The sequence below is a fragment of the Reichenbachiella sp. MSK19-1 genome (assembly GCF_003590315.1).
GTDB lineage: Bacteria > Bacteroidota > Bacteroidia > Cytophagales > Cyclobacteriaceae > Reichenbachiella > Reichenbachiella agariperforans.
On sequence record NZ_MIER01000002.1, the window covers coordinates 519,045 to 576,715 of the forward strand.

At 44.1% G+C, this 57,671-nt stretch carries 49 protein-coding genes and 3 tRNA genes (2 of these 52 cut by a window edge); 19 read left to right on the forward strand and 33 right to left on the reverse strand.

Translation table 11 applies throughout. From position 1 onward, the window contains the following. Positions 1-1,305, forward strand: the 3' portion of a protein-coding gene (gene guaA, locus BGP76_RS02350) for a glutamine-hydrolyzing GMP synthase (RefSeq protein WP_119843461.1). 225 nt of this gene lie to the left of the window's left edge; only the last 1,305 of its 1,530 coding nucleotides appear in the window; its start codon lies off the left edge, out of view; it ends in the stop codon at positions 1,303-1,305. Positions 1,306-1,308: 3 nt separating this feature from the next. On the opposite strand, the gene BGP76_RS02355 is transcribed toward guaA, so the two are convergent. Then, on the reverse strand, positions 1,309-1,677 hold the full coding sequence (locus BGP76_RS02355; RefSeq protein ID WP_073119640.1) for an Hpt domain-containing protein: 369 nt from the start codon (positions 1,675-1,677) through the stop codon (positions 1,309-1,311). Between the two features lie 312 nt (positions 1,678-1,989). On the opposite strand from BGP76_RS02355, the gene BGP76_RS02360 reads away from it, so the two are divergent. Beyond that, complete coding sequence (locus BGP76_RS02360; protein ID WP_073119639.1) at positions 1,990-2,472, forward strand: dCMP deaminase family protein; 483 nt, start codon at positions 1,990-1,992, stop codon at positions 2,470-2,472. Between the two features lie 116 nt (positions 2,473-2,588). Here BGP76_RS02360 and BGP76_RS02365 read toward each other — a convergent pair whose 3' ends face one another. Further along, positions 2,589-3,290 (reverse strand): LytTR family DNA-binding domain-containing protein, encoded by a 702-nt coding sequence (locus BGP76_RS02365; RefSeq protein ID WP_073119637.1) that lies wholly within the window; start codon positions 3,288-3,290, stop codon positions 2,589-2,591. A gap of 34 nt (positions 3,291-3,324) precedes the next feature. Beyond that, entirely contained in the window at positions 3,325-3,912 is a 588-nt protein-coding gene (locus BGP76_RS02370) for a riboflavin synthase (protein WP_073119635.1), read from the reverse strand. Positions 3,913-4,044: 132 nt separating this feature from the next. Here BGP76_RS02370 and BGP76_RS02375 point away from each other — a divergent pair, with 132 nt between their 5' ends. Genes BGP76_RS02375 through BGP76_RS02385 form a run of 3 tightly spaced genes read left to right on the forward strand, consistent with a single transcriptional unit; the run spans position 4,045 to position 5,708 of the window. Then, on the forward strand, positions 4,045-4,671 hold the full coding sequence (locus BGP76_RS02375; protein ID WP_255416036.1) for a protein-L-isoaspartate(D-aspartate) O-methyltransferase: 627 nt from the start codon (positions 4,045-4,047) through the stop codon (positions 4,669-4,671). Between the two features lies 1 nt (position 4,672). Beyond that, positions 4,673-5,197, forward strand: a complete 525-nt coding sequence (locus BGP76_RS02380; RefSeq protein ID WP_255416037.1) for an acyl-CoA thioesterase — start codon at positions 4,673-4,675, stop codon at positions 5,195-5,197. Beyond that, positions 5,190-5,708 (forward strand): hypothetical protein, encoded by a 519-nt coding sequence (locus BGP76_RS02385; RefSeq protein WP_119843463.1) that lies wholly within the window; start codon positions 5,190-5,192, stop codon positions 5,706-5,708. Before BGP76_RS02380 ends, BGP76_RS02385 begins: the two co-directional genes overlap by 8 nt. A gap of 12 nt (positions 5,709-5,720) precedes the next feature. Here BGP76_RS02385 and BGP76_RS02390 read toward each other — a convergent pair whose 3' ends face one another. From BGP76_RS02390 to alaS, 3 genes are read right to left on the reverse strand one after another with little or no spacing between them, the layout of a single operon-like run. Continuing rightward, positions 5,721-6,824 carry a peroxiredoxin gene (locus BGP76_RS02390; RefSeq protein WP_119843464.1) on the reverse strand — a complete coding sequence of 368 codons (1,104 nt, stop codon included), beginning with the start codon at positions 6,822-6,824 and terminating at the stop codon, positions 5,721-5,723. A gap of 46 nt (positions 6,825-6,870) precedes the next feature. Further along, positions 6,871-8,322, reverse strand: a complete 1,452-nt coding sequence (gene gatB, locus BGP76_RS02395) for an Asp-tRNA(Asn)/Glu-tRNA(Gln) amidotransferase subunit GatB (RefSeq protein WP_119843465.1) — start codon at positions 8,320-8,322, stop codon at positions 6,871-6,873. Between the two features lie 3 nt (positions 8,323-8,325). Then, on the reverse strand, positions 8,326-10,965 hold the full coding sequence (alaS, locus tag BGP76_RS02400) for an alanine--tRNA ligase (protein WP_119843466.1): 2,640 nt from the start codon (positions 10,963-10,965) through the stop codon (positions 8,326-8,328). 157 nt (positions 10,966-11,122) lie between these two features. Between alaS and BGP76_RS02405 the strand changes: the two genes are divergently transcribed. The 4 genes from BGP76_RS02405 to dprA all read left to right on the forward strand — a co-directional run bounded on the left by BGP76_RS02405 (position 11,123) and on the right by dprA (position 14,982). Further along, entirely contained in the window at positions 11,123-12,106 is a 984-nt protein-coding gene (locus BGP76_RS02405; protein ID WP_119843467.1) for a M23 family metallopeptidase, read from the forward strand. Between the two features lie 123 nt (positions 12,107-12,229). Beyond that, on the forward strand, positions 12,230-13,420 hold the full coding sequence (locus tag BGP76_RS02410) for a CapA family protein (protein WP_073119622.1): 1,191 nt from the start codon (positions 12,230-12,232) through the stop codon (positions 13,418-13,420). Positions 13,421-13,425: 5 nt separating this feature from the next. Further along, the gene (locus BGP76_RS02415) at positions 13,426-13,770 is read left to right on the forward strand and encodes a MerR family transcriptional regulator (RefSeq protein ID WP_073119620.1); all 345 of its coding nucleotides are present in this window, start codon (positions 13,426-13,428) and stop codon (positions 13,768-13,770) included. A 102-nt stretch (positions 13,771-13,872) separates the two neighbouring features. Then, positions 13,873-14,982 carry a DNA-processing protein DprA gene (dprA, locus tag BGP76_RS02420; RefSeq protein WP_119843468.1) on the forward strand — a complete coding sequence of 370 codons (1,110 nt, stop codon included), beginning with the start codon at positions 13,873-13,875 and terminating at the stop codon, positions 14,980-14,982. Here the strand turns inward: dprA and BGP76_RS02425 are convergent, their stop codons facing one another. From BGP76_RS02425 to BGP76_RS02435, 3 genes are all read right to left on the reverse strand, one after another. Continuing rightward, positions 14,983-15,834 (reverse strand): hydroxymethylglutaryl-CoA lyase, encoded by an 852-nt coding sequence (locus BGP76_RS02425; RefSeq protein WP_119843469.1) that lies wholly within the window; start codon positions 15,832-15,834, stop codon positions 14,983-14,985. It lies immediately after the preceding gene. 1,096 nt (positions 15,835-16,930) lie between these two features. After that, complete coding sequence (locus BGP76_RS02430) at positions 16,931-18,322, reverse strand: sodium-dependent transporter (protein WP_119843470.1); 1,392 nt, start codon at positions 18,320-18,322, stop codon at positions 16,931-16,933. 85 nt (positions 18,323-18,407) lie between these two features. Next, the gene (locus BGP76_RS02435; protein ID WP_119843471.1) at positions 18,408-19,805 is read right to left on the reverse strand and encodes a TonB-dependent receptor; all 1,398 of its coding nucleotides are present in this window, start codon (positions 19,803-19,805) and stop codon (positions 18,408-18,410) included. A 162-nt stretch (positions 19,806-19,967) separates the two neighbouring features. On the opposite strand from BGP76_RS02435, the gene BGP76_RS02440 reads away from it, so the two are divergent. After that, complete coding sequence (locus BGP76_RS02440; RefSeq protein WP_073119612.1) at positions 19,968-20,513, forward strand: hypothetical protein; 546 nt, start codon at positions 19,968-19,970, stop codon at positions 20,511-20,513. A gap of 79 nt (positions 20,514-20,592) precedes the next feature. On the opposite strand, the gene BGP76_RS02445 is transcribed toward BGP76_RS02440, so the two are convergent. The 4 genes from BGP76_RS02445 to BGP76_RS02460 all read right to left on the reverse strand — a co-directional run bounded on the left by BGP76_RS02445 (position 20,593) and on the right by BGP76_RS02460 (position 23,071). Continuing rightward, positions 20,593-21,477 carry a hypothetical protein gene (locus BGP76_RS02445; protein ID WP_147407349.1) on the reverse strand — a complete coding sequence of 295 codons (885 nt, stop codon included), beginning with the start codon at positions 21,475-21,477 and terminating at the stop codon, positions 20,593-20,595. Between the two features lie 102 nt (positions 21,478-21,579). After that, positions 21,580-22,014, reverse strand: coding sequence for a peptidylprolyl isomerase (locus BGP76_RS02450; protein WP_073119608.1), 435 nt, complete (start codon positions 22,012-22,014; stop codon positions 21,580-21,582). Positions 22,015-22,111: 97 nt separating this feature from the next. After that, positions 22,112-22,816 carry a 16S rRNA (uracil(1498)-N(3))-methyltransferase gene (locus BGP76_RS02455; protein ID WP_119843473.1) on the reverse strand — a complete coding sequence of 235 codons (705 nt, stop codon included), beginning with the start codon at positions 22,814-22,816 and terminating at the stop codon, positions 22,112-22,114. Between the two features lie 168 nt (positions 22,817-22,984). Further along, positions 22,985-23,071: transfer RNA gene (locus BGP76_RS02460), tRNA-Leu, on the reverse strand. A 263-nt stretch (positions 23,072-23,334) separates the two neighbouring features. Between BGP76_RS02460 and BGP76_RS02465 the strand changes: the two genes are divergently transcribed. Together BGP76_RS02465 and uxuA are read left to right on the forward strand one after the other, a co-directional pair. Next, entirely contained in the window at positions 23,335-25,479 is a 2,145-nt protein-coding gene (locus tag BGP76_RS02465; RefSeq protein WP_119843474.1) for an alpha-glucuronidase family glycosyl hydrolase, read from the forward strand. A 21-nt stretch (positions 25,480-25,500) separates the two neighbouring features. Next, positions 25,501-26,658, forward strand: a complete 1,158-nt coding sequence (uxuA, locus tag BGP76_RS02470) for a mannonate dehydratase (RefSeq protein ID WP_216010664.1) — start codon at positions 25,501-25,503, stop codon at positions 26,656-26,658. A gap of 656 nt (positions 26,659-27,314) precedes the next feature. Here uxuA and BGP76_RS20460 read toward each other — a convergent pair. From BGP76_RS20460 to BGP76_RS02485, 3 genes are all read right to left on the reverse strand, one after another. Then, on the reverse strand, positions 27,315-29,066 hold the full coding sequence (locus tag BGP76_RS20460) for a serine hydrolase (protein ID WP_119844309.1): 1,752 nt from the start codon (positions 29,064-29,066) through the stop codon (positions 27,315-27,317). 222 nt (positions 29,067-29,288) lie between these two features. Next, positions 29,289-32,072, reverse strand: a complete 2,784-nt coding sequence (gene leuS / locus BGP76_RS02480) for a leucine--tRNA ligase (protein ID WP_119843476.1) — start codon at positions 32,070-32,072, stop codon at positions 29,289-29,291. 184 nt (positions 32,073-32,256) lie between these two features. Beyond that, positions 32,257-32,330 (reverse strand) — tRNA-Met (locus BGP76_RS02485). A 113-nt stretch (positions 32,331-32,443) separates the two neighbouring features. Between BGP76_RS02485 and BGP76_RS02490 the strand changes: the two genes are divergently transcribed. Then, entirely contained in the window at positions 32,444-32,827 is a 384-nt protein-coding gene (locus BGP76_RS02490) for an START-like domain-containing protein (protein WP_073119600.1), read from the forward strand. On the opposite strand, the gene BGP76_RS20205 is transcribed toward BGP76_RS02490, so the two are convergent. Next, positions 32,828-32,989, reverse strand: a complete 162-nt coding sequence (locus tag BGP76_RS20205) for a hypothetical protein (protein WP_158584011.1) — start codon at positions 32,987-32,989, stop codon at positions 32,828-32,830. It lies immediately after the preceding gene. 140 nt (positions 32,990-33,129) lie between these two features. On the opposite strand from BGP76_RS20205, the gene BGP76_RS02495 reads away from it, so the two are divergent. Continuing rightward, positions 33,130-33,681, forward strand: a complete 552-nt coding sequence (locus tag BGP76_RS02495) for a DUF255 domain-containing protein (protein WP_252737116.1) — start codon at positions 33,130-33,132, stop codon at positions 33,679-33,681. A gap of 34 nt (positions 33,682-33,715) precedes the next feature. Here the strand turns inward: BGP76_RS02495 and BGP76_RS02500 are convergent, their stop codons facing one another. The 6 genes from BGP76_RS02500 to BGP76_RS02525 form a co-directional block, all read right to left on the reverse strand. Beyond that, a complete protein-coding gene (locus BGP76_RS02500) occupies positions 33,716-34,933 on the reverse strand; it encodes an MFS transporter (RefSeq protein WP_158584013.1) in 1,218 nt (405 codons plus the stop codon). Between the two features lie 89 nt (positions 34,934-35,022). Beyond that, entirely contained in the window at positions 35,023-36,336 is a 1,314-nt protein-coding gene (locus tag BGP76_RS02505) for a TolC family protein (protein ID WP_221409838.1), read from the reverse strand. After that, positions 36,329-39,484 carry an efflux RND transporter permease subunit gene (locus BGP76_RS02510; RefSeq protein WP_119843479.1) on the reverse strand — a complete coding sequence of 1,052 codons (3,156 nt, stop codon included), beginning with the start codon at positions 39,482-39,484 and terminating at the stop codon, positions 36,329-36,331. The genes BGP76_RS02505 and BGP76_RS02510 overlap by 8 nt, the downstream gene beginning before the upstream one ends. 3 nt (positions 39,485-39,487) lie before the next feature. Beyond that, positions 39,488-40,606, reverse strand: coding sequence for an efflux RND transporter periplasmic adaptor subunit (locus tag BGP76_RS02515; protein ID WP_119843480.1), 1,119 nt, complete (start codon positions 40,604-40,606; stop codon positions 39,488-39,490). A gap of 3 nt (positions 40,607-40,609) precedes the next feature. Continuing rightward, positions 40,610-41,080 (reverse strand): MarR family winged helix-turn-helix transcriptional regulator, encoded by a 471-nt coding sequence (locus tag BGP76_RS02520; protein WP_119843481.1) that lies wholly within the window; start codon positions 41,078-41,080, stop codon positions 40,610-40,612. 90 nt (positions 41,081-41,170) lie between these two features. Beyond that, on the reverse strand, positions 41,171-42,553 hold the full coding sequence (locus BGP76_RS02525; protein WP_147407350.1) for a D-alanyl-D-alanine carboxypeptidase: 1,383 nt from the start codon (positions 42,551-42,553) through the stop codon (positions 41,171-41,173). A gap of 85 nt (positions 42,554-42,638) precedes the next feature. Between BGP76_RS02525 and BGP76_RS02530 the strand changes: the two genes are divergently transcribed. Beyond that, on the forward strand, positions 42,639-43,670 hold the full coding sequence (locus BGP76_RS02530) for a zinc dependent phospholipase C family protein (RefSeq protein ID WP_245816787.1): 1,032 nt from the start codon (positions 42,639-42,641) through the stop codon (positions 43,668-43,670). Between the two features lie 31 nt (positions 43,671-43,701). Here the strand turns inward: BGP76_RS02530 and ettA are convergent, their stop codons facing one another. Then, positions 43,702-45,381, reverse strand: a complete 1,680-nt coding sequence (ettA, locus tag BGP76_RS02535; protein WP_073119583.1) for an energy-dependent translational throttle protein EttA — start codon at positions 45,379-45,381, stop codon at positions 43,702-43,704. A gap of 93 nt (positions 45,382-45,474) precedes the next feature. Between ettA and BGP76_RS02540 the strand changes: the two genes are divergently transcribed. Continuing rightward, complete coding sequence (locus BGP76_RS02540) at positions 45,475-46,746, forward strand: DUF349 domain-containing protein (protein WP_119843483.1); 1,272 nt, start codon at positions 45,475-45,477, stop codon at positions 46,744-46,746. 169 nt (positions 46,747-46,915) lie between these two features. Continuing rightward, positions 46,916-47,137, forward strand: a complete 222-nt coding sequence (locus BGP76_RS02545; RefSeq protein ID WP_073119581.1) for a DUF2795 domain-containing protein — start codon at positions 46,916-46,918, stop codon at positions 47,135-47,137. A 55-nt stretch (positions 47,138-47,192) separates the two neighbouring features. Here the strand turns inward: BGP76_RS02545 and BGP76_RS02550 are convergent, their stop codons facing one another. The 9 genes from BGP76_RS02550 to BGP76_RS02590 all read right to left on the reverse strand — a co-directional run bounded on the left by BGP76_RS02550 (position 47,193) and on the right by BGP76_RS02590 (position 56,655). Continuing rightward, on the reverse strand, positions 47,193-47,873 hold the full coding sequence (locus BGP76_RS02550) for a 2-C-methyl-D-erythritol 4-phosphate cytidylyltransferase (RefSeq protein ID WP_119843484.1): 681 nt from the start codon (positions 47,871-47,873) through the stop codon (positions 47,193-47,195). Between the two features lie 69 nt (positions 47,874-47,942). Continuing rightward, positions 47,943-48,989 carry a tRNA preQ1(34) S-adenosylmethionine ribosyltransferase-isomerase QueA gene (gene queA / locus BGP76_RS02555; protein ID WP_073119579.1) on the reverse strand — a complete coding sequence of 349 codons (1,047 nt, stop codon included), beginning with the start codon at positions 48,987-48,989 and terminating at the stop codon, positions 47,943-47,945. A 241-nt stretch (positions 48,990-49,230) separates the two neighbouring features. Next, positions 49,231-49,461 (reverse strand): hypothetical protein, encoded by a 231-nt coding sequence (locus tag BGP76_RS02560; protein ID WP_139280886.1) that lies wholly within the window; start codon positions 49,459-49,461, stop codon positions 49,231-49,233. A 130-nt stretch (positions 49,462-49,591) separates the two neighbouring features. Then, the gene (gene pth, locus BGP76_RS02565; RefSeq protein ID WP_073119577.1) at positions 49,592-50,152 is read right to left on the reverse strand and encodes an aminoacyl-tRNA hydrolase; all 561 of its coding nucleotides are present in this window, start codon (positions 50,150-50,152) and stop codon (positions 49,592-49,594) included. A 109-nt stretch (positions 50,153-50,261) separates the two neighbouring features. After that, entirely contained in the window at positions 50,262-50,873 is a 612-nt protein-coding gene (locus BGP76_RS02570; RefSeq protein ID WP_073119576.1) for a 50S ribosomal protein L25/general stress protein Ctc, read from the reverse strand. 10 nt (positions 50,874-50,883) lie between these two features. Next, the gene (locus BGP76_RS02575; protein ID WP_073119575.1) at positions 50,884-51,816 is read right to left on the reverse strand and encodes a ribose-phosphate pyrophosphokinase; all 933 of its coding nucleotides are present in this window, start codon (positions 51,814-51,816) and stop codon (positions 50,884-50,886) included. A gap of 53 nt (positions 51,817-51,869) precedes the next feature. Next, positions 51,870-51,942 (reverse strand) — tRNA-Gln (locus BGP76_RS02580). A gap of 95 nt (positions 51,943-52,037) precedes the next feature. Next, positions 52,038-55,706: a phosphoribosylformylglycinamidine synthase gene (purL, locus tag BGP76_RS02585; protein WP_119843485.1), complete on the reverse strand. Its 3,669-nt coding sequence runs from the start codon at positions 55,704-55,706 to the stop codon at positions 52,038-52,040. A gap of 103 nt (positions 55,707-55,809) precedes the next feature. After that, positions 55,810-56,655, reverse strand: a complete 846-nt coding sequence (locus BGP76_RS02590; protein ID WP_119843486.1) for an alpha/beta fold hydrolase — start codon at positions 56,653-56,655, stop codon at positions 55,810-55,812. A 111-nt stretch (positions 56,656-56,766) separates the two neighbouring features. Here BGP76_RS02590 and BGP76_RS02595 point away from each other — a divergent pair, with 111 nt between their 5' ends. Together BGP76_RS02595 and BGP76_RS02600 are read left to right on the forward strand one after the other, a co-directional pair. After that, a complete protein-coding gene (locus BGP76_RS02595) occupies positions 56,767-57,387 on the forward strand; it encodes a TetR/AcrR family transcriptional regulator (RefSeq protein ID WP_084190330.1) in 621 nt (206 codons plus the stop codon). Continuing rightward, on the forward strand, positions 57,380-57,671 hold the start of the coding sequence (locus tag BGP76_RS02600; RefSeq protein ID WP_119843487.1) for a TolC family protein. Its footprint extends 1,058 nt past the window's final position; 292 of the gene's 1,350 nt are visible here — the first part of the coding sequence; the start codon lies at positions 57,380-57,382; its stop codon lies beyond the right edge, outside the window. The genes BGP76_RS02595 and BGP76_RS02600 overlap by 8 nt, the downstream gene beginning before the upstream one ends.

A 57,671-nucleotide genomic window follows, 5' to 3' on the forward strand; every position in this document is an offset into this window, starting at 1 on the left:
TTAGGTGTATGCTATGGTGCACAACTCATTGCACATAAGTTAGGGGGAGAGATTTTACCCTCGGAAATTAGAGAATACGGACGTGCTAACCTATCGCAAGTGGATCAACACAGTGAGTTGATGAAAGAAGTAAACATCGGTTCGCAGGTGTGGATGTCTCACGGCGATACCATTTTAGAAGTGCCAGCAGGATTAAAGGTGATCGCTAGTACAGATTCTGTCCGAGTTGCTGCCTTCCAGAGTACTGAACACCCGATGTGGGGGATACAGTTTCATCCCGAAGTGACGCATTCGGATGATGGAAAGAAACTTTTAAGGAATTTTGTGGTTCACATCTGTGAATGTAGTCAGGACTGGACACCAGACATCTTTGTAGAGGCGACAGTCGAGGGGTTGAAAGAGAGACTAGGAGATGATCAGGTCGTGTTAGGTCTTTCTGGAGGTGTTGATTCATCTGTAGCAGCCATGCTCATCCATAAGGCCATCGGCAAGAACCTTCACTGTATTTTCGTCGACAATGGTCTACTCAGAAAGAACGAATATGAAGATGTCTTAGAATCCTACAAAGGGATGGGACTCAATGTCAAAGGCGTCAATGCTTCTCAGGAGTTTTACGCGGCACTTGCTGGGCTGACTGATCCAGAGGACAAAAGAAAAGCAATAGGTCGTGTGTTTATCGAGGTGTTCGATAAGGAGGCACATGCGATTCAGAATGTAAAATGGCTAGGTCAAGGAACGATCTATCCAGATGTGATCGAGTCGGTATCTGTTAATGGGCCTTCTGTTACGATCAAGTCTCACCACAACGTCGGTGGTCTGCCTGAGAAAATGAAAATGAAAGTGGTAGAGCCACTTAATACCCTCTTCAAGGACGAGGTAAGACGAGTAGGTAGAACCTTGGAAATAGACGAGAGCATTTTAGGGCGTCATCCTTTCCCAGGACCAGGTCTTGGTATTAGAATTCTGGGAGATGTCACTGCAGAGAAAGTAAGAGTGCTGCAAGAGGTAGATCATTTCTTTATCAAGGGATTGAAAGACGCAGGGTTGTACGATGATGTGTGGCAAGCAGGAGCGATGTTGCTACCTGTGCAGTCAGTAGGCGTGATGGGCGATGAGAGGACTTACGAAAGTGTAGTTGCACTCAGAGCAGTTGCTAGTGTGGATGGTATGACAGCAGACTGGTGTCACCTGCCTTATGATTTCTTAGCCAAAGTGTCTAATGATATCATCAACCGTGTCAAGGGAGTGAACAGAGTGGTCTACGATATCAGTTCGAAACCACCTGCTACTATCGAGTGGGAATAAAAATTAATAATCGTCCGAAGCGATGTCTTTCTTGATTTCGGATACCAACAGATCGCAGAATTCCTTGAGTTCTGCGATCTGTTTTTTTATGGTTGCTGGGGCTGCTTGTGATTTAGCGTTGCTTTCCAGTGACTTGACCAAGTCTGTCAAGGAAGCAATGTTTAGCAATAGAAGCGAAGGCTTTAGTTTGTGCACTGAGCGTGCTAGTTCGTTCCATTTTTGACCTTGTTCTGCTGCACCGATTTCGTCCAGATTTCCAGGGGTGTTTTTTACAATTGTGTCCAACATGTCTTTTATGAAATCTCGGTCATTGTCACTGATTTCATACAGGTATGAGTAGTCTATAGGGAGTGGTATGCTGATATCGCTCATGGGATATTTATGAAGTTTTGAGATGATTAATCTGAGGCAAATTAGTACTTTATTCTCATTTATTAAAACAACTTTCTCTCGATAGATTTAGTATAATTTCTCTGATAGATAAAATTGATATAGCTGTTTTAATTTATTTTAACTCAGTTGTTTGCAGTCGGTAATGTAAAGTGATACTATTAATTGGTTAAGTACAATTTGAATTGTTGGAACGATGGAGTTTGTTTCATTTAATATAGATACCCTTTTACGAATAGGTCATGGATAATGCCGTGGGTTCATTAATTTAGCCATGGGTAAAAGAATAGAGAAATGGATAAGCCGGCTTTTGAGGATATTTTTATGGAATTGGCAGTGAATCTAGCCAAGCGATCTCATTGTATCAAACGTCATGTTGGTGCAGTATTGGTCAAGGATACACGGATCATTTCTATAGGTTACAATGGGCCTCCATCGGGTACGCACAACTGTGATGAAGAGTTCGCAGGAGAAGGGTGTGCCAGAGACTCGAAAGGCAGCTGCTCGCTGGCGATTCATGCCGAACAAAATGCCATTCTGTATGCTGTAAAAAATAAGGCTTCCGTAGAAGGGTCTACACTTTACGTGACGCTGTCTCCATGTCTCTCATGTGCCCGCATTATTTTTTCTATGGGGATCAAAGAAGTCATTTATCTTAAATCTTATGCGGAATATAAAGGTTTAACTAGTGACGAAGGTGTTGACTTTTTGGAGACTTTTGGCGTTAAGTGCAGCAAGTACAGTGGTGACATAGCACATGTCACTGAGATGATATAGGGTCGAGCTAGGGATCAGGATAGTTGTATTAAAACGATCACTAATTTTCCCAAAGTTGTTTTCTAGCTAAGGAGATAAAAGATAAACTTTGGAAAAGCTGCAACCCATTGTCGTGCTTATAGCATGTTTAGCCGATCGAATACTTTTTCACGATAGGAGACTCCCACTGGGATGTACTTGTCGTTGATCACTACATTCATGTCTTCAAAGTATTCGACCTTGTCAAAGTTAATGATGTAGGATCGGTGCACGCGCCCAAACATACTGCCGGGCAGTTTTTTCTCGATACCTTTCATCGTATGGTGAACGATATGTTTGCCCTTGACCGTATTGAAGATGACGTAGTCTGCCATGGCTTCTATGAAGAGGATGTTTTCCAACCAGATTTTGTAGATTCTAGAGTCAGATTTAACATAGAGTTCATGAAACGTCTCTGCTTTTTTGCGTTGATTTTCGAGTGTTTCGTTGGCTTTGACGGCCGCTTTGAGGAAACGACCGTAGCTGAACGGTTTGACCAGATAATCGGTAGCATTTTTTTCGAACGCACGAACGGCATATTTTTCAGCCGAAGTAATCATGATTACTTGATAGTCTGAGGTCAGTGATTCCATCAGTTCTATTCCTGACATTTCAGGCATTTCCACGTCTAAGAAGATGATGTCTACATCAGGGTTGTCCTTTTGCAACAGGATGTTGGATGCTTCGATACCACTGGATAACTCATGCGTTAGCTCTAAGAAATCAGTCTTCTCCACATACTTTCGAATCATTAGTCTTGCTAACTCATCATCATCAACTACCATGCACTTTAATGCCATTCTACTTAGGGGTTAGATTTACCAAACAGTTAATTTAGCGGTTATTTAAAAGTTTAGAAACATATTTTCCAATTATATCGAACTCTAGGTTTACTTCATCGCCTGATTCGAGTTGTTTAAAGTCTGTGTGCTCCATCGTGTAGGGAATAATGGTCACTGAAAAGGTGTTTGTTCCTGATTTAAAACAGGTTAAACTCACACCATTGATACATATCGAACCTTTTTCTACCGTTACATTTCCTAGGGCTGCATCATACTCAAAGTCAAAAATCCAGCTGCCATCTAGTGTTGTTTTTGCTGTGCAAACAGCGGTTTGGTCTACGTGTCCTTGAACTACATGACCGTCGAATCGACCATTGGCGATCATGCACCTTTCGAGGTTGACTTCATGTCCTATTTCTAACTGCTTCAGGTTAGTTTTTTTTAACGTTTCATCTACTGCAGTGACCGTGTGCGTACCGTTGCCCATTTTAACGACTGTCAGGCAGACACCATTGTGAGCTACACTTTGATCGATTTTGAGTTCGTGGCTCAGCGGACTTTCCAGTGTGAAGTGTAGGTTGCTACCTTCTTTTTCGATCGCTATGACCTTACCAAGGGTTTCGATTATTCCTGTAAACATGAGGCTTGACGCTTAGTTTTTTGAGATTGTAATGTTAGCAAAAATATGTTTTGCTGAGGGGATCAGTTGTTAAATATTGCTCTATTTTTGAAATTCAATATGGGGGTAAAGGATAGTTATAAACATAAAGGAATGCGTCGCTCTCTCGTGAGAATATTACGAGAAAAGGGAATCGTGAATGAAGGAGTTTTAGAGGCCATAGGGACAGTGCCTCGTCATGTTTTCTTCGATGAGATATTTGATAGTCATGCCTACCAAGACAAGGCATTTCCTATCGCTGAAGGACAGACCATTTCTCAGCCTTATACCGTCGCATTTCAGAGTGATTTGTTAGATGTCAAACCTGGGTCTAAGATATTAGAGGTAGGAACAGGCTCGGGGTATCAGTGTTGTATTCTGCTAGAATTGGGAGCAGATGTAGTGACGATCGAGTACAAAGAAAAGCTCTCTATGCTTGCCAAGCAGATGCTTGGGAAAATGGGGTATCATGCACATTTTTTGGTGGGAGATGGGTCCAATGGCTATCCCCAATTAGGTCCCTACGATGGAATTATTGTTACGGCTGGAGCACCTATACAGGCGATTGACCCTTTGGTAAAGCAGCTCAAAGTAGGCGGTAAATTGATTATCCCTGTAGGGGATTTGAAATCCCAAAAGATGCTTCGTATATCTAAAATCAGTGAACAGCAGATAGTACAGGAAGAATTCAATAATTTCGCATTTGTCCCGCTACTTGGTGACAATGGATGGAAAAATTAAAATGACAACAGCAACCCACAAAACACCCAACGAATCGGAGGTCGTAATGACCGAACTCGTACTACCTAACGACACCAATACCCTAAATAATCTGATGGGAGGTAGACTCCTGCACATGATGGATATTGCATCTGCAGTATGTGCGCAGCGTCATTCTCGTAGTATTGTAGTGACTGCTTCGGTGGATAATGTGTCTTTCGCTCAGCCCATCGCACTGGGTGAGGTAGTGACACTCAAGGCCAAAGTGACACGTGCATTTAACTCGTCGATGGAGGTTTTTATCGAAGTAACTGCTGAGGATATTCCGAATGGAAAACTGAAGCAGAGTAACTCTGCCTACTACACCTTCGTGGCGGTGGATGATGCTGGGAAACCGAGGCGTGTGCCAGAAGTGACGCCAGAAACTGCGGTGGAAAAATTACATTATGAAGGAGCATTGCGCAGACGACAAATGAGACTGGTGCTAGCCAATCGTATGAAACCACAAGAAGCTAACGAACTAAAAGCTATATTTTTCGATGAGTGAAAGTCAGGAATTTTTAAAATATCTGATCAATGAGACCTTGTATCAGATTGATCCTGTGGAGATGTCTTCTGCCGTGAATGAAGTAGCAGCGACCAAATCCCCTATTCAGCAGCCATCTGCTTCTAAAGTAGAAGCAGTACCACAGGTCAGTGATCCCAAACTTACCTATCAAGCACCAATCAATAAGGTGCTGATCCTGTTTGAAAACCCAAATGGGGAGGAAATGCTCGCAGTGCAAAAGGACTATTTGACCAAAATATTAGGGGCAGTTAAACTGACATGGGATGGAGTCGATAGTAGAAATGTACGAACGTTTCCTCTGGAGCAGCCCCCGGTACATCAGTATGTGATTGCTTTTACAGCGGCACATGAATTGGGTGTATTGTCTCCTTATCAAATGGGAGTAAAGGGAAACCAAAAAGTGGTGATGGCGCATGATTTATCAACCATAGCTGCCTCCGTAGAATATAGGAAACAGCTATGGTCTGCTTTGCAGCAAATGTTCTTGTAAGCGCTGCCTAACTTATCCGAAGATTTCTTTCAGCTTGGCTTCTAGTGCTGGCCCTCGTAGGTTTTTAGCTACTATTTTTCCATCAGGTCCTATCAAAAAGGTGGCTGGTATGGCGTTGATTTGGTAGGTAGCTGCAGCTTCTGACTGAAAGTATTTCAGATCCGAAACGTGTGCCCAAGGCAATTGATCTTTTTCTATGGCTTCTACCCAAGCATCTTTTTTTCTATCCAGAGAAACACCTAGGATTTCAAACCCTTTGTCATGATAGGTGTTGTACATTCTGAGTACATTAGGGTTTTCCATTCTACAAGGTCTACACCATGCAGCCCAAAAGTCTATCATGACGTAGTTGCCTCTAAAAGAGCTCAACTTAACAATGTCTCCATCTGGATTTGGTAGGCTTATTTCAGGTGCTTCTGACCCGATAGCCAAGTTTCTCATGTCATTGACGCGATTTTGTAGGCTGATGGTATAGCTCGAGTTAGGCAGTTGTTCGTTGTATTTTTTCGCTAGGCTATCTAGGAAGCTAAACTCATTTTCCTCGTCCAAGAAAGAGGTTGCTAGGAGTCCAGCGATCGAGTTGTCCATCTTCCATATTTCTTTTTTGATATCTTGCGTGCTGGCTGCTTGCATTTCCATGAATTCAGCCTTGATAGCTTCTAGTGCTTCTATGTCATTTTCGTTGCGAGCAGTCATGAATTCCTCATTGAGACCTTGGATTTTATTTTCAAAATCCTTTTTCAAGTCGGTGAGGACGTAGATGTAGTCAGTATCTTTTGATCCTTTGATTCGGTAGGGTTGATCTATGTCATCTTCCGATTTGAGGAGGGTTACTTCGTCATCATTGTCTAGCACCATATTCACGATGTGCTTGTTGTAGAAGTTTAAACGCAAAAATGAGGGCTCATCTAAGAGGACAGTACTAGAGAATTTTCCAGATTTATCTATGTAGAATGAATCTATAACGGCTAATTCATTGTTTTTGATAAGTTCCAATTTGACTAATTCATCAGTAATCGGATTTTCGTAAGTGCCAGAGATGCTGGCACCCTCTTTCTTCTCCGAACATGAAAATATGACTAGGCTGATGAGTACTGTATAAAACGTGTTTTTCATTGTGTGTTTTTTTACTTTCACAACGTAGTGATGTGAAAAGGGTTTGTTACTTGCTGAGCGTTTCGTTGAGTAGTTTAGTTGTGATCTGTGGATTGGCTTTGCCACGAGACTTTTTCATGACTTCTCCTACGAATAGCCCCATCAGTCCTTTTTTACCTTTCTTGAATGCTGCGACCTTGTCGGGCATACCCTCAAGTACTTCATCCACTATTTTTTGAAGTCCAGACTCGTCATTGTCCTGAAAGAGCGCTAGGTCTTTGGCAGTTTCGCTGGCCGATTTGTCAGGATTGGCAATCATATCTAGAAAAACCTTGGTAGAGGCCGTGCTGTAGTTCAGTTTCCCACTTTCTACCAAATCGATCAAGTCGTGGAGTTTTTCAGGAGTAATACTGAATTGGGCTAAACTCTGGTTGTGTTCTGCTAAGTAGTTGTGGATAGGGCCTATCATCCAGTTCGCGATCTTTTTGTAATGAGAACAGATTTTGGCAGTATGAAAGAAATAGTCCGCACGATCTTCGCTCTCTGCGATGATGTCAGCATCATACTCTGTTAGATTAAATTTTTCTTGCAGTTCTTTGACGATCTCAGCGGGGAGTTTTGGCATCATAGCCTTGATCTCTGTGAGATAGCTATCAGATATCTTGATAGGTAGTAGGTCGGGACATGGGAAGTAGCGGTAGTCATTTGCTTCTTCCTTGCTACGTTGTGAGGTAGTTTTGCCCGTCGCATCGTCAAACCCTCTGGTCTCTTGTTTGATCGTTTTTCCCTGATCCAAAAGGTGCGATTGTCTCGTGACCTCATGCTGGATGGCTCTCTGTACGTTTCGGATAGAATTCATGTTCTTGATTTCTACTTTCTGTCCTAGCGTTTGCGTTCCTTTTGGTCGGAGAGAAATGTTGGCATCACATCTGAGTGATCCTTCTTCCATATTGCCATCTCCAACGCCTAAGAATCTGACTATTCTTCGGATTTCGGTGATGAGGTTGCCAGCCTCTTCGGCTGTACTGATGACGGGCTCTGTGACCATTTCTATGAGTGGCGTTCCAGCACGATTGTAATCCAACAGCGTGCCTTGGTGCGCTGCATCATGCATTGATTTGCCTGCGTCCTCTTCTACATGTATCCTGTTGAAGTCAATGCGTCTCATGCTTTCACCGCTTTTTACATCCAAGTAGCCACCGATACAGATGGGCTGGTTGTCCTGAGTGGTTTGATAGCCTTTAGGTAGGTCTGGATAGAAGTAGTTTTTGCGATCAAAACTAGTCACCTTGGCAATCTCGCAATTGCAGGCCAGCCCCATTTTGATAGCGTACTCTATGGCTTTTTTATTAGGTTTTGGGAGCGTACCAGGATGAGCCAATGTAATTGGACTCACGTTGGTGTTGGGAGCATCCCCAAAACTGTTTTTGTCCGAAGCGAACAGCTTGCTTTCTGTGGCGAGTTGTACGTGTACTTCTAGACCTACTACTAATTCGTATTTAGATGATTTTTCTTTCAAACCTTATGAATGACTGGTCATACTTTCGATTAATTCTTTTGCTTTGGTCACAGCCTGTGGCAGCCCATTGATTTCCTTGCCACCAGCAGTTGCGAAAAATGGCTGACCACCACCACCGCCTTTGATTTCCTTGGCAAGCTCTCTCACCATATTGCCTGCATGAAGTGCATGCTCCTTGACGAGATTGTCCGAAATCATCACGGCTATCTGCGGCTTGCCCGCAATATTAGCAGCAATAACCATGATAAGGTTCTCTACTTCATTTTTAAATTCGAAAGCTAATTTTTTCAGTGCATCTGCATTGGGTAGCTCCGTTTGTTCTATGAGAAGGTTGAATCCATTGACAGCCTGAACTTTTTGCTGTAGTAGAATTTTCTGCTGTTTGCCTTTTTCAAGGTTGACTTCTTCGATCTCTTTGGTCAGTTCGAGTTTCTCTTTTACCAATGCCTCGATTGCCTTGACGGTGTCTTTAGGATTGTTGAGTAGTTCGTTGACTTGTTGTAATACTTCGTTTTGCTTGAGTTGGTAGTTTTCAGCAGCTTCTGCAGTGAGTGCTTCGATACGGCGTACACCAGCAGCTACGGATCCTTCAGAGATGATCTTGAATTGCCCAATGTTGCCCGTGGCAGGCACATGTGTACCCCCGCAGAGTTCTACGGAGTAGTTTTTGTCAAATGTAATGACACGAACAAAATCCCCATATTTCTCTCCAAAGAGCGCCATTGCACCGAGGTTTTTGGCTTCCTCAATTGGTACGTTGCGTTGCTCATTGAGCTGAATATTTTCTCTGATTTTTTGGTTCACGATTTTCTCTACTTCGAGGATTTCTTCATCTGTCATTTTAGAGAAATGCGAGAAATCAAATCGCAAGGTTTTGTCATTGACCAAAGACCCTTTTTGTTGTACATGTGTGCCCAATACCTGTCTCAGTGCAGCATGTAGTAGGTGGGTTGCGCTGTGGTTGTTTTCGGTCAATTGACGTTTGCTTACGTTGACTACTGCTTCGAAATTCGCTTCGAGGTTTTTGGGTAGCTCCTTCGCAAAGTGGATGATCAAATTGTTTTCTTTTTTTGTGTCTATGATGGTCGTCTTTTGGTTGCCATCTGCTAGATATCCTGTATCACCTACTTGTCCGCCACTCTCAGCATAGAATGGTGTTTGGTCTAGTACGATGTGGTAGAGTGTTTTGCCTTTCTCTTCTACTTCTCTGTACTTTGATATCTGAGCGGAAGAGGTCACAGCGTCATATCCTAGGAAGGTCACCTCATCTATGTGTTTTACTTCTATCCAGTCACCTTTTGCAGTAGCAGCGTCTTTTTTAGAGCGGCTCTTCTGTACCTGCATTTCGTTTTTGAATCCTTCTTCGTCCACACTCAGTCCATTCTCTCTGGCGATCAGGGAGGTAAGGTCAAATGGAAACCCATAGGTGTCGTATAGTTCGAAAACTATTTTCCCTTCTATAATCTTGCTGCCTGATTCCGCTTGTTTTGTGATGACGTCTAGCTTAGTGAGCCCCTTGTCCAGCGTTCGGAGGAAAGAAGTTTCTTCTTCTCTAATCACCTTAGCAATGAAATCCTGCTGAGAGATTAACTCAGGAAACACACCATCGAACTGACCTGCCAGTACAGGGAGCAATTGATATAGGAACGGTTCTTTGAAGTCCAAGAAGGTATAACCATAACGTACGGCTCTTCTTAATATACGTCGGATAACATATCCAGCTTTGTTGTTAGAGGGGAGTTGGCCATCTGCTATTGTGAAGGCAATCGCACGAATGTGATCCGAAATCACGCGTAGCGCGATGTCTGTTTTTTCGTCTTTGCCATAGTCTACACTTGCTTTGTTTGCGATGAAATTGATCAGCGGAGAGAAGACATCTGTGTCATAGTTGGAGGTCTTTTTTTGGATGGCCATTGCGAGACGCTCAAAACCCATTCCTGTATCGACATGTTGTGCAGGTAGTTTGACCAGCGACCCATTGGCCATGCGGTTAAACTGCATAAAGACCAGATTCCATATTTCTACCACCTGAGGGTGATCCATATTGACCAAGTCTTTTCCAGGGATTTTTTCCACTTCTGTTTCAGGACGTAAGTCAATGTGAATTTCGGAACAAGGACCACAAGGTCCTGTTTCTCCCATTTCCCAGAAGTTGTCTTTTTTGTTGCCGTAGACAATTCGGTCTTCAGGGATGATGCTTTTCCAGAGGTTTAAGGCATCTTGATCCAAAGGCATATTGTCTCCTTCGTCTCCTCCAAATACTGATGCATAGAGTCGGTCTTTCGGGAGCTGAAACTCTTCTGTCAATAATTCCCATGCCCATTCGATTGCTTCTTTTTTGAAGTAGTCACCAAAAGACCAGTTACCCAGCATCTCGAACATTGTATGATGATAGGTGTCGAGTCCTACTTCTTCGAGATCATTATGTTTGCCAGAGACACGCAGACATTTTTGGGTGTCTGCGATACGTTTTGAGGAGGGGTCTGCATTGCCCAAAAAGAAATCTTTGAACTGATTCATCCCCGCATTGGTAAACATCAAGGTAGGGTCATTGTGTATGACTAGGGGGGCAGAGGCAACTATTTCATGTTGTTTTCTCTTAAAAAATTCTAAAAAACGCTGTCTAATCTCTTTCGACTCCATCTATACTTTTCCTCGATCAGACCTTGTAAAGGCTGATTTTCTTTTAGTTTTAAAATTGTATTAAATTGCGGTTATATTTACGAATCATTTAAGCCGTAAGCGAAAATATTGACTACCAATCAAAAACGAAGCACAAAGTTAGATATTCTGATTTAATATGGCTAGAATAAAATACTATTACGACACGGAATCATGCAAATATGAACGTGTCAAGGTGTCCACCTGGGATATCATATTAAATGCGCTAGGATTTTTATCACTTTCGGTGATGTTGTCCGTAGGGATGTTTATTGTCTACAATAAGTATTTTAAATCCCCTGTAGTAGCACAGTTAGAGAAGGAGAACGAGGAGTTGGCCTATTACTATGAGCGCTTGCAGGACGAGATGGCAGATGCGTCACAAATGCTGACCTCCTTACAAGAGCGTGATGATAACGTTTATCGTGTGATTTTCGAGGCTGAGCCGATTCCTTCTTCTATCCGAAATGCGGGTGTGGGTGGAACTGATCGATACAAAGAAGTTTCGGAAAAGGGGCTAGAGAGAGAAGATTTATTGTTGGAGGCGTATACCAAAATAGATAAGCTCAAAAAACAGATGTACATCCAGACCAAGTCTTACGATGAACTCATAGAAATGGCTAGTAACAAGGAAGCATTCTTTGCTTCGCTACCAGCGATACAACCTGTGTCAAATAAAGAATTAAAGCGTTTTTCATCAGGTTTTGGGTATAGAACCGATCCTATATTGAAAACGAGAAAGATGCACTGGGGAGTGGATTTTTCAGCACCCAAAGGGACTCCTATTTATACGACTGGTGATGGAGTGGTAAGCCGAGTGCATTCTAGTTTTGGTGGGTATGGGAAGCAAATAGAGATCGATCATGGATATGGTTATGTGACTAAATATGCACACATGAGCAAATTCAATGTAGAGAAAGGACAGAAAGTTAAAAGAGGTGAGTGTATAGGTTATGTGGGAGATTCAGGAAAATCTACTGCGCCACACTTGCACTATGAAGTGAGTAAAGATGGAAAGAAGATTAATCCAGTTCACTTCTTTTATAAGGATTTGAATGCTGCAGAATACGAAGAGATTCTCCGGTTAGCTGCGATAGAGAACCAAGCTTTGGGTTCTTATTAAGCGTTGTATGATTCAAGTTATTGAACCCTGGTGCTGTAAGTGTCAGGGTTTTTTATTGGCTATTGTGGAAAACTTGACCGTTGACATGTCGACTCTTTTCGAATTGCGGTATAATTTTGAATCATGAAGAAAATCTTGGTGGTAGGTGTTTTGGCGATGTGGCTCGCAGGGTGTAAGACTCAGCGTCATATGCCACAGTCGGACATGACTGTACCTCAAGATACCGTAGTGATGGATACGGTGGTTCAAGAACCCGTTTATTACATCACCGCGCAGCAAGATACCCTTATGTCATTAGACGAAGAGGTTGATGTTGAAATCCATCGTGTACTGAAGGATACGTTGACGATCATAGGTGTAGGGGATATTATGATGGGGACTAATTTTCCAGAGAAGGGCTATCTACCACCGAATAACGGTAGAGATCTATGGTCTGAAGTGTCTGACACCTTGCAGCAAGCTGACGTGACTTTTGGTAATTTAGAAGGCGTTATTTTGGATGAAGGTGGAGATCAAAAGAAGTGTAATAACCCTAAGGTCTGTTATCTGTTTCGATCGCCAGTTTCTATGCTTTCTAATCTCACGGATGCTGGGTTTGATGTAGTGAGTCTGGCGAATAACCATGCAGGAGATTTTGGGGATGCAGGTCGCCAGAGTACTATGCGTTCGTTGGATACTTTGGGGATCAATTATGCAGGGCTAATAAATGCACCATATACTATCTTTGAACGTGATGGGATGAAGTATGGGATGGTGGCCTTCTCTCCCAATAAAGGTACGATATTGATCCATCATCATGAACAAGCGAGGAAGCTGGTGGCTCAGTTGGACTCTATGGTGGATGTGGTGATTGTTTCTTTTCATGCGGGAGCAGAAGGTAAAGAACATCAGCATGTAACACGCACCTCTGAGTACTATTATGGCGAGGATAGGGGCAATGTGTATGAGTTTGCCCGGATGATGATAGACGAAGGAGCAGATGTGATCTTTGGACATGGACCTCATGTGACACGAGCAGTAGATTTATACAAAAATCGATTTATTATTTACAGTATGGGTAACTTTTGTACCTATGGTAGGTTTAATCTAAGTGGTGTGAAGGGGGTAGCACCCATAGTCAAAATTCAGACAGATGGTACAGGTCGATTTATACAAGGTCAGCTCATACCTATTTATCAGCCAGGCGCTGGAGGACCTAAGTTTGATTTGAATAATCGTGCCATTAAATTGGTGAAAAGTTTGACCGAAAAAGATTTTCCTGAAAGCAAATTGAAGATTGAAGATTCAGGTTTAATTACCTATATTGACAACTGAAAACTGTGCCTTACAAAGAGAAACAAATAGAAAAAAGATACTACACCATCGGAGAAGTCGCTGATGACTTAGGTGTGGCTACTTCCTTGATTAGGTTTTGGGAAACCGAGTTTGATATCATTAGTCCGAAGAAGAACCGCAAAGGGAACAGGCAGTTTACGATTGATGACATTAAGAAGATCAAGCTAATATATCATTTGGTAAAGGTCAAAGGATATACACTGCACGGTGCGCGAGATTTTATCAAAAGTGATGTCAGCGCAGCAACTGACAAAATAGAAATGATAGAATCACTAAAGGGAATTCGTCAATTCCTCTCACAGCTAAAAGACGGCTTACAGAAAAATTAATTATTAGAATAGTTATGGGTGAAGTTTGATGCTTCACAAAGAGCACAGTGAATCACTGTGCCCAAACCATAATGTGTTTGAACATTAATGTATTCGAAGTAAGTGGAAAAAGATTATGTATATATACTAGCGCTTAAGCTGACCACAGGTGTTGGTGATGTGCTGGCGAAGCAACTTGTTAGTTATTGTGGATCGGCGCAGGCTGTTTTTAATTTGCCCAAAGGGCGCTTACTCAAGATACCTGGAATAGGGCCCAAAGTCGCTGAAATGTTGCTTAATAAGGATGCATTATCAGCTGCAGAAAAGTGTGTAGCAGCCTGTGAAAAGCAAGCCATTCAAATAATTCCCTATTATCACGCTGCCTATCCCGATAAACTGAAAATGGTGAATGATGCGCCTTTGGTACTATACTATAAGGGAACTCAGAATTACAATCAAAGAAAAATAATTGGCATAGTCGGAACACGGAATGTTACCCAATATGGACGCCAGACTACTGCCAGAATCGTAGAGGGATTGAAAGCACATGATGCACTGATTTTAAGCGGACTGGCCTACGGGATAGATATAGCTGCTCATAAAGCTGCCTTGAAAAGTGACCTGTCAACCATAGGTGTATTGGCAGGAGGATTAGATATGATTTACCCCGCAGCGCACAAAGGTGTTGCCAATGATATGCAAGTAAATGGGGGGCTATTGACAGAACATCCACCAGGGACTAAGCCAGATCCGCATCATTTTCCTGCCCGCAATCGCATCATCGCTGGGATGTGTGACGCCTTGATCGTAGTAGAGGCCGCAGCGAAAGGTGGCGCATTGATCTCTGCAAACATTGCTTACTCATACAATCGTGAGGTGTTTGCTGTGCCAGGGGAATTAGGTAGTACCTACTCTGAGGGATGCAATGCCTTGCTACGAGCCCAAAGGGCATTGATCTACACGGATATCAGGGATATCGAGTATAATATGAATTGGACTCCTGGAGATAAAGAAAAACCTAAGGCAGTGCTTGATTTGTCAACTTTTACGTCAGAGGAGCAGCGTATACTCACAGTGTTAAGCGAATTTAAGAAAGGAGTACATCTTGATGAATTGTGTTGGAAGACACAGCTAACGATCAATCAAGTCGTGACGATGCTTTTGAACCTGGAGTTTTCAGGTTTAATTGAATCCTTGCCGGGTAAACAATACCGTCTAATCCAGCGGATTTGATCATTTACCTAGGAAGAGACCTGGAGCCATGTTGATGGCTTGGTTAATGGCTTTGCCGTCATAGTTGACGGATACGCCTTTGTCTTCGAAATAATCGAGTATAGTTTCGGTAGCGATGTTGCCGACTAGCTTGTCTTCTGCCATCGGGCAACCTCCGAAACCATTGATTGCACCATCGAACCGAGTGCACCCCGCTTTGTATGCAGCCTCCACTTTATCGATTGCCGAATCCAGATCTGAGTGCAGGTGCGCCCCAAACTCCGTATCAGGAAACTGCTCCGTCACGGCACGAAACGTCGTTTTGATCAGTTCTGGCGTAGCGAGCCCTACCGTATCGGCAAGAGAGATGATCTGTACGTCTAGTTTTTTGAGTTTTTCGATCATATCTATAACATCACTTGCTTCATAAGAGTCTCCATAGGGGTTGCCAAAACCCATCGATAGGTAGGTTACAAGTGTTTTGTTATGTTCTTTGCAGATGTCTTGGATGATCGTCAGTTCTTCTAGTGCTTGGGCTATGCTTTTTTTGGTATTGCGTTGCTGAAACGTCTCTGATAGAGATAGCGGGAAGCCTAAGTAGTCAACCGTATCGAATTCTGCTGCCTCATGCGCTCCTCTGGTATTGGCGATGATAGCGAGCAATTTGGTTTTGGTGTGCTTGAGGTCTAGTGAACTTAGCACTTCTTTGGTGTCTCGCATCTGAGGGATAGCCCTGGGAGAGACAAAACTCCCAAAATCAATGGTGTCAAAACCCACACGTAAGAGTTGGTTGATATATTCTATTTTCTGTTCGGTAGGGACAAATCCATGCAAGCCTTGCATGGCATCACGTGGGCATTCGATGATTTTCATTCTCAGGTAGTTTGATTAGGCTAATATAATTGACATTGGTTAGAAAAGCGCACCTTAAACGGAGGAGCTGTTTAGATATGCCGCAGCGCTGATTGGATAGAACGCTGGGCTCATACTTTGGTCAAAGCAGAAGGACTAGTTGAGCAGGAGTAGGATTCGGGTGTTGATTCCTGAGGTATGGCCTATCTTTCTGACTCGATAATTCCCCACTTCGTAAAAGCACAATGAAGTGCAGGGGGTAATCGTAACTCTTTTTAATAACCTGAGTAATCAGGCCATCCCCCATCAAGGTCTAGAATGTGGTTTTGTCTTATGGTTTATTGGTCACAGTAGGCGTTAAAACGATGCACTTTAGAGCATCTCGCTTTAGCTTCTACCAACCTCAATAGGATACTAGTATTTAGATAAAAATTTGATGCTTTTTTGTCTGCCATTATAAACTCTTGGAGAATTTACTAAGATAGCCTTGACCTTCAAGGTAACTGTTATTTAGCATCTAACTCAGGTTAGTAATTGGGCACAAGAGGGTATAGATGTAAGGTGATGCTGTATGACTCTACAGCATCTTACAACAAAAAGATATATATCTAAATACAAAACGGTATATATCTAATCATAAAATGATATATATCTAAATACAAAATGGTATATAGCTTATGTCTCATGCTCATCTACCTTTTAACCTGAGTTCGATTAAAAATGAATCATGCTCTATATACTTTATTCAAGGGGTTTGAAAATTATACTGTTTGAGCGGTAGCGCGTTTATAGGTTTCTAGCCTTTTAGCTTCTTTCATTGATAATGAAAAAGAGGGGGGGCTATTTATCTACCGGAGATATGGTCTATCTGGCTTGAAGACAAAGTATGATTGATGCATTTCCGACAAGGGGTTAATGAAGGTTGAAATCGACTCAGGTTAATAGGTGATATGGTGGGGTAGTCTTTGTGTAGTTGATTGGTAATCCAGCTTCTATATGGTTGTTTCTATAGAGTTAACCAACTAAATGTTGTTTTCCTAGCAGAAAATTGAGGCTCTGATTTTCCATCTAAGTCAAATCAGAGTAATGTGTGAAGCAGTGTTCTTTAAAACTTATATTAGTTGATGATATCGATACCAAAGAAGTTGTTGAGAACGACTAGTACGAATAGCATACCTAGTAAGGCTGGACATAGATAGCTCACCGTGATATTGATAAAGGTTTTAACCCAAGACTGGTGGTAGCCTTCATGTCCTTGAGCGAGTTCTTCATGAAGATTGGCTTTCTTCCAGACATAGGCAGCAAAGGTTACGATTAAGAATCCTCCAAGCAGCAAGAATATATCAGCCAATTGACCCAAGAATGTCATAAAGTCTGTCGGGCTATCTGCTCCGACATAGGTTATGAAATTAGTCAGCATATCGCTGTAACCGTTGCCTAATAGTGAGGGGATACCTGCTACGAATATAATGACAGCCATGATGATGACCGCAGTGTTTCTATTGGCTTTGTATTCATCTACAATGTAAGATACAGGTACCTCTAGCAGTGAGACTGTAGAAGTCAGTGCTGCAAATGAAAGTAGCAAAAAGAATAATGAACCGATCACTATGCCTAGTACTGGCCCTAAAGATTCGAAGACACCAGGTAGTGTAACGAATATTAGTCCTGCACCTCCTTGTATGTTGCTCATGTCTCCACCGGTACTATAAGCCACCAATGGAAACAACATAAGACCTGCAAAAAAGGCTATCCCTACGTCAAAAAGCGTGATGGAAGCAGCTGAAGATACGATGTTTTCTTTCTTGGATAGGTAACTGCCATAGGTGATCAATGCACCCATACCGAGTGATAGGGAAAAGAATGCTTGTCTCAGAGCACCACCTACTACGCGCAGGTTGAGTTCCGAAAACTCGGGGACTAGGTAGTACTTGATACCTGTCATGGCATTGGGGAGTGTGAAAGAGTATGCCAGTATCCCGAGGATCATCAAGATCAGCGTAGGCATCAATATCTTAGCAGCTTTTTCTATCCCACCCGAGACACCTTTGGATACGATGAGTGCGGTAGCTCCCATGAATAGGATCGCGTATACTGCTATTCTCCATATATTGGTGATGTAGTCGGAGAACTGATTGCCAATGTCAAAATTGCCCTGAGCCATTTCGATAAAGTAACCAAATGCCCAGCCGGCTACGACGTTGTAGAAGGATAGGATGATGATTCCACTGATGATCCCGAGTACACCGAGATATTTCCATTTTGGGAATCCCAAAGCGACAAATGCTCCTGCAGGGTTTTTCTCTGTCTTTCTGCCAATGGCGATCTCTGTGACTAGTACAGGAAAGCAAAGGGTGAAACAGAAAATCAAATAGACCACAACAAATGCTGCACCGCCTCCAGCTTCTACCTCGAATGGGAACTTCCATATATTACCAAGACCCACTGCGGATCCTGCTGCTGCTAATATAAAACCCAATCTGTTGCTGAAATTTCCTCTTGCGGCCATTTGTGTTGTATTTGTAAATCACGAAGATATATGAAAAACTATCATCCGTGAAATATTCGTGATGTACGGTGTGATATCCGTTTGATTATTTGCTCTGATAGCCAAACATACCGTGTTCCTTGATGAGTTCGGCGACTTTGGGTGGGACATTTTCTTCCCAGCTCATGTCTTGGCTTTTGATTTTTTGGAGCACCTCGATGGTTTGGATGTGTTGGATGTCACGCTTGGCAGTAACTATGTCCTCAATGAAGTTATTCTCCTTCAGGTAGAGGTAGAGGTGCTCAAGATGTTTTGGAGGTGTAAAATTGATAGACGTCTCTATTTTTCCTTGGTAGAGAGTAGGGTAGATGAGCAGCTTGACATTAGAGCCAAAGAGTCGACTAAAAGATTCTAATAGCCCACCTTGTAGGTTCTGGTAGTAGGATTCGTCGAACATCTTGCGTAGATTTTCTGTACCTACTACGAAGGACATGCGCTTGCCTTTGGTGAACTGGTAGAGATAGGCGGCTAGTTTGTAGTGTTCTGAATAGTTAGAGATGAGTACGTTGTGATCCAGCGAATTGAGTAATTCTACTCTATCGAGGAAGTCTTGTTCGTCTACTTTACCATCATGGGTTAGGTCATTGAGTGTGAGCTCAGTTGTGATCAGTAGCTTTTCGTGATCCAGCGTAGGGTCTAATTTAAACTGTGTAATAGCCGACTCTATCATGTCCTCACTGACCACTGTGACGGGTCTGAAGTACCCCCTCAGTACGCATATGTTCTTTTTGTAGAGGAAAGTGGAAGGTTGTTGGTTGTTGCCTCGCTTGTCAAACATCGCTGCGTGCGTCAATCCATACTTGACAAGTTTTAGACTCATCAGGCGGTTGTCGATGTTTTTAAAACTAGGACCTGAGACTTTGAAGTAATCGATCTCCACTCTGCCTTCGCTGATGTTGTCTACGATGGAGACCATCATGCGATCCGCATTGGTATGGTGATTAAAACACGCGTAGATGAGATTGACTCCTATTTTACCCAGTACTTCTTGTTGCCAGATGGTTTCTGGGTCTTTAAGTACCACGTGAATGATAATGTCATTGTAGGGAGCATTAGGTTCTAGCTGGAACCGTACACCGAGCCATCCGTGTCCTTGGTTGGTTTTTTTGAAGTTGATCGTTTCGATTGTGTTTGCAAACGCAAAAAACTTGCTGTTTTCAGCTCGTTTGGTGAGTCGAACCGAAAGCAGTCCGTACTCTTTTTCGATCATTTTCATGAGTTTTTCTTCGCATACATATCGCTCAGTAGCACCGTAGATGGCATCCGAAAAATCCATGTCATAGGCCGACATAGTCTTTGCAATAGTGCCAGATGCGCCACCCGCTTTGAAAAAGTTGGAAGCGACCTCTTGTCCTGCACCGATTTCTGCTAGAGAACCGTAGATGGACTCATTTAGGTTAAGAGATAAGGCTTTTTCTTTTGTGGTATGTACACCTGATTCCATATGCGTTTTTCGTTTGAACAAAAGTATGGACTTGTCTATCTTTATCGAATATCAAGGCCTTTATTTTTTGATAAAATGTCTTATTTGAATGCCTTCTAAATCATTTCTGTTCTTTGTCAGAAATGAAGACGATATTTGTTCTCTTATAATATAATCACAACCATGCAATTCGCCGAAATCATTCTAAATGAAGTGAGTGATGGCCTTCTACTGGGAGGCTTAGTCTTCTTCCTGTTGATCGGGCTTATACTCGTGGCATATTATATTGATTCGCTCAATCTGTTCTACTATCGCAAGGTCAATTTTCGCTATGAGGATATAGAAGTGACTTACTGGTACAAGTGGAAGCTACTGACCAGCAAAGGGTCTCCATATTTTATCTGGAGGAAAATTCGATTCGAAAATCATAGTACCAAAATGATCACCGAACATGAAATCGATCCCGTCTCGGAGGAGGGGCATATTCTGTATTTCTATCTGGATCAAAACTATCAGACTCATACAGGGATGCTATTTGATGTCCTAGTAGTGCGAGACTCGGATGTTTCTATGGGGTTCGATGTGTATTCGCTGGATTATCTGGACAAGGCGTATGTCTACGAAAGGCGAGTAGGAGAGACCGAATATATCGGTATGGTCGAGCGTGGCAAATTTTACGAATCAGAAGGTATGTTTCGCAACGTCCAAAGCAAAGAGCTGAACTATTAGCCTCAGTTTGGTATAAGTGCTAGATTTTAGCTTCAAGGTCAATTCTAGAGCCTATCATCTAAAATCTAGCATCAGAAGATTACTTTTCGATTTTGTAAGCTGTTACGCTATTTGCGAAAAATGTTGGTACTAACAGCAGTTCTTTTTCTGGACTATACCAAATGTCTGCAGCATTGATTTTTGCCTCTCGGGTATCTTGTAGTAGTGTTTTTGTTCCGTCTCGGGTCACGTGATAGATTTCTCCAGCCCAAGTCGATACGACAAAGTCATCTCCATAAGCGACAACACCATCTCCACCGCTGATCGAATCAACCAAAACTGTGGATTGCTGCGTGACTCTGTCCATTTGGATGAATGCGCCACTACCTCCGAAGGAGGCGATGTATAGGTCATCACCATCGACCAGTAGTCCATTAGGTCCAGCTAGTGGTTCGCCCTCTTTGTAAAGTGAGAGCCTGCCGTTTTTGATCTGAGAGATTTGGTTGGTGCCTGAGTCAGATATCAATACTGTACTGTCGGCGGTGACCGTGATGTCATTGAGGAATTTGGCTCCATCGACAAGGTAACTGCCAATGATTTTGGACTGAGCGATATCGATTTCGACGACTTGACTGATATCAGCCACAAAGAGGCTGTTGCCTACTATTCCCATGCCTTTGGGAGCAGAGAGGCCTTTTATCCATTTTAGATTCAGAATTTCACCGTTTTCGGGAGACACCTGTGCGATGAAACCGTCCCCATCTATGTTGTCGGGAGGGGTGTTGCCGATACAGGATACGAATAGTACATCTAATTCAGGATGGTAGATCACCGATTCGCTGGTGGTGAGTAGCGTATCAGATTCCCAAACTTTGGTGAGTAGAGGGGTTGAATTATCTGAGGAGGTAGTTTCAGATTTAGGGTTTTGCTGGCAGGCCATACCTGCCAGCAAAAATCCAAGTGATATGCTTTTTAGATTCTTCATGGTTATCTTTTGATGTCGGTACTAAGTTAGCCGATTGGGATATACATTAAAAGAGAATCCTGATGAGCTTGTCCACATCATTAGAAAAGAATCCGAATGAGACTAGTCTTCGGTAACGACTACTTTGTCCATCACATCGCCTTCTTTGATCGCATCGATCACATCTAACCCTTCGACTACTTTACCGAACACGGTGTGGTTTCTGTCTAAGTGTGCCGTATTATCTCTGCTGTGGCAGATGAAAAACTGAGAGCCACCTGTGTTTCTTCCAGCATGTGCCATAGATAGCACACCTCTGTCGTGGTACTGATTTTCACCATCTAATTCACAGTCGATTTGGTAACCAGGTCCGCCAGCACCCGTGCCATCAGGACATCCGCCTTGGATGACAAAATTTGGGATCACACGGTGAAATGTCAATCCATCGTAGTAGCCTTTTTTAGCTAGATCAGTGAAGTTTTTAACTGTATTTGGAGCGTCCTTTTCGAAGAACTCTAATTTCATGACTCCTTTAGAAGTTTGAATTTCTGCTTTCATCTTAATAGAATTAAAAATTGAGTCGCAAAGCTAATGGATGATAAGCTAAATGCCGATAGAAATCCACGCATAGTCTATTATCTATAGGAGGAGGGGATTACAGTTCGTTGGCTAGGTTGAAGGTATGAGCAGCAATGATACCTGCTGTCTCTGTGCGCAGGATGCTATTCCCGAGATGGATGGCGGTGGCTCCTTTTGCTTCTGCAGCCTGCACCTCTTCGGGTGTGAAGTCCCCCTCAGGCCCGATCATAATGAGCGTGTCTATGTTGGGTTTGATGAGTTTGTGCAGCGCGACTTCTTGGCCCGTCTCTACATAGGCAATGAAGCGCTGCGGTGTTTGGAGAGAGGAACTATTGATGAAATTACCATAGTTTGTTAACTCTCCTATCTGACATTTCCAAAAATTCTTTGACTGCTTCATCGCGCTAATCGCTTTCTTTTCAAGACGTTCTAGATTTATTTTCTTGCGCTCGGTTCTTTTGGTGAGTAAAATAGATATCTGAGCCGTTCCCAACTCGCAAGCCTTTTCTACGAACCACTCCAGTCTGTCTATGTTTTTAGTAGGAGCAATAGCGATATGCACCTGCGCATGCGATCGAGCCAAATGCTCCTCTTCCACGATACGGAATCCGCACTTCCTGAAATTAGCCTCAGTGATTTCTGCAACATATTTACCTCCCACTCCATCCATGATATGAATCTGATCGCCTACCTTTTTCCTCAATACCTTGATGGCATGAGCGGACTCCTCTGCACTGAGAATAGCGTCTGATGTAGGGTTGGGATGGTAGTAGTAATTCATGTATCAGATGTTTTGGCTAAAATATCAAATATTGGAGGAATGAGATAATTTTCATAGATGAAGTGTATAGTGAGTGCCATCATTATGTGATCAATAGACCTACATCTTGTAAAGAATAAACTCTATAAAAAACAATACCCCACTGTAATCATGTTACAGTGGGGTATTTGGTGCCCACGAAAGGAGTCGAACCTTCACGTCCATACGAACACTAGAACCTGAATCTAGCCTGTCTACCAATTTCAGCACGTGGGCAAAGCGGTTGCAAGATTAAGAATTCTTTCCGTCAAAGTAATACGATACGAGTGAAAAATCTCATGGATTGGGAAGGGACTGAGTTGCGCTGATCTAGAGCGTAATGGGAGAATTGGTTTCTAGGCTCTTGCGACGAGAGTGCTATTATATTATTTTACGCAATCGATTGTGTTTCTTGTTGCATTGCTCTTCTTTTGTTGGTGATAGGGAGCGTAAGCGTGATTTATGTTCGACGTTTTTATATAAGGATGACTATGAAGCATATGAAAAAAATACTATTGATCTATTTGGTTCTTTGGAGTTATGTAGGCACTGCGGAGGATGGACACGGGCTGTGGCTCAGATATACTCCCATTAGCCAGGAGGCTGTATTGACCGAATATCTACAGACCGTCGATCACTTCGAGGTACATACGAGTAGCGAGACGGGACTACTGATCCACGAGGAGTTGACAAACGGACTAACGAGCATGTACCAGCAGGAGTTGGTTGCTGAAGGGTTGGAGCATTCGCTTCAGGTCTGCAAAACGGATCATTCGCTGGTGAAAGGACTCGGGATCGATGCGGGAATCAAAGAACAAATCGGAGCAGAGGGTTTTTTGCTTCGCTCAGTGCAGCGAGAGGGAAAATCCTTTTTGCTCTTGACTGCCAATACGGATATAGGACTGTACTACGGTACGTTTCACCTGCTCCGACTGATCCAGACTGAGCAGTCGCTGGTGGGCTTGGATGTTGTGGAGTATCCACGCATCGAGACCCGTATGCTCAACCACTGGGACAACTTGGACCGCAGTTCGGAGCGTGGCTATGCCGGGTTTGCAATTTGGGATTGGCATAGGTTACCGGACTACCTCGACCCCATCTATGTCGAGTATGCGCGTGCCAACGCCTCGATTGGTATCAATGCCATGGTACCTGTCAATGTCAATTCGAATGCCTTGATTTTGACTCCCATGTACCTAGAGAAGGTAAAGGCCTTGGCGGATCTGCTGAGACCCTATGGTATCAAGATGTACCTCACGGCGCGATTTAGCGCGCCAAGCGAAATCGGTGGGTTGGCGACTTCCGACCCGCTCGACCCAGGGGTAGCGGCTTGGTGGGCTGACAAAGCAAAGGAGATATACAGTTACGTTCCAGACTTTGGTGGATTCTTGGTCAAAGCCAATTCAGAAGGGCAGCCTGGCCCGCACGACTATTACCGCAACCATGCCGAAGGGGCCAATATGCTCGCCAAGGCTCTCGCGCCTCATGGGGGACAGGTGATCTGGAGAGCCTTTGTTTACAGCGAAGAGAATCCCGTCGATCGCCACATGCAGGCCAATGATCAGTTCGTGCCGCTGGATGGGCAGTTCGATGACAATGTGTCGATTCAGGTCAAAAACGGTGCGATAGATTTTCAACCTAGAGAACCTTTTCATCCGCTGTTTAGCGCGATGAAGGAGACGCGGCTCGCGATGGAGTTTCAGATCACGCAGGAGTATCTGGGACAAGCGACGCAGCTTGTGTACTTAGGGACCTACTATGAGGAGTGTTTGGATGCGCAGATAGGGATCAAGAAAGCGACTGTTAGCGAAGTGATAGAGGGGCAATCGAACGAGCAGGAGCATAGTGTCATCGCTGGTGTGGCCAATATAGGCACAGACCGCAACTGGACGGGGCATTTGTTTGGGCAGTCCAACTGGTACGCCTTTGGGCGGTTGGCATGGAATCCAGATTTGGGTGCTGATGCTATTGCGGACGAATGGATCGCGATGACTTTCGATCACGATCCACAGGTACATGCGACTATCAAGGATATCATGATGCATTCGCGTGAAGCGGCGGTCAATTATATGACGCCACTGGGGCTGCATCACCTCATGGCGACTGGTCACCACTACGGGCCTGGACCTTGGGTGAGTGAACTGGGTAGACCTGAGTGGAATCCAGTCTATTATCATCGTGCAGATAGTTTTGGGGTAGGGTTTGACCGTACGGCAAAAGGAAGCGGGGCTGTGCTTCAGTACCAGAAGTCTATCGCCAAGAAGTTTGGCAATCTGAAATCCTGCCCTGAAGAATACCTGCTATGGTTTCACCATGTCTCGTGGGACTATGAAATGCAATCGGGCAGGACGCTTTGGGACGAAATGGGATTACACTATCAAAGTGGTGTCGATGAAGTGAGACGTTTTGCGTCCCAATGGAAAAGCCTAGAAGGGAAGGTCGATGCGCGGCGCTTTGAGGAGGTGCAGATGCTCCTGACCATACATGAGAAAGAAGCTGTATGGTGGAAGGATGCAAGTTTGCTGTACTTTCAGACGATTTCCAATCGACCGTTTCCTGCGGAGATAGAGACGCCAAAGGGGTCGTTGGCACATTACAAGCGTTTGAGATTTCCATATGCACCGGGCATCAAGCCTCAGTGGTAACCGAGAAGAAACATGTATTTGATGAAACAAACCATGAGGTGGTTTGGTCCTGGAGACCCGGTCAGCCTCAGAGATATCAGACAGGCAGGCTGTAGTGGAGTGGTCACGGCGCTGCACCAGATCCCTGTGGGAGAGGTGTGGACTGTGGAAGCGATAGAGGAGCGAAAGGCTTTGGTCGCAGAGGCAGGGATGACCTGGTCGGTAGTAGAGAGCCTGCCAGTGAGTGAAGCGATCAAGACGCGCTCAGAAGACTGTGCACTACATATCAGCCATTACAAAACGAGTTTGGAGAATTTGAGTCGCTGCGGCATAGAGGTCGTGACGTACAACTTCATGCCGATACTGGATTGGCTTAGAACCGATCCGTTTCATGTGCGCCCAGACGGTACACGTACCTTGCGGTTCGAATGGATCGACTTTGTCATCGTAGATTGGCTGTTGCTCCAGCGACCGGGTGCAGCGGAGGAGTATTCGATAGCAGACAAGGAGCAGGCGCAGGAGAAATTTGGACGTATGTCTGAGGATCAAAAGAAAAGACTGTTTGATAACATGCTGCTGGGGCTGCCGGGGAGCAAAGAGGCTTTTACCCCCGAGGGTATCCTCACCGCTCTCCAATCCTACGAACACATCGATGAGAAACAGCTCAAGGAGAACTTGGCGCACTTTCTCCAAGCCGTGATCCCTACGGCAGAAGCTTGCGGGATCCAAATGGCCATCCACCCAGATGACCCGCCGTATTCGGTACTGGGGCTGCCTCGGATCGTGAGTACAGAGCAGGATTTGGCGGATATCTTGTCCTTCGCTCCTTCTCCTGCTAACGGCCTATGCTTTTGTACGGGTTCGCTCGGTGTACGGGTAGACAATGATATCTTGGGGATGTTGACCCGCTTTTCGGCACACATTCATTTCGTACACTTGCGCAATACTGCCAGAGATTCGGAGGGTAACTTCGAAGAAGGGGAGCATCTCTATGCCGATACCGATATGGTCGCGGTGGTGGACGGACTGCTGGACATCATGCAGCGTCGGCAGGTGAGTTTGCCGATGCGACCCGATCACGGGTTTCAGATGATGGATGATTTGTCGAAAGATACCTATCCCGGCTATACCTGCATCGGGAGGATGAAAGGCCTGGCTGAACTGCGAGGGCTAGAATTGGGCTTGGCGTATCGCAAGTAACACTAAAAACTTTCTTGCAGCCTGCGAGAAGCTTTCCGAGTCCTCGGATTTGTTCCTGTAGCCTGCAGGAAGGTTTCTGGACTTTAGGAGTTGCTCTTGACGCCATAGGGAACTAAACTATCCTAAGGTTTGGAGTTAATGACGAGTGTTCTTTTTTAGAAAGTTGCTTTTAGATTCAAGTCGGATATACATTCATGATAGGTAAATAGTAGTTGAAATTGGACGAATATTCAATGCGTGTAATTAGCTATAAGTCATTGTTTTAGTTTGTTTCATTATTAACTAAAACCAACGTAATATGTATTCATTAAAAAGAAGATTTTCATCACTTGTATTAGTCGTTTTAATTCTAGGGATGCCATTTGTCTCAGAGGCAGCAAAACCATTCTTTGGGAAAGAGACCGTTAACGGGCAAATATTTGAAACCCCTGATCATAAGTGTCATCAGGCGGTGACGACTAATACTTACTTTTTCGGTATTAGAACATCTTCTAATACGGTATGGGTAGACGTCCCCTGCTAATGAGATGTAAAAAAGATAGCTGTTCATGGAATGGCTATCTTTTTTTGTCTAAAATCATGTGTTTGTCAGTCCATGATTAGGAGGTTTAAATACCTGCGGTTTTATTCTCTCCTAAATTACTTTCTATCAATTCTCAGTCTGAATAAGGAATGTAGTTTTCCCACTCCCACGGAGTATAGGTGTCTGCCATGGTGTAGGCCAGCAGTTCTTTGAAGATACTCTCTCCATTGTCTGAGTTGGTCAGGATAAGGACACCCTTGCCCGACTCGGGAAACAAGATCGAGTAGTGTTGAAATCCATTGCCATGCCCTTCTTTGAACAGGCCTATGCCGTAGGGTGTCTCTAGGTATCCCCATCCCAGCCCATAGCTCAGGTTGATGTCGTCGTATTTGTCGGTAGGTGTTGCAGTGCCTTCACCAAACTGAGTCAAAGAGCGAATCCTGATCTGTGGACGAAAGATCTCCTCGTAGGATGCGGGATGGATGATTTTTTGATTCAACACGGCGGTTAAAAATTTGACATAGTCCTCTGCGGTCGTTTCCAAGGTGCTGCCGCCTCTGGGTTCATTGTCTTTGTCTTTGGGGTAGGTTTTGCCATTGGTTTGGTGGCCATAGGCAAAGTCTTTGTCAAACCGTGGTTTCCATTCGTAGGAGGAGTTATTCATACCCAGTGGCTGGAATATGATCTCTTGTGCGAGCTGCTCTAGCCCTTTGCCGGTCAACTTCTCCAGTACCACTTGGAGGTATATGAAGCCTTCTCCACTGTAGCTGTATGTGGTACCTGGTGTGCCATGGGTTTTCAATTTATGGTCAGATTCCATGCCTCTAGAGTTGGCAAAGCTCGTGGTATGTGTCAGGCACATGCGTGCAGTGATCAGGTGGTAGAGACTGTCATCCTTTAGATCCGAGAAATCGTCGTGCCACCGTGTTTGCGGGGTGTATTCGTGCAGTTTTTTGGGTAGATAGGACTCTAGAGGTGTGTCTAGATCAATGATGGAGTCCTCTATCATTTTCATGACCAGCACGCTAAATACGGCCTTACTCAACGAAGCGCCATACATGTTGGTCGAGTCGGTCAAGGCTAATTTTTGAGGGGCGTCTTTGTATCCAGAGAGGTGTTGATACACGGGTTGTTTGCTGTTGAATATGGCGACAGCCATTCCCTGCACTTGGGCATCCTCGGTGAGTTGGTTGATTTTCATCGTGATAGAGTCTTTGGCTACTGTACTGCCATCGAGGCGTTCTATTGTCGCATGGTCAGGGGTACACTGAGCAAAAGATAGCGCCACTAGAAGTAAGGCAATGCTATCCGCAGTATGTCTTTTCTTGATTTTCAAGAAGGGGAGGGAGAACGGGTAATAGCACTTGTCCGCACGTAAGACATAGATGATGTTGCATATCACTATACCTACGCAAATAGGGACGGTCAAGATGAAGAGGAAGAATCCCCATTTTTCGATGGTGACGAGACTGACAAAGGAGAGAACGGCGAGTATTGCGGCGGTAATCTGAAAGTTGATCACCTTGATACCGTGGGTGTTGTAGATGGGGTTGTCTTCTCGTTTGTGGATCCATAGAAACAGCGGTATCAATATATTGAACAGCGGCATGAAGATGCCTAAGAGAGGAGTGGCATGGATCAGTAGGAGCCATTTTTTCTTGACCGTTTCTTCTTTGGGATCGTCGATGGGGAGCAAGTTGCCTACTTCTACTTCGAGGGCTACTGCCAGCAACTTGATGGTATTGAGGTGGGGGTTGACCTCAGCGTTTTCTATTCGTTGGATGGTGCGGACAGTGACACTCGTTTTGTTGGAGAGCTCTTCTTGGGAAAACCCTTTGATTTTTCTCTGGTATCTGAGTCGATCAGCTAGTGATTGATTGTTCATGATTTTGAATTTTGATGATGAAGCAAGTTTAGCCTTTGCCTTCTGCCTTTTTGCCGACATTTAGATGTCATGTCTCTGTCATTGGCCTAAAAATCAATGGTTTTCAACGAATTACGAAAGGAATGCTGAGGTTTTTGACTCTTGGTATGGGAGAGTAGATAAAAAAAGGGAGAGCCATTTGTGAGCGACTCTCCCTTTTCGGTTATGTTTTTTTCCGTGTCTCTACAGCACGATGTTGATGATTCGCTTAGGGACGATGATCACCTTCTTGGGTGCTTTGCCCTCGGTCCATTTGACTACTGTCTCATCGGCCAAGACAGACTTCTCTATCTCACCTTTGTCCATATCTACTGGGTAGCTGATTTTCGTTCTCACCTTGCCATTGATGGATACTGGGTATTCGTGGCTATTCTCTACCAGTAGACTTTCGTCGAAAGCAGGGAATGCCACTTGACTGATGCCTTCGCTATGTCCGAGTTTCTCCCAGAGTTCCTCACTGATGTGCGGAGCGAAAGGCGACAGGATAACGGTCAAGCTCTCGAGAATTTCACGCTTGTTGCACTTGATAGCGGTCAAGTCATTGACGGCTATCATGAGCGTACTCACCGACGTGTTGAGGGAGAGGTTGTTGATGTCTTCCTCGATTTTCTTGATTGCCTTGTGTAGGATTTTGAGTTCCTCAGGCGTGGCTTTGTCGTCCGATACGTTCCATTCGTTTTGTTCGTCATGGAAGAGTCTCCATGCCTTGCGGAGGAACTTCGATACGCCATCGATTCCGTGCGTGTTCCATGGTTTGAACTGCTCCAGCGGCCCGAGGAACATCTCGTACATACGAAGTGTGTCCGCACCGTACTTCTCGATGATATCGTCTGGATTCACGACGTTGTACTTGGACTTGGACATCTTTTCTACCTCATAGCCGCAGACATACTTGCCGTCCTCGAGTATGAATTCGGCATCCGCCAAATCAGGTCTCCATGCTTTGAAGGCATCCGTATCCAATACGTCATTGTCTACGAGGCTTACATCCACGTGCATCGGTGTACAATCGTACTCACTTTGCTTGTTGAGGGAGACGAATTGGTTCGTGCCTTTTACGCGATAGACGAAGTTGGATCGCCCTTGGATCATGCCTTGGTTGACGAGTTTTTTGAAGGGCTCTTCTTCCTGTACGAATTCCATGTCAAACAAGAACTTGTTCCAGAATCGAGAGTACAGCAAGTGCCCCGTAGCGTGCTCGGTACCACCGATGTAGAGGTCTACATCCTTCCAGTATTTTTGTACGTCATTGTCTACGAATGCATCACTGTTGTTGGCATCCATGTAGCGGTACCAGTACCAACTTGATCCCGCCCAGCCCGGCATGGTGCTGAGTTCTAGCGGATAGGCTGTGTTTTCTCCTTTCGGTGCATAGGTATAGTTTTCTGCTCTAGCGAGTGGTGGATCACCATCCTCAGTAGGCAGGTATTTGTCGATTTCGGGCAGTACGATCGGTAGATCTTCTGTCGCTACAGGGTAGGGGATGCCGTCCTTGAAGTACACGGGCACAGGCTCACCCCAGTACCTTTGTCTTGCGAAGATGGCATTGCGGATGCGGTAGTTGATCTTGCCTGATCCGATGCCTTTTTCTTCGAGAAAGGCAGTGGCTTTATCGGTTGCTTCTTGGAAGGTCAGTCCCTTGAGTATGCCTTCGTTGATGATTTTGCCTTCTTTGGTTGCGTCAGCTTCTTTGCTCACATCCATGCCTTCGTAGACAGGTAGGATAGGGAGGTCAAAATGCTTCGCAAAGTCATAATCTCTTTGGTCACCGCCTGGTACGGCCATTACAGCACCTGTGCCATAGCCTGCCAGTACATAGTCTGCGATCCATACGGGGATTTTCTCTCCGCTGAATGGATTGATCGCATACGCTCCCGTGAATGCGCCCGACACTTTCTTGACATTGGTCATGCGGTCACGCTCGGAGATGTTTTTGGCGACTTCTACATAGGCTTCTACCTCTGCTCTTTGTTCGTCCGTTGTGATTTTCTTGATAAGATCCAGTTCTGGTGCGAGTACCAAAAAACTCACTCCATAGACCGTATCGATACGTGTCGTGAATACCGTGATCTTGTCATCATGGCCTTCGATATCCATGGTCATCTCAGCACCCTGTGATTTCCCAATCCAGTTGCGCTGCATTTCTTTGAGTGGCTCAGACCAGTCGAGTTGATCTAGGCCGTCGAGTAGTCGCTCGGCGTAGGCTGTGATACGCATGCTCCACTGCTTCATGAGTTTCTTGACGACTGGGTGTCCGCCGCGCTCTGAGAAGCCGTCTTTCACCTCGTCGTTGGACAGTACGGTACCGAGCTCTGCACACCAGTTGACCGAAGTTTCGGATAGGTAGGTGAGGCGATATTTGAGTAGGGTTTCTTGTTGTTCTTTTTCAGAGTAGCCTTTCCACTCTGCCGCAGTGAATGACACGGTGTCCTCGTCGCAGGCTGCTTGGACAGACTTGTTGCCTTCTGACGCAAAGATCGCTACGAGATCGTCTATCGGCCGAGCTTTTTGTTGGCTTTGGTCGTACCATGCATTGAACAGCTGGATGAATATCCACTGTGTCCATTTGTAGTAATCTGCGTCACATGTACGTACTTCTTTGCTCCAATCGAAAGAAAAGCCAATGTTCTTGAGTTGCTCTTTGTAGCGCGCGATGTTTTCTTCGGTAGTGATGGCAGGGTGCTGTCCGGTTTGGATGGCATACTGCTCCGCAGGCAATCCAAAGGCATCGAATCCCATGGGGTGCAGTACGTTGAAGCCTTTGTTGCGCTTGTATCTAGAGATAATGTCCGAAGCGATATAGCCTAATGGATGACCGACGTGTAGTCCAGCTCCAGAAGGGTAAGGAAACATATCGAGTGCATAGAACTTCGGTTTGGAGGTGTCGACGTGGGCTTCAAATGATCTTTGGTCTTGCCAATACTTCTGCCATTTGTTTTCTATCTCGGAGTGATTGTAATCTGCCATGATATGAGGATTTCTGGATTTGATCTTTGCCCTACAAATCTATTTTTTTTGAGAAATATCACCGTGTGTTATCGGATAATATTCGGTAGAATTTGATGATTTGGGCGTGCTAATTAAAAGCTTAAAAAGTCTTTCTAAAAAAACAAAAACCCTTATATTACAAGAATACAAGGGTTAAAAATTGTAGCGAAGACGGGAGTTGAACCCGTGACCTCAGGGTTATGAATCCTGCGCTCTAACCAACTGAGCTACCTCGCCATTGATTTTGGAGGTGCAAAGTTATTATTATTGTTGATTTAACCATGGCTGATTAGAAAAAAAATGGATTAGCTTACGGGAAAAATTAACAGTGTCTTTATATCGATCTGATTATGAGTAAATTCAAGTACATAGGAGAGTATGAAATAAAAGCATCGAAAAAAATGCTGTATCCTTATATGTCTTCCGCTAGTGGTCTGGCACAGTGGTTTGCCGATGATGTCAATATCGACGAAGATAAGGTGTTTACTTTTATCTGGGATGGTGAAGAGAGTAAAGCTCGAATGATCTCTCATCGTACCAATAGTCAGGTTTGTTTTGAGTTTATATCTGATGACGAGGAACCTAATTATGTGGAGTTCAAGATAGATATGAATGAGCTGACGCAGGAGGTTTTTATTCGCGTGACGGACTTTTCAGAAATGGATGACGAGCAGGAACTACAAGATCTCTGGGAGAGTCTCATTTTTAATCTAAAGGAGTTAGTGGGCGGGTGATTAGACATGCTCTAGTCTCACGACTATCCCTTCGCATACGCCACACTTGCCCGCAAATAGTCCAGGTTTTCCTACTTCGGCATGACAATTTTTGCACCACATACGCCCACAGCCTCTGCATTTGAGCACTGCTCGCTTTTCACATTTATTGCAGTTTTCCATGATATAAGGTTATATCTGTCAATTTAAGATATCCTTGTTGATTTACAAAAAACTGCCCTGTTTGAAACTTTTAGCTCCCTGATTATGTACGCTATCTATTGAGATGAATTTCATACCTTTGTGAGGGTGATAAATATGCTATGATGAAAAAATATACGGTTATACTCGGTTCGTTGATATTGATGGCTTTGTTGAGTTCTGCTTTTGTGATGAAAGTAGGAGATCAAAAAGAGGAGGAGGTAAAGTGGTATTCTTTTGAAGAGGCTGTCGCACTGAATAAAAAAGAGCCTAAGAAAATCTTTATTGATGTGTACACGGATTGGTGTGGGTGGTGTAAGAAAATGGACAAGGCCACATTTAATCATCCAGAAATTGCCAAATATCTCAATGATAAATATTATCCTGTGAAGCTCAATGCAGAACAAAAGGAGAATATTGAGTTCAATGATCATACTTTTAAATGGGTGGATAGTGGTCGAAATGGTATCCACGAGCTAGCCTATTCATTGTTGAATGGAAAAATGAGTTACCCGACTGTTGTCTTCATGGATGAGGAATTTAGGATGTTGTCCCCTGTGCCTGGTTATTTAGAAGCACCTGTGTTTGATAAGATCATCCACTACTATGGAGAAGACGAGTACAAGGAGACTCCATGGAAAGAGTATGAGGAGAGTTACAAGTCTAGCTTGTAGATCTTTAGTGAATTAGTTGTAAGTCTTCGGTGTTTTAGGATAAGCGGCTATTGGCTATTTTTCTTTTGGTTTGATAGTCTGGGAAATAACGCTGTATAATGATAGCCATGGTGAAGCAGGCTATGGCCGCAAAGACAGCATTTCCAATAAAACCTATCTGAGTATATACTAGTCCAGCAAGCCCAGAACCCAAAGCCATTCCTATCTGACCAATAGAGAGCGTTAGACTCATCATCCTACCTCGATGTTGATCTTGGACGATATCTCCAGCCAAAGTCTGAAAGGGAACACGACGCGCTACGATAAATACCATAATTACGAAAAATACAACTGGGTAAAATACATAGTGCTGATTGAGAACGAAAACGGATATTGGTAGTGCAATAGCCAATATGAGGTTGGTGAGAACAATGATCTGCCCACGTCCACGTTTGTCCGAGAGTCGGCCAGAAATTGGACCTGCCAAAACAGTCGCTATACCACCGATCAGGAACAGTATGGCGATTTCATAGTTATCGATTCGGAAAGAATTTTCTAGCCAAGTAGGGAAGTAGACAATGAAAATTGAGATGCTGAAAAAGGACAAAATGTAGCCCATGGCAATGCTTTTAACTCCAGGTTCACGGAGTAGTTTGAGGTAGTCTCGACTGGCCTGAAATACTCCTGTTTTGCAGTTTTGGTTGGGTAGAATGGGTTGTGGTAGTTTGATTAGAATGACTACAAAGGCTATGGCGATCATTACGCCAAAAAACTGGAAGGGAGCGTAAAAACCTATCCAGCCTGAGAACAGTGTTCCCATTGGGATACCTATGATTTGTCCAGCAGCACTACCTGTTGCTACGATACCATTGGCCCAACCTCTACGTCCGATACTGAAATAATCTCCTACATAAGCGACACAACTACCTGCGAGAACACCTCCAGCGAGTCCAGCTAGAATTCGGAGGGTAAGTAGGCTATAGTAGTTATAGGCCAATGGGTGAAGTAAGAGAACTATGGCTGAACTTCCACAGCCAACCAGTAGTATTTTCCGTCTTCCGTAGCGGTCTGATATCGGTCCGATCATTAACGCCATGATAGCAAGTGATATGGCGTAGGCCGTGATCAGTGTTCCTAGCCATTGTTCTGGAATAGTGAGTTGTTCTCCGATCTGTGAGAGGATGGGGGACATGATGAAGAACTGGCTACTAGATGAAAACATCAATAACCAGAGTGAAAACAATACGATTCTTTCTTCAAGCTTTTTTTGCATGATTTTTTTGACCTGACTAGTCATACGAAGGAATCCGTCGTGGGTTGATGAGATCGACCGACGACAGATTCCTCCTGACCAATGCCTACTTAGAAGCTAGCTTGTAGCAAAGTGCCACTCAGTTGTAAGAGTGCGAGCTCCGCCTGTTTGGCGCTGTACTTGGCTTGGTTGTAGTTGAGGTTGGCGTTGAGCAGGTTGAACTGCGCCTGTCTAAATTCAATCGAGGTGATCTGTCCGAGTTGGTATTGCTCTTGAGATCGGTCAAAGTTGCGCTCGTTGGTTTGCAGGTTTTTGGCTTCAGCCTGCATGACGAAGAGTGCCGTCTGGTAGATTGTCCAGGCGTTTTGCAACTGCGTCTCGAGAGTCAGCTCTGCTTTTTCGAGCGTGACTTGTTGGTTTTCATAGGCGAGTCTACTGTTTTGTCGCTGGATATTGGATTTTCCTCCATCGAAGATGTTCCAGGATAGAGAGGCACCGACCGTACCTGTGGTCGAGTTGATCTCGCTGAGGAAGTTGCCGGGTGCATTGTGGTTGTAGTTGTATCCGTAGGATCCGTTGATTCCGATTTTTGGAATGATGGCAGATTGAGCCGTCCGGATACCATAATGGCTACTGGTGAGGCGGCTTCTTTCTTGCAGCAAAGTAGCGTTGTATGCTTGTGCATTTTCTGCTAGGGTGTTGTACAAGAGGCCGTCAAATACCAACGTGGTGTCTACCTCAAATTCCACGCTCACGTCTCGTCCCATCATCAAGTTGAGGTTTCGCTTTTCGTTGCGGAGCTGCTGCTGGATCGTCAAGTAACTGATACTGTCCGTGTTGTAATCCACCTCGGCATTGAGTACATCCAGATTGGTGTTTTGACCATAGTCATAGCTGTACCTGGCACGCTGCAAGCGATCACGAGAGATGTCCAACGTTTGCTTTTGATTGAGCTCGTTTTCGGTGAGGCGTGCGATCTCATAGTATCCCGTAAATAGGTTGATCAACGTGTTTTCCATCACAGTGCGTGCCTGTAGCTCACTGAGTTGGTAGTTGACCTGTAGGATTTTGTAATCGTACAATCTACCCATACCATCAAATACCGTGTAGTTGAGCTGTACTTGAGCATTCGCACCGTAGCTGTTTGCTCCATTGATCGTGGTGTCTGCTCCGGAGCTGTAGGACAGGTTGGAGTTAGATACCGAATAGTTTCCAGCAGCAGAGCCATTGACTGTCGGCAGGTAGCCACTGTTGAGCAAACTGGCGTTGTTTTCGGCGACCTCTTGGTCGATTGTGGCTGCTCGGATGTCAAAGTTGTTTTCCAATGCGATAGATACCGCATCGGATTTGCTCAGTACTTCTTGTCCCAGGGCTGAGGCCATGGACCCCAGACTCAAGATTGCTATGATGATGTATTTATTCATGACCGTGTTCACCGTTTTCTACTTCTAATTCTTTTACTGCACGTTCTACTTCTTCTTGGGTTGGCTTCTTGCCATGCCATAGCCATAGCCAATAGACTTTGACGTCATTGCCTGTAGCGAGCATGAGTGGTAGCATGACCAGCGTCAGCACAGTCGCCATGACGATACCGTAGGCGATGGCGATGGCCATTGGGATCAGAAACTGTGCCTGACGACTCGTCTCAAAAATCAATGGAGCTAAACCAGCTACTGTCGTGATGGATGTCAAAAAGATGGCTCGGAACCTTGACTTGCCCGCTTCGATTAGCGCATCGTTGTAGTTCATGCCTTCTTTCAAGTTACTGTTCATCTTGCCGATGAGCACCAACCCGTCGTTGACGACTATACCGATCAATGCGATGATACCGAGGAAGGACAGCATGTTGATCGGGAACTCATGTATCCAGTGTCCCCAAGCTACACCGATCAGACTAAACGGGATCATTAGCAACAGCAAGAGGGGCTGGCTAAACGACCGGAACGTAAAGGCAATGATCAGGAAGATGGAGAAAAAGATAATCGGAATGACTTGTGCCGCAGAAGTCTGTGTCTTGTTTGCTTCACGATTTTGTCCTTCAAATATCGGCGAGACGTTGGGGTATTTGGCTTTGAGTATAGGAAGCATGTCTTCCTTGATGGTAGCCATGACCTCAGTTGCACTCGTCTTCGGGTCTTTGAAATCCGCATCGACGCGTATTTCACGTTTCCCGTTGAGGTGATTGATAGAGATCTCACCACGAGCGATTTCATAATTCACAATTTCGCTGAGTGGTACACGGTCTCCTTGTGAACTCACGATACGCATGTCGTCTAAGTTTTTGATCGAGGAGCGTTCTTCCTCGTCGTAGCGTACCCAGACTTTGATTTCATCTCTGCGACGCTGAAATCTCTGGGCTTGGTAGCCAAAGAAGCCGTTACGAACTTGACCAATCACATCGTCGAGCCTGAAGCCCATGGCATAGGCGCGATCCTTGAGTGTGATTTTGATCTCCTTGATACCCTGTGGATCGTTGTCTTGGATGTCTTTGAGGAGTGCATTTTCTTTCATATATTCCTTGAGATCTGCTTTGGCTCCTTTGAGCTCTTCGATGTTGTCACTGAGCAGGGAGATGGAGATCGGTAGTCCACCGAAGTTACCCCCCGAACTGTACACCACGCTTTCTGCACTATGAATTTCACCTACTGCTTCGCTGACCGCTGTAGAGAGTTCATAGGATGGAAACATCCGTTCTTCACCAGGGAGGAGGTGGATGTACAGTGTGGCTTTGGATGTGCCAGGGCCAATTCTTCGGATGATATTTTCGATTGCATCCTTGTCTTGTTTCTGATCAAAGCGCTCACTTACTTCCCAGGTGATTCGTTCGATTTCTGTAATAATTGAGTCTGTGATGGACTCATGAGTCCCCTGTGGCATGGTGAGTGAGATGGTGACTCGATCACTGGCTATCTGAGGAAAGAAAGTCGTACGAATGATTCCAGCGTTCATTGATCCTATTGTCAGTGCCAGCATGAATATTGGGATGGCGAATCCTAGGAGTTTGTGATGCAAAAAGAACTCTAAGAACGGGACATAGGCTTTGTCTCTGAACCAATTCATACCTTGCTCAGCATAGCGGTTGAACGCGTAGGTCTTTTGCTCTTTGGACAGGGCCTTGGAGTGTGCTACGTGTGAAGGCAGGATGATGAGTGCCTCTACTAGTGAGATACTTAGCGTCAAGATCACGATGGTTGCGACCTCTCCAAAGAACTCTCCGATACGTCCCTCCAAAAAGAAGAAGGTCGAGAAGGCTACCAATGTCGTCAGAATCGCCGAGATGATCGCTGGGAATACTTCGCGTGTACCGACTACTGCTGCTTGTATTGGGCTGAGTCCTCGTTCGTGGTGATAGTAGATGTTTTCAGCGATTACAATCCCGTCATCAACGAGGATACCGATCACGATGATCATCCCAAAGAGCGACAGGACGTTGATCGTCACTCCAGCAAATGAAGCAAACATAAACATCCCCAAGAATGCAATCGGCAAACCAAAGGCCACCCAAAAAGCGAGTCTTGGTTTTAAGAAGATCGCTAAGAAAAAGAGGACAAGTAGCATCCCCACTACGCCGTTTTCGAGCAGTAGCTGTGAGCGTTGTAGTACTGTGATAGAAGAGTCACGGATGATGTCTAGTTGGACATTGTCATGTGTCGCGTTGAATTCGGTGATGTAGGCCTTGGTTTTCTCTGCTACATCGATCAAGTCTTCGGAGATGGTCGCATCTGTCCGTAGACGTACGGCTTGTTTCCCGTTGTAAAACAGCCTGTCAGGTGTCTCAGACCAGCGGTCACGCACAATAGCTATGTCGCGCAGACGGATGAGGTTACCATTGTCACTGGCTTTGACGATCAGGTGATCCAGTTCGTCACCGTAGTATGCGCGGTTGCTGACTCGGATCAGGTATTCCTCTGTAGGGGTCTTGATGGTACCACCTGTGACTAGGATGTTGGTCGAGGAGATGGCACGTGCCACATCTTCGAAGGTCAAGTCATAGGCTCTTAGTTTGTCTTCGCTCAGTGCAATTTCAATCTCTTCTTCGGGATAGCCGATGATATCTACTTGTGAGATTCCAGGGATGTTTTTGAGGTCTGTCTCGACATCTCGTGCCATGGATTTGAGAGAAGTTAACGGGACGTTGTCCCCGCTGAGGGTCATCGAGATCACCTCGGTGATGAATATCCCTTTGGATACTACGGGGGGCTCCATCCCGACAGGGAAAGAAGGTATACGATCGACGGCATTTTTGACATCTGCGAGTACGGCATCTATGTCGTATCCTTTGAGCACTTCGACGTAGATGCTGGCACTGTTTTCGGAGGAGGTAGAAGTGAACCTATCAATACCTACTAGTCCACGGATATTGTCTTCGATCTTGAGAACGATTCCTTCTTCCATCTCTTGAGGAGAGGCTCCAGGGTAGGTCACGCTGACCGTGATGTCTCGGCTTTCCACCAAGGGAAAAAAGGAAGACTTGAGGTTGAATAGCCCCGTTAGTCCCAAAAAGACAAACGCGATGACTATGATCCAGCCAGCGACTGGATACTTGATGAAATGATCAATAATTTTCTGCATGGTTTACTGCTTTTTTTCGCTGTACACTTTGACTTCCATGCCCTCGTAGGCACCTGGTACCAGTTTGGATACGATCTCTGTCCCATCAGTCAGGCCAGATACGATGACGGTCTCTTGCGTCTTGTGGATGACCTGAATGGAGACGAGTTTGAGTTTGTTGTCTACTACGGTGTATATTTTGTTTCCTCCTACGAGTAGCTTGCTGTCTAGCTCGTAGACTTGATCGACTTTTTGTCCCTCGATGTGCGCTTCGAGGTAGAGCCCCTCTTTGAGCCCTTCTCCCTTCACGTCGATGAATACGAGAACCGTTTGGGTAGTTGCGTCTACTTTGCCGTTGATACGGGCGACTTTTCCTACCCATGCTTGGTCAGATCCTGGGGATGAAACCATAACATTTTGGCCTGGAGCTAATGAGGAAATCATCGAATGACTAATTGCGATTTCTAGTTCGTACACTGACGGATCGATGAACTCACCGAGTTTTTGTCCTGTGCGGATGACAGTGCCTGGACGTACGAGTGCCTCAGTCACTACACCACTATATGGTGCGCGGATGTTGTATTTGCTCTGGACGATTTCTAGATTTTTGGTGTTGTAGTAGGTCGTATAGATGTTCTTTCCCGTGATGAAGTATTTTTCTTTGTCAGAAGTTGTCTCTGGCAGTGCAGGGATGGGTTTGTCTATGTCAAAGTTGATGACGTATTGGTTCCATCTCTCGAAAGATTCTGGATAGTCTAGTCTCAGATCTGGCAGAATGCTAGTGACCAAATTTTGGAGGACACTTTTCTGTGCTTGAAGATTGGCATAGGAGTCACTGCTCTTTATTTTGACGAGGACTTGTCCTTTACTGAACTGCACACCTGCTTTGAATTCCTTCCCTGTGGTTTGCATCACTCCTTGTACTTCGGCATAGATGTCTGCTTTGTTTTTGGCGGTGAGTCTACCACTTTCGGTGATGTTGATTGACTCGGACTGGTTTTTTACCGTCTCGGTAAAAATGGTGGAGAGTGCTTTTTCGGCAGGCTTCTTTTCATCCTTTTCAATGTTGGAGATTTTTTTGTACCCGAAGATACCTGCTGCGATTAGTGCGATCCCTAATACAATTGTAACTTTTCTGTTCATGATTTAATGCTTGCAAGGAATAGAAAATTCATCCGCGTTGATGTTTTTTCTAATCCTTTGTAATACCCCTAATGTTATAGATAATTCTTTTTTTGTGATGCCAGACTGTATCAGCTGGAGTGACTCTACCAATGCAGGTATGGCCTTGTCTAGTTCTTCTTTTCCTTGTGGTGAAATGAATACCAAATTGGTTCTTTTGTCCGTGTCAGAACCTTTTCGGTAGACGAGATTTTTTTTCTCCATCGTCGTGAGTAACCGCGCCAGCGTAGTTTTCTCTCTACTCGCAAAGCTTGCTAGGTCATTTTGCTTGATACCCTCGTGTTTGGCAAGGACGCGTAGCAAGATGAATTGTGCCTTGGTTAGCTGGATACCACAACTGGCAAACATTTCGGTAATGAAATGATCCAATGCCTTGGTGGTTTTGCCAATCCAAGGTAACAATGACTCGTCTAATGGATGCATGTTTTTGCTCATCTTCGAATGGAATACGAAAGTAGATGGCGATGGTTGTATATGCAACCAACTATTTGTAAAAAAGGTAAATTGGCATGATGAGTGGTCGAGCTAGTAGGTCTCGTGAATATGCTTTAGAATTTTTTGCATTTCGGATTTGACGGGATATGAGCTACCTCGGTAATTGTTGTTCATGAAGGTGAAAAGGAGGTCTTTTCCAGATTGGGTATGGATAATTCCAGTGAGGTTGTGATTGTTGCTGAGCGTTCCCGTCTTAGCATAAAGATAAGGAGGTTGACCTTCTTCGGGCTTGTACCAGCCTTTAATCGTGCCATCTGTGCCACCTGTAGGTAGTAGGGATTTGAATCTGTCAATCGTGATTTCTGCTAAGATCAGTTTCATTAGACTGATCATAAACTGAGGGGTGACTAGGTTGTATCGAGATAGACCAGACCCATCCTTCCAAACGAGTTGTTCTCTATAGGGGTAGAGTTCTCTTAGGAGCAGCTGGTTGCGAAAAGCTGTGGAATTCATTTCGATTTTTAGTTCGCTCGTGGCGAGATACTGCAATTGTTCGGCGATGAAGTTGTCGCTACGTTTGAGCATTAGTGCATAGATGTCGTTCGATTCTATAGAGTAGATGGTTTGAGGGGACTCAAATTCAAAGTTTTGAGCCAAGTGTACCTTGCGGTGGAGGGTGTCTTGTAGTAGGGCAAGTGTGAGTTCGTCAGAGGTTTGAAATGGAATTCGGTTTTTGTAAGCTGATCGAGCCGTATCAGGAGAGAAATGAAAGATGTTGGCATGGAGGTTTCTGGCATGTGAGTAAGTCTTTTCGAAAGTCTCATAGAGCTGAACCTGATCTTCGAAGAACCGAGGGAGAATGTCAAATTCGTGGCGCAAAGTGTCATAGATGAAATGCACTTCGTTGGCATAAACAGGAAATCCACTGCGTTCTGCCTGAAAGTAATATTCATAATCTTCCCAAGTCCAACCAGGTGCATGAATATCATCTTTGAAATTAGGGGTTACATAAGCTAGGTGTAGCGGTGAGTTGCTGATGAAGTCAAACGCAACTTGGTTGTTGAAGTCAGGATTCAAAAAAGTGGGGTCGCCAGTTCCTGTAAAAAAGAGGGTATCGTTTCTTGTTTCGTAGATCAGTCCAGGAATGGAATCGCCTAAGGCCATTAGCCCGCCATAGAAGGTGATCAGTTTGGTATTGGAGGCTGGTGTGAAGAATTTATCAGCATTTAGTTCTATGAGGTTTTCGTTGGCTTCAGGGTCGTGGAGGACAAAACCTGTAAAATGATCCTGTAACACTTCGTCTTCAAGGATGCTTTTGGTGATTTTTTTACTCTTGAGGTTTTGTTTCATGGTCACACAGGAGGTGACAGATATACATACGAAGAGGAGTGCGGCTACTCTGTTAAGAATCATGCTCAATGTTACAGGTTTCTCTTTAAAAAATAGGTGAGCATAGGGTGTGATTTCTGTCAAAAGGGTTATTTTTAATCGCAGGGGATAACCTGTTAAGTCTATTAGCTCTGCTAACCGCAGGGATAATGGATCGATTAGAAAGTTAATGCCTTGGGAGCTTGTCCCGAGGAGGAGTTATTCAACCAACCAACTCACTGCACTGATGTATAGAAAATGGATTCTTGGCCTGTTTTTGTTTTGTTCATCCTTGACGAGTACAGGAAGCTACTATTGGGGTTTTCATGCGCACCGCAAGATCAATCGACTAGCCGTATTTACTCTCCCCCCAGATTTAATTGATTTTTATAAGCGACACATAGTCTATATGACTGAAAATGCCGTCAATCCCGACGAGAGACGCTACGCCATCAAGGAAGAAGCGCCACGTCACTATATTGATTTGGATGTATACGGAGAGGATGCTTTGTCTATTTTGCCGCATCGATGGGATAGTGCCGTGGCGATGTTTACGGAGGATACTTTGCAAGCTTATGGTATTGTTCCTTGGCATATTTCGTTTATGAAATGGCAGTTGACTCGTGCATTTGAAGAGAGAAATTTAGAACACATTTTACGCTATTCGGCAGATATAGGTCATTACATAGCGGATTCTAATGTGCCACTTCATACCACTGAAAATTACAATGGGCAGTTGACTGGACAGTATGGGATTCATGGGTTTTGGGAATCCCGATTGCCAGAACTGTATGATGAAGAGTATGATTTTTTTGTCGGTAGGGCAGTCTATGTAGATGATGTGAATAGTTATGTTTGGGATGGAGTCTCTCAGGCGCATCTGGCGTTGGATTCGGTATTAGGATTTGAAAGGGAATTAACGACAGATGTATCGGAGAGCAAGAAGTACTCCTATGAAGAACGTGGCAATAGATCGGTCAAAGTGTATTCGAAGCACTACTCGAAACTGTATCATCAAAGGCTGAATGGAATGGTCGAGCGACAGATGCGGGCGAGTATCAAAATGGTAGGGGATATATGGTACACCTGCTGGGTGGATGCGGGACAGCCAGATGCTATTGACCTGCTACAGCTCAATTTGGACACCAAAGAAATCGAAAAGCTTAAGGAAGAGCGGGAGTCTTGGGAAGAAAGAACAGTTAAGAGCAGAGAGCATAATTGATCTCTGCTCTTAATCAGTATGCGTTTTATCGCTACTGAAGTTTTTTGTATTTGATACGCTTAGGCTCTGCATTACCTAGACGCTTGATTTTGGCCTCTTCATAGTCAGAGAAGCTACCCTCAAAATACACTACTTGGCTATCTCCTTCGAAGGCTAGTGTATGTGTACATACTCTGTCCAAGAACCATCTGTCGTGACTGATGATCACTGCACATCCTGCAAAGTTATCCAACCCTTCTTCGAGTGCCCGGAGAGTGTTGACATCCAGGTCGTTGGTAGGTTCATCCAGTAGCAACAGGTTTGCTCCTTCTTTGAGTGTCATAGCGAGGTGTACGCGGTTACGTTCTCCTCCGGATAGATCGCCTACTTTTTTACCTTGATCTCCTCCTCCGAAGTTGAACTTGCTTACATAAGCGCGCGAGTTGATTTGTCTACCGCCAAGATCAATCAGTTCATTACCTTCTGAGATAGTTTCCCATACCGTTTTGTTTGGGTCTAGATGATCGTGCTCTTGATCTACATAGGCAATTTGTACCGTCGATCCTATGTCGAAGGTTCCAGTATCAGGCTTTTCTTTGCCCGTAATCATGTTGAAAAGCGTCGTTTTACCAGCTCCATTGGGGCCAACGATACCAACGATTCCCCCTTGTGGGAGAGAAAAAGTGAGGTTTTCGTACAATAGTTTGTCTCCAAATGACTTGGAAACGCCTTCTACTTCTATGACTTTGGAACCTAGTCTTTCACCAGCGGGAATGAATAATTCTAGCTTAGATTCTCGTTCTGCTGCGTCTTGACCAGCCAATTTATCATAGGCATTCAATCTTGCTTTGGCTTTGGCTTGACGACCTTTTGGTGCCATGCGTACCCATTCGAGCTCGCGTTGTAGCGTCTTCTGACGTTTTGATTCAGTCTTCTCTTCTTTTTCGAGTCGTTTTTGTTTTTGCTCTAGCCATGAAGAGTAGTTTCCCTTCCATGGGATACCTTCTCCACGGTCGAGTTCGAGTATCCATCCAGCGACATTATCAAGGAAGTATCTATCATGCGTCACTGCGATGACAGTTCCTTTGTACTGTGTGAGGTGTTGTTCTAACCAGTGTACTGACTCTGCATCGAGGTGGTTGGTAGGTTCATCTAGGAGCAATACATCGGGCTCTTGGAGTAGTAGGCGGCATAGAGCGACTCTTCTTTTTTCTCCACCTGATAGGTTTTCTATCAGTGCATCCGCGGGAGGAGTGCGTAGCGCATCCATAGCGCGATCTAGTTTGCTGTCTAGCTCCCATGCGTTGAGATTGTCTAATTTTTCTTGAACAGTGGCTTGATCAGCCATGAGTTTATCCATGGCGTCTGGGTTATCGAGGATTTCAGGATCAGCAAATTTCAAGTTGATTTCTTCGAACTTTGCGAGTAAATCCATGGTTTCTTGTACTCCTTCTTGCACAATTTCCTTGACCGTCTTTTTAGGATCCAACTTAGGTTCTTGTTCGAGTAGGCCGATGGAATAGCCATCTGAAAACACAACTTCGCCTTGGTATTCTGTGTCAACTCCAGCGATGATTCTCAATAATGACGATTTTCCTGATCCGTTCAGACCCAAAACGCCGATTTTGGCACCATAGAAAAAGGAGAGGTAGATATTCTTTAGAACTTGTTTTTGTGGAGGGTAGATTTTGGATACCCCAGCCATTGAAAAGATTACTTTTTCGTCACTCATTGTATCAATTATTTTCGACAAATATGGCGAAAATAATTCTGTCTTGGGCTTGAATGGCTAAATTGCAGCCAATTTTAATATTCTTTTAGTACGGTGGAAATACCTTTTGGACATATCGCAGATGGCATACTTTATAGAGATGCCGCTGGGGATTTTAAGCAGTTGGAGTTAAAAGCAGTGTCAGATGATGATGCAGTGTCAGTGGTCGCACAATACGTGGCTAGTTTTGAAAAGCTCTTAAATAAGTTTTCGGAAGTCGAAAACAAGATAAATACTTCAAACAACAAAGGCTCATTTCTATCTAGCCTGCTCAATATTAAAGATCAGCTACCAACGCATGCTGGTTTGGGTGATTATGTGAGCTTGCAAGAGAAGATCGATCTTAATGTCAATCTGCTGGAGGATTATGTCGCCCAAAACCGTCAAAAGAATACGGATATTAAAACAGCACTCCTGCTAGAGTTGGATGCCATTTTAGAGAATAACGATATAGATGAGGCTTTTGAACAAATCAAAGGTCTCAAGTCGAGATGGATAAAAACGGGTAGTCCAGGAGAAGAAGTTAAGGAGGAGTTAGAGTCTAAGTTTAAGGCAGGGATGGATGCTTTTTTTGAAAAAAGAAACGCCTTTGACGAAGACAAAAAAGACCTACTCAACGCTAGAGTTGTCGAATACAAAGCCATTATTGCCAAGATAGAGGGCTTTATTAAAGCGAAGGATTTCTCCTCCTCATTGAGTGTTGTCAAATCTCTTCAGTCCGAATGGAAGGAGATAGGTAGAGTGCCAGAGGCGGAGTTCAAAGCGCTGAACGATCAATATTGGGAACTTTGTCAGCAGTATTTCGATCAAAAGAGATCTGTGCAAAAAGAGCAATCCAAAAATAAATCTAAGAGTAAAAAAGAGAGTCTAGCACAGCGTCAGAAGGTGATCAAGCAGATGGAAGAGGTTTTGCACGAAAGTTTGCGTGCAGATCAGGTTGCTAAAGTGAAACAGCTAGGTCAAGAATGGAAAAAGTGTGGTCCTTTATCTCGCAAGGATAATAGCGAGATACATGATCAGTATTTAAAGCTTTCTCGTGCTATACAAGAACGTCAGTTTGTTCTACAACTCACCAAAAAGAAGGTCAAGGATTTTAAATCCAAGGAGGATAAAGATAAACTTTACGCACTACAAAAAGTGATCAGAGACCTATTGAGAAGGGATGAAACAGAGCTGAGTTCGTTTCAGGAGAATTTGGAGAAGATGCATATCAACAAAGGGTCTTTTGTAGATATGTTGGAGGCTAAACTTCAGACGCAACAAGATAAGGTGACGACCAAACGTGAAATTCTGAAGGAAATTCAAGAGAAGATCAAAGAAGCTTAGTCTCAGATTATACATTCGTATTTTGTTAAGGTGACTCTTGTGTTTTTTTGATGTCTAGTGTATATTAAAAGAAATATAGTTGTTTATATTTTTCAGTATTGTTTGAAATGTCGTTTAAAAATATATTTTTGCAGACAAATTAAGAAACCACTAAAACAAGGGATTTAATATGTATTGGACATTAGAATTAGCGTCGTATTTGGAAGATGCTCCTTGGCCAGCTTCAAAAGATGAATTGATTGATTACTCTATCAGATCGGGAGCTCCTTTGGAAGTTGTTGAGAATTTACAAGAATTAGAGGATGATGGTCAGCCATTTGAAAATATTGAGGAGATATGGCCTGATTACCCTACAAAAGAAGATTTCTTTTTTAATGAGGACGAGTACTGATACAGTACCTACGTTTCTGATATAAGAATTGAATGCCTGATCTCACGATCAGGCATTATTTTTTTCTACTCTTTAGTATTGCTTCTGCTATCCAAATATCTTCTGGAGTCGTGATCTTGAGATTAGCGTAATCTCCTTCAACCAGATTGATTGTCTCTCCATAGTGCTCCAGTACACTTGCGTCATCGGTAAATTGGTCATGAGAGGCATGAGCGAAAGCGGCCTTGATCAATGAAATATTGAAAGTCTGAGGAGTTTGAATGGATACATATTCGGATCGGTTTACTGCATGGTTTTGATCAGTACTTACTCGTCGGAGCGAATCTTTTATAGCTACTGCTGCTGTAGCATTTCCATGTTTTTCTGCTTGATCAAACGTTCGTGCGATCACCGCTGATGAGATCAGCGGTCTTGCTCCGTCATGCACTGCTACGAGTCCTTTTGAGTCAATCACCGAGAGTCCGTTTCGGACAGATTCGAACCGTGAGCGCCCTCCATGAGTGATCTGATGAGGGGTGGTGAAACGATGTGTGTCAATGAGTTGTTGCCAGTATGTCACATGCTCCTTAGGTAGTACTACTGTTAGTGTTATGCTAGAGTCATAACTGTAGAATGCTTCAAGTGTGTGCATTAGTACTGGGCGATCTTCAAGGAGAAGAAACTGCTTAGGTGTACTGGCCTGCATACGGCTGCCGATACCTCCTGCTACGATGATGGCATGTTTTAGTAAGCTCATGAGTGGCAAATGAACAAAAAAAAGCTCCAAACTAATAGCTGGAGCTTTTATAAAGTTTTTACACTGTTATTAGATAATTAGCATGGCATCACCATAACTAAAGAACCTGTATTTCTCTTTGATCGCTACTTGATAAGCATCCATGATTAAATCATATCCACCAAATGCTGCTGCATTCATCAATAACGTTGATTCTGGGAGATGAAAATTGGTCAATAAAGACTTAACAATTTTCGGTTCGTATGGAGGGAATATGAATTTGTCCGTCCATCCCTCATTGGCCTTTAATCTGTCGCTGGCTGATACCGATGATTCTAGTGCACGTAGTACCGTTGTACCAATAGCACAAACGTTCTTTTTCGTGTCCAGTACATTATTGACGATGTCCGCTGTGGCCTCTGGTACTATGAAGTTTTCAGAATCCATTTTGTGCTTTGTGAGGTCTTCCACATCGACGGGTCTGAACGTTCCCAAACCTAAATGTAGGGTGATAGGGTTGACGTCTACGCCAGCTAGTTCGAGTCGTTTGAGAACTTGCATAGTGAAGTGAGCTCCTGCAGTAGGTGCAGCCACTGCGCCGACTTTGTCCGCATAGATTGTTTGGAATCTTTCACGATCTTCAGGCTCTGTCTTACGTGCGATCTCTTTAGGTAAAGGAGTTTCTCCTAACTCGTCGATCGTTTTGTAAAATTCCTCATCCGTACCGTCAAATAAGAAACGAATGGTTCTACCTCTAGAAGTAGTGTTGTCAATGACTTCTGCCACTAGGTCTCCTTCACCAAAGTATAGCTTGTTTCCAACTCTGATTTTTCGAGCAGGATCTACCAGTACATCCCATAGGTGTAGCTCTTTATTGAGTTCTCTTAGTAGGAATACTTCGATTTTAGCGCCAGTCTTTTCTTTGTTTCCGTATAGTCTTGCGGGAAAAACTTTTGTGTCATTAATTATGATGCTGTCTCCTTCGTTGAAGTAATCAATGAAGTCAGTGAAGACTTTGTGCTCTATTTTACCAGAGTCTTTATGAATCACCATCATTCTGGCTTCATCACGATTTTCGGTAGGGTATAGGGCTAGTAGTCCTGGAGGCAGGTCAAACTTAAATTCTGATAATTTCATTCGCTAAAATTTATTGGATTGGTACCCAGATTGAATATTCCTTGAGAAGAAAATAGAATCATTCAAATTGTGTGTTTAAACAAACGCAAACTACGTTCATCTTAAAAATGAGAGGGCAAAAATAGCAAATTAATTTGATGTTTTATAACACCGGTAGATTTAAAATACTCGATAAACAAAAAGGACTCGCTAGCGAGTCCTTTTTGTTTATCGGAGACAGATATCTGTCCTGTTTTTTTGATTATTCTGCAACAAGGCTGTCAGCCTCTTCTGTAGCCAAAGAGTCAGCTTCCATTTCTACAACTGTAGAGTCAGCTTCCATGGTTTCTTCAGGAGTAGTTTCTACTACTTCTACTTCCTCTTCAGTTACTTCTGCAGTTTCTGTTGAGCTACTTTTTGATTCACAAGATGCTGCTGCTAGTGTGAAGACAAATGCAATAATTAATAAATTAACGTTCTTCAAAATTTTCATTGGTAATAAGTTTTGATTTAAGTGCATGAAAGTATGTCCTTAAATCCGAATTGTCAAATCTTGATCTGTACTTTTTTAATATTTAATTTAATTATTCGGTAAAACAGTTCGGAATATGTGGTTACGCAGTTTAATCATTAAATTCATTCATCGTTTTCTGGGCTCCAATCGTGCAGAATGATAAGGCCATGTCTGCAGCTTTGTCAATTTTGAGTGGTAGGTCTATCATTTCATCTTTAGAGAAATTTGATAGTACATAGTCTGCTTGTTGGCCTTTGTGGAAATTATCTCCAATACCAAATTTGAGACGAGCATAGTTGTTACCACCTGTAGAGTCATCTATGCTTTTAAGGCCATTGTGACCTGCATTGCTGCCCTTTAGGCGCATGCGTAGGTTGCCGTAGGGTAGTGCTAGGTCGTCTAGTATAACGAGGACGTTTTCTTTGGGTATCTTTAGTTCCTGCATCCAGTAGTTGACCGCTTTGCCACTCAGGTTCATGTAGGTCGTCGGTTTAATGAGGTGGATCGTTCGTCCCTTATGTTTAATCTCTGTTTTGTTGGCTAGTTTGAGATGCTCGAAGGTGGTGCCTTTGTCATCAGCAAGTTTGTCCAGTACTAGAAAACCGATGTTGTGTCTGGTTAATTCATATTCTGGGCCGATGTTGCCTAGTCCGACGATTAAGTATTTCATGTATCAGAGTAGATTAATTTTTCTTTGAACCTGTAATTTAGTCAATGGTGTAAAAAAAAATCCTGTTCGGTGAGGAACAGGATTTGGTATTTTTAAAATGAAGTTTGAATTATGCTTCAGTAGTTTCCTCTTCACCTTCTTCACCTTCGTTAAGCTCACTTGCAGATTTACCTCTAAGTGCTCTTGGGATTTCAGCTACTGCGATAGATGCTTGCGGCGCATCTTGGATTTCGTAGTTTTCAGGAGTCAAGTCACCCACTTTAACTGCTTTACCGAATTCAAGCTTACTGATGTCAACATCAATGTGCTCAGGCATGTTTTTAGGCAAAGATTTGATAGAAAGAGTTCTTCTCTTTATGATCAAAGTACCACCGTTTTGAACTGCTGGAGATTGACCAGTGATATGTACTGGGATATCCATTTTGATGGTTGTACCTGCTGTCCACTTTAGGAAGTCTACATGTAGTAGTGTTTCACTTACTGGGTGGAACTGAAGATCTTGCATGATTGCGTCATACTCAGTACCTTCTACGTTCACTTTTACAAAGTGAGCCTCAGAGGTATAAACCAATTCTCTGAAAAGTATAGCTGGAGCATAAAAATGGGTCTGCTCACCTTCACCATAAACTACACATGGAACCATTCCTTCGTTGCGTAATTTTTTAGAGTCAGCTTTGCCGAGATTTGCTCTTTTATACCCTATAATCTCAATCGTTTTCATAATTATATATTTATTGTTCAAATAATTTGCTAATAGATTCGTGTCCATGGATTCTTTTGATTGCGTCAGCAAACAAAGGAGCCATACTGGCCACATGTATTTTGTCTGAGCTTCCTTTTAAAGGAATACTGTCAGTTACCACCAGTTCTTCTAGAGAAGAGTTGTCTACATTTTCATAGGCACTGCCAGACAGGATAGGGTGTGTACAAAAAGCTCTGACTGATTTAGCACCTTTCTCCTTGAGAAGATTTGCAGCTTTGGTCAAAGTACCTGCTGTATCGATGATGTCATCGACTAGGATTACATTCTTGTCTGTGACATCACCTATCACTTGCATAGAGGCCACTTCATTGGCTCTTTTTCTGTGTTTGTCACATACGACCATATCAGCCTTGAAGAACTTGGCAAACTCTCTCACTCTTTTTGTGCTTCCTACGTCAGGAGCGGCAAAAATGAGATTGTCAAGATTTAAGTTGTTGATGTATGGTACGAAGATCATGCCTGCGATGAGGTGGTCTACTGGGATGTCAAAAAATCCTTGGATTTGATCCGCATGAAGATCACATGTCATCAGTCTAGTCGCGCCAGCTGCTTGAACCAAATTGGCCATAAGCTTCGCTGCGATGGATACTCTTGGTTTGTCCTTTCGGTCTTGACGAGCATAGCCGTAGTAGGGGACGACCAAGTTGATAGTTTTAGCACTTGCTCTTTTGGCAGCATCTATCATCAGTAATAGCTCGATGATGTTGTCAGATGGCCCGTTAGTAGACTGAATTAGAAAAACGTCACAACCTCTAATAGACTCATCAAAGCTGTAATAAAGTTCTCCGTCACTAAATTTTCTTGAGGTGGATTTGCCTAAATCTTGACCGTAGTGCTTTGCGATTTTTTGGGCGAGGGCATCTGATCCAATACCTGCAAAGAGTTTGACTGATGATGACATTTTCTGGTGTTTAGTATTAAAAAAATCCCGGCATTAGAGCCGGGATTTTTCTGTTGGTCTACTAGGGCTCGAACCTAGACTCTTCTGGACCAAAACCAGACGTGTTGCCAGTTACACCATAGACCAATCATTTGCCCCTTGATTTGGGAGTACAAAAGTAGAATTTAGTTTCAATAAATCAAACTTTCATTGATAAAATTCACCTTAATTTTTACTCTTTTTTAGTTATGCTTTGATATCCAATCTTTTGCATTCATGAAAGCTTGAATCCATGGAGTCACTTGATCCTTTCTTTCTAAAGGGTAGTGTGCCCAGTTCCATGAGAAAATCGATCGTTCTAAGTGAGGCATCATTGCGAGATGTCTGCCGTCTTTGGAGTAAACACCGGCCACATCATAGTCTGACCCATTTGGGTTGGCAGGGTAGGCGCTGTAGTTGTATTTGAGACAGGTACTGTATTCGTTTTCTGCGAGTGGCAGCTCAAACTTTCCTTCCCCATGTGCTACTGCAATACCGAGACTGCTGCCAGACAGGTTGCCAAGCATGATGGAGTCATTGTCTGGGATATTGACGGATAGGAAGGTCGATTCGAATTTACCCGATTCATTGTGCTGCATTTTAGGATGGTTTTCCATTTCAGGGAAAATTAGTCCAAGCTCCATCATTAGCTGACACCCGTTGCATACGCCGAGGCTCATCGTGTCTGGTCGTGCATAAAAATTCTTGAGTGCTTTGTTGGCTTTCTCGTTGTGTAGAAATACTCCAGCCCAGCCTTTGGCCGATCCTAGTACGTCGGAGTTGGAAAACCCTCCTACAAATACGATCATGCTGACATCTGAGAGATCGTCTCTGCCAGTCATCAAATCGGTCATGTGTACGTCTTTGACATCAAAGCCTGCAAGATGTAGGGCGTATGCCATTTCTCTATCTCCGTTGACACCCTTCTCTCTAATGATGGCTGCTTTGATACCGCTAGACGTTTTTCTATGTTGATCTAAACCAAGGTCTGTAAGTTGTCCTTTAAAGTTTTCAGGAAAATTGTAGATGAGGGGCTGTACCTCATAGTTGTCAAAGCGGTCTTTGGCTAAGTAAGGCTTTGTTTGATGGGTGTCTAGCAGGTACGAAGTTCTCATCCAAGTGTCTCGTAGCTCGTCGATGTTTAGGTGAATTTCTTCTGCATCTGATTTGACAATGAAGCTGCGTTCGTGATTGATCTGCCCGAGTGTGATGTAGTCAAGACCTGAGGCAGAAATTGCTGCTTCTTCAATGTCTCGCACTTGTAGTACTACTGCAGGACTTTCACTAAATAGGACTTGGCTCATCGATTGATCAAATGAGGACAAGTCTACCGTTGCTCCACTGCATATTGCAGGGAAATGCATTTCTAATAAGGTTGTGATTAGCCCACCTGCAGATACATCATGACCTGCCAAAACGTGATTTTCTTTGATCAACTGCTGTATAGTTGCAAAGGTCTTGATGAAGTGTGTGGGTTCGGGTGAACCTGCTGGAGTGTTGCCTAGCGAGTTTTTGGTTTGAGCATAGCTAGAGCCGTCTAATGAGAATTTATTGTCGGATAAGGGGACGTAAATCAATGAAGTATTAGGAATCTCTTTGATGTCTGGAGTGACGGTTTGATTGATGTCGCTGACTTCTGCTACGCTGGAAATAATGACTGTACCTGGTGAGTCCACTGTTTTGCCATCGCTATACTTTTGTGTCATGGATAAGGAGTCTTTTCCTGTAGGGATGTTGATTCCCAGTGCAATGGCATAGTCGCTGACAGCTTTGACCGCATTGTATAGTCTTGTTTTTTCTCCTTCGGTCTTGGTAGGCCACATCCAGTTGGCGCTCAGGGATATTCCTTCAAATCCATATGTCTGTGGTGCGAATACCAGGTTGGTCAATGCTTTGGTGATGGCCAATTGAGAGCCTTTGACAGGATCACAGATGGCTGCTACGGGAGCGTGTCCTATAGAAGTCGCGATCCCTTTGTTGCTGGCAAAATCCATCGCCATGACTGCCACGTTGTTGAGAGGGAGTTGGATTTCTCCACAGGTTTGCTGTGTAGCGACGCGTCCTGTGACGGATCGATCGACTTTGTTGGTCAACCAGTCCTTACATGCTACTGCTTCGAGTTGTAGGAGATGGTTGAGGTCCGATTCGAAGGTTTCATTGCTTGCTGTGACCGCTTTGTACTTTTTGTTGAGCGTTTTGTCCTCTAAGATAGTTTTTGGCGAAGAGCCAAACATTTTGTCCAGTCCCCAATTGACTGCTGCTTTTTCTTTTCCTTCACGAGCAAAGGTGAACTGCATGTCTCCGGTAGCTTCTCCTACTTCGAAGAAAGGAGCTCTTTCGCGAGCAGAGATTTCTTTGAGTTTTGGGATGGCAGATGCAGGAAGTGCGAGTCCCATTCTCTCCTGTGATTCGTTTCCGATGATTTCTTTGTCCGAAAGGGTAGGGTCGCCCACAGGGAGTTTGTTGATGTCTATTTTTCCTCCCGAATCTTCGACGAGTTCAGATAGACAGTTGAGGTGACCTCCTGCTCCATGGTCATGTACAGAGTGTATTGGGTTGTCGTCACCCTCGACCATCGCACGGATGGCGTTGGAGACTCTTTTCTGCATTTCAGGGTTGGAACGTTGGATGGCGTTGAGCTCGATCGCATTGGCAAACTCACCCGTAGTGACCGAAGATACAGCACTACCTCCCATGCCGATGCGGTAGTTGTCACCTCCCATGATGACGATTTTGTCACCTGTCAGTACTTCTTTCTTTTGGGCGCTTTCTTTCTTGCCATAACCTACACCTCCAGCCATCATGATGACCTTGTCAAAACCTTGCGTTTCGTTGTTTTCTTCGTGCTCAAAGGTCAAAACACTACCACAGATGACTGGCTGACCAAATTTGTTACCGAAATCACTCGCGCCGTTGGATGCTTTGATGAGTATCTCTAGAGGAGTCTGGTAGAGCCAGTCTCTGGCTTGTATGTTGTTTTCCCAAGGCTTCTTGCCGTCGAGTCTTGGGTAGGATGTCATGTAGACGGCTGTGCCTGCGAGCGGGATGCTGCCTTGTCCACCCGCCATACGGTCTCTGATCTCTCCTCCCGATCCGGTGGCAGCACCGTTGAAGGGTTCTACGGTCGTTGGGAAATTGTGGGTTTCCGCTTTGAGCGAAATGACCGAATCAAAATCCTTGGTCTCGAAGTAGTCGGGTTTGTTTTGTGTCTTGGGAGCGAATTGCTGTACTCTCGGTCCTTCTATGAATGCAACGTTGTCCTTGTACGCCGATACGATTTTGCCTGGAGTGGCAGCAGATGTTTTCTTGATGAGTTTGAAGAGGGTGTCTTCTTTTTCTTCCCCATCGATGATGAACTTGCCATTGAATATCTTGTGACGGCAGTGCTCAGAGTTGACTTGTGAAAAGCCAAATACTTCACTGTCCGTTAGTTTGCGTCCGAGATCGGTCGCTACTCCTTCCAAGTAGGTGACTTCTTCGTCGCTCAGTGCTAGTCCTTCGGCTTGGTTGTAGGCGGAGATGTCGTCAATCTCTAGGATGTCTTCTGCGTCTTTGCTGATGATGAAAGTCGACTGATCTAATGTGTCGTATTTCTGGTTCAGCATGGGGTCAAAATTCCCTTCGGTGAAAAATTCCTCGATACGATAGATGCCTTCTATACCCATGTTTTGGGTGATCTCTACGGCGTTGGTGCTCCATGGAGTGAGCATTTCTTTTCTCGGTCCGATGAATGAGCCTGAGATGGAATCCACCTCCAAGTGCGTCGCTTCACCAAAAAGCCAGTTGAGCTTTTCTATGTCAGTGGATGATAGTTGAGATTGTGAACCTACGAGGTAGTAGGTGGAGTCATTTTTCTTGAATATTGAAATCATCTATGGAAGGACTTTAATAAGCCGCAAAAATAGAAGTATTTAGGGAATTTATGGAGTGATGGCTGTTGAATATTTGAAGACGGTGGTTTGACACTTGTAGGCTCTAATCACCAGAGGGTAGGTGGTGGGGGGCGTTATGGTCGTGGTGCAGAAGGTCTTGGATGAGAGGAGTGGCGTTCTGTACGAGTTTGTGGTGGCCGTAGGGAAGGATGTGTGTGTGGTTTTGCGGGATTTGGGCCAAGAATCTATGATGTGCCTGAGGAGCTATGATCCTGTCTTTTGTTCCGAAAATGAAGGTGATTGGTAGCGATTGGCTATGGATGAGTTGGAGCAATTCCTTTTGTGACATGCCAAAATATTTTAAGGCTGTCCATGTGTGGTAGACGAGGGTACGGTGTGTCGCAGATTGCAGTTGTGTACGAGCAAATTTGAAAAGAGAAGGGTTGAGGATGCCGATTGCTTCGAGGCGATTCATCATCCAGAAAAAGGACGTGGGGTGCGACATCCAATACCGAAAGAGCCGGCAGACCAAGGGTGCAGTGGCGAGTTGGTAGGAGAAGCGTTTGACAAGGCCGTCTGCTGCGACGAGGATTACCTGCTCGACCTGCGAGACGAAGCTGGATAATGTCGCCAGTGCAAATCGGCCGCCCATCGAATAGGCGAGAAGAGAGAATCGGTCAATCTGTAGTTCGCTGAGAAAGTCTGCGAATAGTTCTTTCCATTCGGGAGTGCGTAGGCGTCCTGGTGCATTGGGAGAACGACGACTGCCTCCATGATAAAAGAGGCGGATGGAGACCAAGGTGTGATTGGGTAGGTACTCTTCTAAGCAGGCAAAGCTGTCCGTATTTTGCCCAAAACCATGAAAGCAGATAAGTGTCTGGTTTCCAGTTCCAAAAGTCTGGTATTCTAATTGTGCCCCAGAGGCATGTGAGTAAATGGAAATGGGCATTTTCAAGTTTAATGAAAAAATAATGGAATAACCGAACCCTAAATCAAATCACACCGTAGAAACTCAGGAAACTTTTAGGAAGTCAGTAGTTTCCTAGGTTTCTTTGCCAAAATGATTTGTAAGATTCACGATAAGATAAAGGAAACAGCGGGACAGCTGTTTAGTAGATACGGAATTAGGAGCGTATCGATGGATGATATTGCCAGGGAGTTGTCTATATCCAAAAAGACAATCTATCAGAACTTTAAAGACAAGGATCAGATAGTGATGATGGGAGTGGAACAACACATCGAAAAGGAGAAGAAGGAGTTTGGAGAGGTGATGCGTGATGCAGAGAATGCTATCGATGAGATACTTCGTTTTTCGAAATGCCTGCGCAAGAATATTGCAGAGGTGAACCCGACGGTACTGTTTGATCTGAGGAAATTTCATCCTCAGGCTTGGGAAAAGTGGTTGAGTTTTAAGAACGACTTCATCAAAAGGACGGTGCTGTGTACCATTGAGCGAGGCAAGAAGGAGGGATTGTTTAGAGAGGAGATCAAGGCAGATATCTTGGCGACCTACCGAATAGAGACAATTGAGATGACTTTTGATCCGAAGATTTTTTCGACGGAGAAGTATGAATTTATAGAGCTGCAAATGGAGCTGCTGGAGCATTTTGTCAGAGGGATGCTGACCAGAAAAGGATACGATGTATACGAAGAATTGAATAACACCATAAATAATGAATAGGAATAAACGAACAAGTGTCACACTAGTACTGGTGATGTGGCTGCTATCTACTGCTGGATATGGCCAAGAACAACAAACGAGCTTCTCGCTGGAAGAAGCGGTCAATTTTGCTATTCTCAATAACCAAACTGCAAAAAATGCGAGGTTGGATATGGAGATCGCAGAGCGGCAGGTAGACGAGATCGTCTCGACAGGCTTGCCACAGGTCAATGCCAATGCGGATTTTACGTACAACTACAAGATTCAGGAGATGGTCTTGCCAGCGAATACTTTTGATCCTACGG

Bases quoted from the DNA above. Each gene is read 5' to 3' on its own strand.
- BGP76_RS02390 (WP_119843464.1), bottom strand. From the start codon at position 6,824: ATGAAAAACACGTTTTATACAGTACTCATCAGCCTAGTCATATTTTCA.
- leuS (WP_119843476.1), bottom strand. From the start codon at position 32,072: ATGGCAGATTACAATCACTCCGAGATAGAAAACAAATGGCAGAAGTAT.
- BGP76_RS02530 (WP_245816787.1), top strand. From the start codon at position 42,639: ATGCCTTGGGAGCTTGTCCCGAGGAGGAGTTATTCAACCAACCAACTC.
- BGP76_RS02410 (WP_073119622.1), top strand. From the start codon at position 12,230: ATGAAGAAAATCTTGGTGGTAGGTGTTTTGGCGATGTGGCTCGCAGGG.
- queA (WP_073119579.1), bottom strand. From the start codon at position 48,989: ATGAAATTATCAGAATTTAAGTTTGACCTGCCTCCAGGACTACTAGCC.
- BGP76_RS02440 (WP_073119612.1), top strand. From the start codon at position 19,968: ATGCAATTCGCCGAAATCATTCTAAATGAAGTGAGTGATGGCCTTCTA.
- BGP76_RS20205 (WP_158584011.1), bottom strand. From the start codon at position 32,989: ATGGAAAACTGCAATAAATGTGAAAAGCGAGCAGTGCTCAAATGCAGA.
- BGP76_RS02495 (WP_252737116.1), top strand. From the start codon at position 33,130: ATGATGAAAAAATATACGGTTATACTCGGTTCGTTGATATTGATGGCT.
- BGP76_RS02365 (WP_073119637.1), bottom strand. From the start codon at position 3,290: ATGGCATTAAAGTGCATGGTAGTTGATGATGATGAGTTAGCAAGACTA.
- purL (WP_119843485.1), bottom strand. From the start codon at position 55,706: ATGATTTCAATATTCAAGAAAAATGACTCCACCTACTACCTCGTAGGT.
- BGP76_RS02500 (WP_158584013.1), bottom strand. From the start codon at position 34,933: ATGCAAAAAAAGCTTGAAGAAAGAATCGTATTGTTTTCACTCTGGTTA.
- BGP76_RS02445 (WP_147407349.1), bottom strand. From the start codon at position 21,477: ATGAAGAATCTAAAAAGCATATCACTTGGATTTTTGCTGGCAGGTATG.
- BGP76_RS02430 (WP_119843470.1), bottom strand. From the start codon at position 18,322: ATGGCCGCAAGAGGAAATTTCAGCAACAGATTGGGTTTTATATTAGCA.
- BGP76_RS02455 (WP_119843473.1), bottom strand. From the start codon at position 22,816: ATGAATTACTACTACCATCCCAACCCTACATCAGACGCTATTCTCAGT.
- BGP76_RS02590 (WP_119843486.1), bottom strand. From the start codon at position 56,655: ATGCCCATTTCCATTTACTCACATGCCTCTGGGGCACAATTAGAATAC.
- BGP76_RS02515 (WP_119843480.1), bottom strand. From the start codon at position 40,606: ATGAACAGAAAAGTTACAATTGTATTAGGGATCGCACTAATCGCAGCA.
- BGP76_RS02405 (WP_119843467.1), top strand. From the start codon at position 11,123: ATGGCTAGAATAAAATACTATTACGACACGGAATCATGCAAATATGAA.
- BGP76_RS02595 (WP_084190330.1), top strand. From the start codon at position 56,767: ATGATTTGTAAGATTCACGATAAGATAAAGGAAACAGCGGGACAGCTG.
- BGP76_RS20460 (WP_119844309.1), bottom strand. From the start codon at position 29,066: ATGAACAATCAATCACTAGCTGATCGACTCAGATACCAGAGAAAAATC.
- BGP76_RS02505 (WP_221409838.1), bottom strand. From the start codon at position 36,336: ATGAATAAATACATCATCATAGCAATCTTGAGTCTGGGGTCCATGGCC.
- pth (WP_073119577.1), bottom strand. From the start codon at position 50,152: ATGAAATACTTAATCGTCGGACTAGGCAACATCGGCCCAGAATATGAA.
- BGP76_RS02425 (WP_119843469.1), bottom strand. From the start codon at position 15,834: ATGAAAATCATCGAATGCCCACGTGATGCCATGCAAGGCTTGCATGGA.
- alaS (WP_119843466.1), bottom strand. From the start codon at position 10,965: ATGGAGTCGAAAGAGATTAGACAGCGTTTTTTAGAATTTTTTAAGAGA.
- ettA (WP_073119583.1), bottom strand. From the start codon at position 45,381: ATGAGTGACGAAAAAGTAATCTTTTCAATGGCTGGGGTATCCAAAATC.
- BGP76_RS02435 (WP_119843471.1), bottom strand. From the start codon at position 19,805: ATGGAATCAGGTGTACATACCACAAAAGAAAAAGCCTTATCTCTTAAC.
- BGP76_RS02370 (WP_073119635.1), bottom strand. From the start codon at position 3,912: ATGTTTACAGGAATAATCGAAACCCTTGGTAAGGTCATAGCGATCGAA.
- BGP76_RS02560 (WP_139280886.1), bottom strand. From the start codon at position 49,461: ATGAAAATTTTGAAGAACGTTAATTTATTAATTATTGCATTTGTCTTC.
- BGP76_RS02450 (WP_073119608.1), bottom strand. From the start codon at position 22,014: ATGAAAGCAGAAATTCAAACTTCTAAAGGAGTCATGAAATTAGAGTTC.
- BGP76_RS02550 (WP_119843484.1), bottom strand. From the start codon at position 47,873: ATGAGCTTACTAAAACATGCCATCATCGTAGCAGGAGGTATCGGCAGC.
- uxuA (WP_216010664.1), top strand. From the start codon at position 25,501: ATGAAACAAACCATGAGGTGGTTTGGTCCTGGAGACCCGGTCAGCCTC.
- BGP76_RS02375 (WP_255416036.1), top strand. From the start codon at position 4,045: ATGCGTCGCTCTCTCGTGAGAATATTACGAGAAAAGGGAATCGTGAAT.
- BGP76_RS02575 (WP_073119575.1), bottom strand. From the start codon at position 51,816: ATGTCATCATCAGTCAAACTCTTTGCAGGTATTGGATCAGATGCCCTC.
- BGP76_RS02360 (WP_073119639.1), top strand. From the start codon at position 1,990: ATGGATAAGCCGGCTTTTGAGGATATTTTTATGGAATTGGCAGTGAAT.
- BGP76_RS02545 (WP_073119581.1), top strand. From the start codon at position 46,916: ATGTATTGGACATTAGAATTAGCGTCGTATTTGGAAGATGCTCCTTGG.
- BGP76_RS02465 (WP_119843474.1), top strand. From the start codon at position 23,335: ATGAAAAAAATACTATTGATCTATTTGGTTCTTTGGAGTTATGTAGGC.
- BGP76_RS02355 (WP_073119640.1), bottom strand. From the start codon at position 1,677: ATGAGCGATATCAGCATACCACTCCCTATAGACTACTCATACCTGTAT.
- BGP76_RS02380 (WP_255416037.1), top strand. From the start codon at position 4,673: ATGACAACAGCAACCCACAAAACACCCAACGAATCGGAGGTCGTAATG.
- BGP76_RS02490 (WP_073119600.1), top strand. From the start codon at position 32,444: ATGAGTAAATTCAAGTACATAGGAGAGTATGAAATAAAAGCATCGAAA.
- BGP76_RS02510 (WP_119843479.1), bottom strand. From the start codon at position 39,484: ATGCAGAAAATTATTGATCATTTCATCAAGTATCCAGTCGCTGGCTGG.
- BGP76_RS02385 (WP_119843463.1), top strand. From the start codon at position 5,190: ATGAGTGAAAGTCAGGAATTTTTAAAATATCTGATCAATGAGACCTTG.
- BGP76_RS02520 (WP_119843481.1), bottom strand. From the start codon at position 41,080: ATGAGCAAAAACATGCATCCATTAGACGAGTCATTGTTACCTTGGATT.
- BGP76_RS02570 (WP_073119576.1), bottom strand. From the start codon at position 50,873: ATGAAAACGATTGAGATTATAGGGTATAAAAGAGCAAATCTCGGCAAA.